This is a genomic window from Streptomyces sp. NBC_00078, from assembly GCF_026343335.1.
In the GTDB taxonomy this organism is placed as follows: domain Bacteria; phylum Actinomycetota; class Actinomycetes; order Streptomycetales; family Streptomycetaceae; genus Streptomyces.
Map to the genome: position 1 here is coordinate 1,997,753 of NZ_JAPELX010000001.1, position 56,013 is coordinate 2,053,765.

At 71.6% G+C, this 56,013-nt stretch carries 54 protein-coding genes and 1 riboswitch (2 of these 55 only partly in view); of the genes, 29 read left to right on the forward strand and 25 right to left on the reverse strand.

The genetic code is table 11. From position 1 onward, the window contains the following. A protein-coding gene (locus OOK07_RS09280; RefSeq protein WP_266795882.1) for a glycoside hydrolase family 15 protein crosses the window boundary here: on the forward strand, positions 1-303 show its 3' end. It extends 1,485 nt beyond the left edge of the window; only the last 303 of its 1,788 coding nucleotides appear in the window; its start codon lies off the left edge, out of view; it ends in the stop codon at positions 301-303. A gap of 5 nt (positions 304-308) precedes the next feature. Next, positions 309-1,064 (forward strand): SDR family oxidoreductase, encoded by a 756-nt coding sequence (locus OOK07_RS09285; protein WP_266678664.1) that lies wholly within the window; start codon positions 309-311, stop codon positions 1,062-1,064. 12 nt (positions 1,065-1,076) lie between these two features. Here OOK07_RS09285 and amaP read toward each other — a convergent pair whose 3' ends face one another. Genes amaP through OOK07_RS09310 form a run of 5 tightly spaced genes read right to left on the reverse strand, consistent with a single transcriptional unit; the run spans position 1,077 to position 3,414 of the window. Then, on the reverse strand, positions 1,077-1,655 hold the full coding sequence (gene amaP, locus OOK07_RS09290; RefSeq protein ID WP_266795883.1) for an alkaline shock response membrane anchor protein AmaP: 579 nt from the start codon (positions 1,653-1,655) through the stop codon (positions 1,077-1,079). Positions 1,656-1,660: 5 nt separating this feature from the next. Next, entirely contained in the window at positions 1,661-2,317 is a 657-nt protein-coding gene (locus tag OOK07_RS09295; RefSeq protein WP_266678668.1) for a DUF6286 domain-containing protein, read from the reverse strand. Beyond that, positions 2,314-2,697, reverse strand: coding sequence for an Asp23/Gls24 family envelope stress response protein (locus OOK07_RS09300; protein ID WP_266795885.1), 384 nt, complete (start codon positions 2,695-2,697; stop codon positions 2,314-2,316). Before OOK07_RS09300 ends, OOK07_RS09295 begins: the two co-directional genes overlap by 4 nt. Further along, positions 2,694-2,879: a hypothetical protein gene (locus OOK07_RS09305; RefSeq protein WP_266678672.1), complete on the reverse strand. Its 186-nt coding sequence runs from the start codon at positions 2,877-2,879 to the stop codon at positions 2,694-2,696. Before OOK07_RS09305 ends, OOK07_RS09300 begins: the two co-directional genes overlap by 4 nt. 43 nt (positions 2,880-2,922) lie before the next feature. Next, positions 2,923-3,414 (reverse strand): Asp23/Gls24 family envelope stress response protein, encoded by a 492-nt coding sequence (locus OOK07_RS09310; RefSeq protein WP_266678674.1) that lies wholly within the window; start codon positions 3,412-3,414, stop codon positions 2,923-2,925. An 87-nt stretch (positions 3,415-3,501) separates the two neighbouring features. Here OOK07_RS09310 and OOK07_RS09315 point away from each other — a divergent pair, with 87 nt between their 5' ends. Continuing rightward, positions 3,502-4,212 carry a nucleopolyhedrovirus P10 family protein gene (locus OOK07_RS09315; protein ID WP_266678676.1) on the forward strand — a complete coding sequence of 237 codons (711 nt, stop codon included), beginning with the start codon at positions 3,502-3,504 and terminating at the stop codon, positions 4,210-4,212. An 80-nt stretch (positions 4,213-4,292) separates the two neighbouring features. On the opposite strand, the gene OOK07_RS09320 is transcribed toward OOK07_RS09315, so the two are convergent. The 7 genes from OOK07_RS09320 to OOK07_RS09355 all read right to left on the reverse strand — a co-directional run bounded on the left by OOK07_RS09320 (position 4,293) and on the right by OOK07_RS09355 (position 12,229). Beyond that, entirely contained in the window at positions 4,293-5,096 is an 804-nt protein-coding gene (locus tag OOK07_RS09320) for an enoyl-CoA hydratase/isomerase family protein (RefSeq protein ID WP_266678678.1), read from the reverse strand. Positions 5,097-5,213: 117 nt separating this feature from the next. Beyond that, entirely contained in the window at positions 5,214-5,435 is a 222-nt protein-coding gene (locus tag OOK07_RS09325; protein ID WP_004002281.1) for a helix-turn-helix domain-containing protein, read from the reverse strand. A gap of 352 nt (positions 5,436-5,787) precedes the next feature. Continuing rightward, positions 5,788-7,386: an ABC-F family ATP-binding cassette domain-containing protein gene (locus tag OOK07_RS09330; RefSeq protein ID WP_266678680.1), complete on the reverse strand. Its 1,599-nt coding sequence runs from the start codon at positions 7,384-7,386 to the stop codon at positions 5,788-5,790. A gap of 91 nt (positions 7,387-7,477) precedes the next feature. After that, on the reverse strand, positions 7,478-8,155 hold the full coding sequence (locus OOK07_RS09335; protein WP_266678682.1) for a hypothetical protein: 678 nt from the start codon (positions 8,153-8,155) through the stop codon (positions 7,478-7,480). Positions 8,156-8,663: 508 nt separating this feature from the next. After that, complete coding sequence (locus OOK07_RS09345; RefSeq protein ID WP_266678684.1) at positions 8,664-9,914, reverse strand: hypothetical protein; 1,251 nt, start codon at positions 9,912-9,914, stop codon at positions 8,664-8,666. A gap of 343 nt (positions 9,915-10,257) precedes the next feature. Beyond that, the gene (locus OOK07_RS09350; protein WP_266678686.1) at positions 10,258-11,376 is read right to left on the reverse strand and encodes an alpha/beta hydrolase family protein; all 1,119 of its coding nucleotides are present in this window, start codon (positions 11,374-11,376) and stop codon (positions 10,258-10,260) included. Positions 11,377-11,497: 121 nt separating this feature from the next. Then, positions 11,498-12,229, reverse strand: a complete 732-nt coding sequence (locus OOK07_RS09355; protein WP_266795889.1) for a class II aldolase/adducin family protein — start codon at positions 12,227-12,229, stop codon at positions 11,498-11,500. A 196-nt stretch (positions 12,230-12,425) separates the two neighbouring features. Between OOK07_RS09355 and OOK07_RS09360 the strand changes: the two genes are divergently transcribed. From OOK07_RS09360 to cobI, 10 genes are all read left to right on the forward strand, one after another. After that, on the forward strand, positions 12,426-13,175 hold the full coding sequence (locus tag OOK07_RS09360; protein WP_266795890.1) for a lysozyme: 750 nt from the start codon (positions 12,426-12,428) through the stop codon (positions 13,173-13,175). A gap of 152 nt (positions 13,176-13,327) precedes the next feature. Further along, on the forward strand, positions 13,328-14,581 hold the full coding sequence (locus tag OOK07_RS09365; RefSeq protein WP_266678692.1) for an inorganic phosphate transporter: 1,254 nt from the start codon (positions 13,328-13,330) through the stop codon (positions 14,579-14,581). A 34-nt stretch (positions 14,582-14,615) separates the two neighbouring features. After that, positions 14,616-14,843: a hypothetical protein gene (locus OOK07_RS09370; protein WP_266678694.1), complete on the forward strand. Its 228-nt coding sequence runs from the start codon at positions 14,616-14,618 to the stop codon at positions 14,841-14,843. Positions 14,844-14,970: 127 nt separating this feature from the next. Beyond that, a riboswitch (cobalamin riboswitch) is annotated at positions 14,971-15,110 on the forward strand. 108 nt (positions 15,111-15,218) lie between these two features. Further along, positions 15,219-16,160, forward strand: a complete 942-nt coding sequence (locus OOK07_RS09375; protein WP_266678696.1) for a cobalamin biosynthesis protein — start codon at positions 15,219-15,221, stop codon at positions 16,158-16,160. Beyond that, positions 16,157-17,743: a cobyric acid synthase gene (locus OOK07_RS09380; RefSeq protein WP_266678698.1), complete on the forward strand. Its 1,587-nt coding sequence runs from the start codon at positions 16,157-16,159 to the stop codon at positions 17,741-17,743. The genes OOK07_RS09375 and OOK07_RS09380 overlap by 4 nt, the downstream gene beginning before the upstream one ends. Beyond that, positions 17,740-21,408 (forward strand): cobaltochelatase subunit CobN, encoded by a 3,669-nt coding sequence (gene cobN / locus OOK07_RS09385; protein ID WP_266795892.1) that lies wholly within the window; start codon positions 17,740-17,742, stop codon positions 21,406-21,408. Before OOK07_RS09380 ends, cobN begins: the two co-directional genes overlap by 4 nt. Beyond that, the gene (locus tag OOK07_RS09390; protein WP_266678702.1) at positions 21,405-23,411 is read left to right on the forward strand and encodes a putative cobaltochelatase; all 2,007 of its coding nucleotides are present in this window, start codon (positions 21,405-21,407) and stop codon (positions 23,409-23,411) included. The genes cobN and OOK07_RS09390 overlap by 4 nt, the downstream gene beginning before the upstream one ends. Next, a complete protein-coding gene (gene cobO, locus OOK07_RS09395; protein WP_266678704.1) occupies positions 23,411-24,010 on the forward strand; it encodes a cob(I)yrinic acid a,c-diamide adenosyltransferase in 600 nt (199 codons plus the stop codon). The genes OOK07_RS09390 and cobO overlap by 1 nt, the downstream gene beginning before the upstream one ends. After that, complete coding sequence (locus OOK07_RS09400; RefSeq protein ID WP_266795894.1) at positions 24,004-25,443, forward strand: cobyrinic acid a,c-diamide synthase CobB; 1,440 nt, start codon at positions 24,004-24,006, stop codon at positions 25,441-25,443. The genes cobO and OOK07_RS09400 overlap by 7 nt, the downstream gene beginning before the upstream one ends. Beyond that, complete coding sequence (cobI, locus tag OOK07_RS09405; RefSeq protein WP_266678708.1) at positions 25,440-26,192, forward strand: precorrin-2 C(20)-methyltransferase; 753 nt, start codon at positions 25,440-25,442, stop codon at positions 26,190-26,192. Before OOK07_RS09400 ends, cobI begins: the two co-directional genes overlap by 4 nt. Positions 26,193-26,212: 20 nt before the next feature. On the opposite strand, the gene OOK07_RS09410 is transcribed toward cobI, so the two are convergent. Continuing rightward, positions 26,213-26,941, reverse strand: coding sequence for a ZIP family metal transporter (locus OOK07_RS09410; RefSeq protein ID WP_266678710.1), 729 nt, complete (start codon positions 26,939-26,941; stop codon positions 26,213-26,215). Between the two features lie 96 nt (positions 26,942-27,037). Between OOK07_RS09410 and cobM the strand changes: the two genes are divergently transcribed. The 5 genes from cobM (at position 27,038) to cobC (ending at position 32,938) form a co-directional block, all read left to right on the forward strand. Next, positions 27,038-27,856 carry a precorrin-4 C(11)-methyltransferase gene (gene cobM / locus OOK07_RS09415; RefSeq protein WP_266678712.1) on the forward strand — a complete coding sequence of 273 codons (819 nt, stop codon included), beginning with the start codon at positions 27,038-27,040 and terminating at the stop codon, positions 27,854-27,856. Further along, complete coding sequence (gene cbiE, locus OOK07_RS09420; RefSeq protein ID WP_266795896.1) at positions 27,853-29,094, forward strand: precorrin-6y C5,15-methyltransferase (decarboxylating) subunit CbiE; 1,242 nt, start codon at positions 27,853-27,855, stop codon at positions 29,092-29,094. The genes cobM and cbiE overlap by 4 nt, the downstream gene beginning before the upstream one ends. Continuing rightward, a complete protein-coding gene (gene cobJ / locus OOK07_RS09425; protein WP_266795897.1) occupies positions 29,091-30,824 on the forward strand; it encodes a precorrin-3B C(17)-methyltransferase in 1,734 nt (577 codons plus the stop codon). Before cbiE ends, cobJ begins: the two co-directional genes overlap by 4 nt. A 136-nt stretch (positions 30,825-30,960) precedes the next feature. Next, a complete protein-coding gene (locus OOK07_RS09430) occupies positions 30,961-31,875 on the forward strand; it encodes a sirohydrochlorin chelatase (RefSeq protein WP_266795899.1) in 915 nt (304 codons plus the stop codon). Then, positions 31,859-32,938 (forward strand): Rv2231c family histidinol phosphate aminotransferase CobC, encoded by a 1,080-nt coding sequence (cobC, locus tag OOK07_RS09435; protein WP_405672517.1) that lies wholly within the window; start codon positions 31,859-31,861, stop codon positions 32,936-32,938. Before OOK07_RS09430 ends, cobC begins: the two co-directional genes overlap by 17 nt. A gap of 108 nt (positions 32,939-33,046) precedes the next feature. Here the strand turns inward: cobC and OOK07_RS09440 are convergent, their stop codons facing one another. The 5 genes from OOK07_RS09440 to OOK07_RS09460 all read right to left on the reverse strand — a co-directional run bounded on the left by OOK07_RS09440 (position 33,047) and on the right by OOK07_RS09460 (position 38,013). Beyond that, on the reverse strand, positions 33,047-33,961 hold the full coding sequence (locus OOK07_RS09440) for an SCO1860 family LAETG-anchored protein (protein WP_266795901.1): 915 nt from the start codon (positions 33,959-33,961) through the stop codon (positions 33,047-33,049). Between the two features lie 219 nt (positions 33,962-34,180). Beyond that, positions 34,181-35,272, reverse strand: coding sequence for an amidohydrolase family protein (locus OOK07_RS09445; protein WP_266795903.1), 1,092 nt, complete (start codon positions 35,270-35,272; stop codon positions 34,181-34,183). A 246-nt stretch (positions 35,273-35,518) separates the two neighbouring features. Further along, positions 35,519-36,310, reverse strand: coding sequence for an amino acid ABC transporter ATP-binding protein (locus OOK07_RS09450; protein WP_266795905.1), 792 nt, complete (start codon positions 36,308-36,310; stop codon positions 35,519-35,521). Then, positions 36,307-37,140, reverse strand: a complete 834-nt coding sequence (locus OOK07_RS09455; protein WP_266678726.1) for an amino acid ABC transporter permease — start codon at positions 37,138-37,140, stop codon at positions 36,307-36,309. The genes OOK07_RS09450 and OOK07_RS09455 overlap by 4 nt, the downstream gene beginning before the upstream one ends. 3 nt (positions 37,141-37,143) lie before the next feature. Then, complete coding sequence (locus tag OOK07_RS09460; RefSeq protein ID WP_266678728.1) at positions 37,144-38,013, reverse strand: transporter substrate-binding domain-containing protein; 870 nt, start codon at positions 38,011-38,013, stop codon at positions 37,144-37,146. A 189-nt stretch (positions 38,014-38,202) separates the two neighbouring features. Between OOK07_RS09460 and OOK07_RS09465 the strand changes: the two genes are divergently transcribed. From OOK07_RS09465 to thpD, 5 genes are all read left to right on the forward strand, one after another. Beyond that, complete coding sequence (locus tag OOK07_RS09465; protein ID WP_266795907.1) at positions 38,203-39,255, forward strand: pyridoxal-phosphate-dependent aminotransferase family protein; 1,053 nt, start codon at positions 38,203-38,205, stop codon at positions 39,253-39,255. A gap of 366 nt (positions 39,256-39,621) precedes the next feature. Continuing rightward, entirely contained in the window at positions 39,622-40,128 is a 507-nt protein-coding gene (gene ectA, locus OOK07_RS09470; RefSeq protein ID WP_266678732.1) for a diaminobutyrate acetyltransferase, read from the forward strand. A 128-nt stretch (positions 40,129-40,256) separates the two neighbouring features. Beyond that, a complete protein-coding gene (gene ectB / locus OOK07_RS09475; RefSeq protein ID WP_266678734.1) occupies positions 40,257-41,528 on the forward strand; it encodes a diaminobutyrate--2-oxoglutarate transaminase in 1,272 nt (423 codons plus the stop codon). A 23-nt stretch (positions 41,529-41,551) separates the two neighbouring features. Next, positions 41,552-41,956, forward strand: coding sequence for an ectoine synthase (locus OOK07_RS09480; protein WP_266678735.1), 405 nt, complete (start codon positions 41,552-41,554; stop codon positions 41,954-41,956). A 7-nt stretch (positions 41,957-41,963) separates the two neighbouring features. Next, the gene (gene thpD, locus OOK07_RS09485) at positions 41,964-42,854 is read left to right on the forward strand and encodes an ectoine hydroxylase (RefSeq protein WP_266795908.1); all 891 of its coding nucleotides are present in this window, start codon (positions 41,964-41,966) and stop codon (positions 42,852-42,854) included. 142 nt (positions 42,855-42,996) lie between these two features. Here thpD and OOK07_RS09490 read toward each other — a convergent pair whose 3' ends face one another. The 4 genes from OOK07_RS09490 to OOK07_RS09505 all read right to left on the reverse strand — a co-directional run bounded on the left by OOK07_RS09490 (position 42,997) and on the right by OOK07_RS09505 (position 46,438). After that, positions 42,997-44,085 (reverse strand): aminotransferase class V-fold PLP-dependent enzyme, encoded by a 1,089-nt coding sequence (locus OOK07_RS09490; RefSeq protein WP_406311424.1) that lies wholly within the window; start codon positions 44,083-44,085, stop codon positions 42,997-42,999. A gap of 60 nt (positions 44,086-44,145) precedes the next feature. After that, positions 44,146-44,871 carry a DsbA family oxidoreductase gene (locus OOK07_RS09495; RefSeq protein ID WP_266795910.1) on the reverse strand — a complete coding sequence of 242 codons (726 nt, stop codon included), beginning with the start codon at positions 44,869-44,871 and terminating at the stop codon, positions 44,146-44,148. 68 nt (positions 44,872-44,939) lie between these two features. After that, positions 44,940-45,446, reverse strand: coding sequence for a GNAT family N-acetyltransferase (locus tag OOK07_RS09500; protein ID WP_266795911.1), 507 nt, complete (start codon positions 45,444-45,446; stop codon positions 44,940-44,942). Beyond that, positions 45,443-46,438 carry a GlxA family transcriptional regulator gene (locus OOK07_RS09505; RefSeq protein WP_266678745.1) on the reverse strand — a complete coding sequence of 332 codons (996 nt, stop codon included), beginning with the start codon at positions 46,436-46,438 and terminating at the stop codon, positions 45,443-45,445. Before OOK07_RS09505 ends, OOK07_RS09500 begins: the two co-directional genes overlap by 4 nt. Positions 46,439-46,508: 70 nt before the next feature. Between OOK07_RS09505 and OOK07_RS09510 the strand changes: the two genes are divergently transcribed. After that, on the forward strand, positions 46,509-47,876 hold the full coding sequence (locus OOK07_RS09510) for an MFS transporter (RefSeq protein WP_266678747.1): 1,368 nt from the start codon (positions 46,509-46,511) through the stop codon (positions 47,874-47,876). A gap of 114 nt (positions 47,877-47,990) precedes the next feature. On the opposite strand, the gene OOK07_RS09515 is transcribed toward OOK07_RS09510, so the two are convergent. Together OOK07_RS09515 and OOK07_RS09520 are read right to left on the reverse strand one after the other, a co-directional pair. Further along, positions 47,991-48,599, reverse strand: a complete 609-nt coding sequence (locus OOK07_RS09515) for a DUF1349 domain-containing protein (RefSeq protein WP_266678749.1) — start codon at positions 48,597-48,599, stop codon at positions 47,991-47,993. Positions 48,600-48,744: 145 nt separating this feature from the next. Beyond that, on the reverse strand, positions 48,745-50,274 hold the full coding sequence (locus OOK07_RS09520; RefSeq protein WP_266678751.1) for an aldehyde dehydrogenase (NADP(+)): 1,530 nt from the start codon (positions 50,272-50,274) through the stop codon (positions 48,745-48,747). Positions 50,275-50,394: 120 nt separating this feature from the next. Here OOK07_RS09520 and OOK07_RS09525 point away from each other — a divergent pair, with 120 nt between their 5' ends. The 3 genes from OOK07_RS09525 to OOK07_RS09535 all read left to right on the forward strand — a co-directional run bounded on the left by OOK07_RS09525 (position 50,395) and on the right by OOK07_RS09535 (position 53,205). Next, positions 50,395-51,168, forward strand: a complete 774-nt coding sequence (locus OOK07_RS09525) for an IclR family transcriptional regulator (RefSeq protein ID WP_266678753.1) — start codon at positions 50,395-50,397, stop codon at positions 51,166-51,168. Between the two features lie 32 nt (positions 51,169-51,200). Then, positions 51,201-51,671 (forward strand): GNAT family N-acetyltransferase, encoded by a 471-nt coding sequence (locus OOK07_RS09530; protein ID WP_266678755.1) that lies wholly within the window; start codon positions 51,201-51,203, stop codon positions 51,669-51,671. An 82-nt stretch (positions 51,672-51,753) separates the two neighbouring features. Then, entirely contained in the window at positions 51,754-53,205 is a 1,452-nt protein-coding gene (locus OOK07_RS09535; protein WP_266795913.1) for a peptidoglycan D,D-transpeptidase FtsI family protein, read from the forward strand. 10 nt (positions 53,206-53,215) lie between these two features. On the opposite strand, the gene OOK07_RS09540 is transcribed toward OOK07_RS09535, so the two are convergent. Next, positions 53,216-54,667 carry an NCS2 family permease gene (locus tag OOK07_RS09540; RefSeq protein WP_266795914.1) on the reverse strand — a complete coding sequence of 484 codons (1,452 nt, stop codon included), beginning with the start codon at positions 54,665-54,667 and terminating at the stop codon, positions 53,216-53,218. Positions 54,668-54,901: 234 nt separating this feature from the next. Here OOK07_RS09540 and OOK07_RS09545 point away from each other — a divergent pair, with 234 nt between their 5' ends. Next, a complete protein-coding gene (locus OOK07_RS09545; protein ID WP_266678761.1) occupies positions 54,902-55,468 on the forward strand; it encodes a SigE family RNA polymerase sigma factor in 567 nt (188 codons plus the stop codon). Beyond that, on the forward strand, positions 55,465-56,013 hold the 5' portion of the coding sequence (locus tag OOK07_RS09550; protein WP_266795915.1) for a hypothetical protein. 279 nt of this gene lie beyond the right edge of the window; only the first 549 of its 828 coding nucleotides appear in the window; it begins with the start codon at positions 55,465-55,467; the stop codon falls past the right edge of the window. The genes OOK07_RS09545 and OOK07_RS09550 overlap by 4 nt, the downstream gene beginning before the upstream one ends.

Here is a 56,013-nt window from a genome sequence, read left to right on the forward strand (position 1 = left end):
CACGGCGGCTTCCTGCGCCGCTACAGCACCGACGAGACGACGATCGACGGGCTGTCCGGCGAGGAGGGCACCTTCCTGGTCTGCTCGTTCTGGCTCGCGGTCGGACTGCACAAGACGGGCCGGAAGAAGGAGGCACGGGAACTGTTCGAACGGCTGCTGGGGCTCGCCAACGACGTGGGCCTGCTGTCCGAGGAGTACGACCCCGTGGGCGACCGTCTGCTCGGCAACTTCCCGCAGGCCTTCAGTCACGTCGGTCTGGTGCACACCGCCCTCGCCCTCTTCGGGGACGACGAGGCAGGATAAGGGCCATGGATCTTGGACTGAAGGACCGGGTGTACGTCGTCACCGGAGCCACGCGCGGCCTCGGCCACGCCACCGCGCGCGAACTCGTCGCGGACGGCGCGAAGGTGGTCGTCACGGGGCGGGACGAGAAGCGGGTCGCCGACGCGGCGGCCGCGCTGGGACCGAACGCGGCCGGGGTGGCCGTCGACAACGCGGACACCGACGCGGCCGCGCGGCTCGTCGAGGCGGCGCGGCAGCGGTTCGGCGGCTTCGACGGCATCCTCATCAGCGTGGGCGGGCCCGCACCCGGATTCGTCGCGGACAACACGGACGAGCAGTGGCAGTCGGCGTTCGAGTCGGTGTTCCTGGGAGCGGTCCGGCTGGCGCGGACGGCGGCCGCGGAACTCGAGGCCGGGGGTGTGATCGGGTTCGTGCTGTCCGGGTCGGTGCACGAGCCGATTCCGGGACTGACCATTTCGAACGGGCTGCGGCCGGGCCTGGCCGGGTTCGCCAAATCGATCTCGGACGAACTGGGACCGCGGGGAATCCGGGTCGTCGGGCTGCTGCCGGCCCGTATCGACACGGACCGGGTGCGCGAACTGGACGCTCTGTCCGCCGACCCCGAGGCCACACGGGCGGCCCATGAGTCCCGCATTCCGCTGCGGCGCTACGGGCTGCCGGAGGAGTTCGGGCGGACGGCCGCCTTCCTGTTGTCACCGGCCGCTTCCTATCTGACGGGCATCATGGTCCCGGTCGACGGCGGTATGCGGCACGGGTTCTGACGCCCGGCCAGGTCAACTCACCCTTACCGCACGGTGCTTGACACCCTTCAGTCGCACCTCTGCGGGAAGGGCCGCGAGGGCCGCCGAACGGCGCGCGTGCATCAGGGCCTGGTGCGTGAGGTGGTGCAGGGCCGCTGCCGGGTCCACGTGCGGTTCCAGGTGGAGTTGCACGCGCGCCTTCGGGGCGTCGCGGTTGCCGGTCAGCCGGGCGTGGGCATGCGCCACGCCGTCCAGCTCGCCCGCCTCGCCCGCCAGTACGCCCTCCAGGGCCCGGCCCCGCAGCAGCGCCCCCTCGCCGTCGCCGGTGTCGACCAAGACCTCGGCGAGGCGGCGCCGGCGCAGGACCGCGGTCAGCCACCACAGGCCGAACAGGACCAGGACGGCCAGTACGGCGATGACGGTGGGCCACCACCAGCCGGCGTCCCGCCAGTGGGTGCGTTCGGCGTCGCTGAGCAGTACGTCGTGCCGCCCGTCGTGGATCCACCATGAGGGGGGCTTCAGGCCGAGTCCCACCGCCAGTACGGAGCCGCCCAGCAGGAGCAGCACGAGCCCGGCGATCCCGATCAGCACTCGGTTGACGGTCCTGAGCATCGCCCTCACCTCTTCCGTCCGGGACGCCGTACGTGCACCGACAGCGCGGGGGGCCGGGACAGCCCCAGGCCGTCGACCGCCTCCGCGAGCGAGGTGTCCAGGTCGGCGCGCACATCGTCCGGTTCACGGAAGTGCGAGACGGCGAAGACGTCGGCCCGGGACCGGCGCACCCGCACCCGTACCGACTGCACACCGGCGACCTCCATGGCACGGTCGCGAAGCACCAGCGCGGCCGCCTCCCGGTACAGACCGGCGTGTACGTCGGTGTCGGGGCGCCGCATCGGCAGGACGCCGCGCAGGCCCGGCGTGGCGGCCAGCACGATCAGCCAGAGGCCGAGGACCGCGGCGACGCCGGCCCCCACGAGCACCCAGGTGTCGTCGAGGGGGCGCTCGGCGAGCTGCCGGGCGAGTTCGCGGCGCCAGCCCATCGCGGGACGGCCGGCGCGCACCGCCGCGACGTCGTAGAGGAACACGCCCGCGACCGCCACGATCAGGACCGCGACGATGCCCGCGGGGACGCGGCGCGCGGACCAGAAGCGGCCCTCGCGTACGTCGTCGGCCGCCGGCGGGGGCGGTGGTGCGTGGTCGAAGTCGCCGCCGGGCGCCCTCTCCATGACCGGCAGTCGTTGTGTGGTGCCCTCGGAGCCCTGGGGCTCGCTCATCGCGTCCTCCCCTGTGCCGCGCCGTGCGCCGGGGTCAGGTGCAGCCGTTCCACGTGAACGGCGACCTCCGGCACCTCCATGCCCACCAACGCGCGTACCCGCGAAGCGACATGCCGACGCACATCCGCGCACCGCGCGCCGATGTCGCAGGGGTAGTCGAGCTCGATGTGCAGGCGGACATGGGCGGCGCCATGGTGGACCACGACGGCGGCCTGCGCGGGCCTGGTGTCCCGGGACTGGTCGGCGAGCACTTCGCGGGCAGCCTGAGCGGCCACCTTCGAGACCACCCGGTCGGCGATCCTGGTGGCACCGCGCTCCCCCGGTGCGACGGCCGCCGGGGGGCTGCGAAGCTCAGTGGCACCCTCGCTCACCGATGTCACCGCCGGCGGTCGTCACGCGTACGGAAGAAGTCGCCGAGTTCCAGGTCCCCCTCCAGGAACCGGCCGACGACGAAACCGATGGCGCCCAGGGCAGCCACCAGCACAAAGGCCCCGAAGCCGCCGAAGTACCCGGCGAAGCCCAGCGCCATTCCGGCGATCATGCCGACCACGGCCATGCTCATCGTGCACTCCCCTCAGCGGTGCGGTTGTCCGGTCTCCAGGAGGTCACTGGAGCCGCGACTCCGGCTCGTCGTCCTCTTCCTCCGGCAGCTTCACATCACTCACCGCGATGTTGACCTCCACGACCTCCAGGCCGGCCATCCGCTCCACCGCCGCGATGACGTTCTCGCGCACGTCATGGGCGACGTCGGAGATCGAGACGCCGTAGTCGACGACGATCTCCAGGTCAAGCGCCGTCTGCACCTCGCCGACCTCGGCCTTCACGCCGCGTGTCACCGACTTCGCCCCGCCCGGTACCCGGTCGCGCACGGCGCCGAAGGTGCGGCTGATCCCGCTGCCCATGGCGTGCACGCCGACCACGTCGCGCGCGGCCAGTCCGGCGATCTTCTCCACGACCCCGTCGGCGATCGTCGTACGTCCCCGGGTGGCCGGGTCTCCCCCGCCGCGCCGCGTCGACTTCCGCAGCGCTGGGTTTTCCGGGGCCTCACTCGCTTCTCCGGGACTCCTCGTCCGGTTCTGCTCCGTCATGTCGGTCATCGCCGCACGTCCCTTCGATTCGTCCTCCTTTCACCACGGTAAGTGAGGTTGCGCCACCGCGCGCCGGGGATGCGGCAGGCTGGAGGAATGACGGCGGAACGGTGGGCGCAAGAGGTACGGCATCAACTGGGCCTGGGCAGACTTCTGCCCCTGGGCGGACCGCGCGAGGGCGCGTGGATCTCGGAGGCGGCGGCCGAGGCGGTGCTCAGGCGCGCGGCCGGGGAGTTGAGCTGGGTACGGCTGGACGGGCTGCGGATCGCGCTCGCCGACCCGGACACCGCGGCCGACCCCGCCGTGCCGCCCCCGCCGAGCGCCCTGCCGCCCGGACCGCTACGGCTGACGGCGGATTTCGCGGCGACGGCCGCTCAGCCGCTGCCGACGACCGCGACCCTGCTGCGTGCGACGCTGACGGCAGCGGCGACCGAACTGCTCGGCCTGGTGGTGGCGGATGTCGACCTGCGGGTCACGGCGCTGCTGGACGAGGTCCCGGAGGCCGTGCCGGTGCGGCCGCCTGAGCCATCGCGCGCCGCCGGGTCCGGGACCGGCGACGAGGGCCGCGCCGCGGCTGCCGCCCTCGCCGTCCCGGGAGTTGCCCGTCTGACGGGCGGGCTGGGCCGGTCCGTGCACATCGAGGAGCGGCACGAGGAGGGCGCGCTGCCGCACCGTCACGCGCGCGTGGAGCTGGCGGTGGACGCGGGCCACCGGGCCCTGGACGTGGCCCGGGAGGTGCGGGCGGCGGTCTCCGCGTCGCCGGCGGATCACCTGACGGTGGCGGTACTGATCACAGCCGTGGGCTGATCACTGCCGTGGAGTGACCACTGCCGTGGGCGAGCGGTCGTGGCGGCGTCCGGTGCGGTCGGCCCACCCGCCCGGTCGGCTCACTCGCCCAGGCCGGCCAGGTCCCGCAGGCGCCGTGCCTGCGCGGCCCTCTCGGCGGCGCGCTGGGCGTCGTAGTCCCGGCCCTGTGCCCCGCGCAGCAACGCCTTGGTCTCGATCACCGCGTCCCGGGGTGCGGCCAGGACCGCCGACACCAGGTCGTGCACGGCGCCCTCAAGCTGTTCGGCGGGTACCGCGAGGTTGGCGAGCCCCGTGCTGACGGCCTCCTCGGCCTGGACGAAGCGGCCGGTCGCGCAGATCTCCAGTGCGCGGGCATAGCCCACCAGTCCGACGAGCGGATGCGTGCCGGTCAGGTCGGGTACGAGTCCGAGGCTGGTCTCGCGCATGGCGAACTGCACGTCGTCGGCGACCACGCGCAGGTCACAGGCGAGCGCCAGCTGGAAGCCCGCGCCGATGGCATGCCCCTGCACGGCGGCGACGGACACGAGGTCACTGCGCCGCCACCAGGTGAATCCGGCCTGGAACTCGGCGATGATCGCGTCGAGTTCGCCGTCGCTGCTGCGCGCGATGTCGACGAACGTCGGCTCGCCCTCGATTCCCTCGGGCGTGAACATGCGCCGGTCGAGCCCGGCGGAGAAGGACTGCCCCTCGGCGCGCAGCACGACGACACGCACGGACCCCGGCAGGATCCGACCTGCCTCGGCGAGCGCACGCCACAGAGCGGGGCTCTGCGCGTTGCGCTTGGCCGGGTTGGTCAGCGTCACCGTGGCGATCGCGTCGTCGACGGTGAGCCGTACGCCGTCCTTGTCGAGCAGCGGACCGAGGTCCTGGGCAGGCGAAGCCATGGAATGCCTCCGATGAGTGCGGTCAGCAGAGCGAAGCTAAGTGACTGCACAGTAACCACCCGGCCGATCTGCCGACCGACCGGGTGGCCACCATCGAAGCCGATGAGCCTCCCGGGATCAGGACGAGGCGGCCTTCTTGCCCCGCGTCGCCCCGCCACGCCCACGGAGCGTGACGCCCGACTCGCTGAGCATCCGGTGCACGAAGCCATACGAGCGGCCGGTTTCCTCGGCCAGTGCCCGAATGCTCGCACCGGAGTCGTACTTCTTCTTCAGGTCTGCCGCGAGCTTGTCGCGCGCGGCGCCGGTTACCCGGCTGCCCTTCTTCAGAGTCTCGGCCACCCGTGCCTCCTCGTGGGAAGTGCGCTCTGGTCCCCTCATGATCACCCCTCAAGGCGTTCATGGCCACCCATTCGGCAAGGTCCGTGAGACAGGGTTGTGACGACGGGAGCGCATCCCCACAAGCGGAATCTGTAATTCCTCCCCTCGGCGTTCGTACCGCCGAACGGGTTGTGTTGCGAAGCACCAGGTCAGAGACGTACTACGGCCGAACCCTTGTCGATAAAGGGCTCGGCCGCGAATTCGATGTAGGACACACCTCGGTACGAGGAGATCTCACACAGATGATGGATCACGGATCGGCCGAATGATCCATACGCTGTGGATCACACCTTCGATCACGCGGTGCTGACTCTCAGGCGAGGGCGACGAGGTCCGCGTAGTCGGCGCCCCACAGGTCCTCGACGCCGTCCGGCAGCAGGATGATCCGCTCCGGCTGCAGCGCCTCGACGGCGCCCTCGTCGTGGGTGACGAGGACGACCGCGCCCTTGTAGGTACGCAGGGCGCCGAGGATCTCCTCGCGGCTGGCCGGGTCGAGGTTGTTGGTCGGCTCGTCCAGCAGCAGGACGTTCGCGGAGGAGACCACCAGGGTCGCCAGGGCCAGGCGGGTCTTCTCGCCGCCGGAGAGGACGCCGGCCGGCTTGTCGACGTCGTCGCCGGAGAACAGGAACGAGCCGAGTGTCTTGCGCACCTCGACGAGGTCCAGGTCGGGGGCGGCGGACCGCATGTTCTCCAGGACCGTGCGCTCCGGGTCGAGGGTCTCGTGCTCCTGCGCGTAGTAGCCGAGCTTGAGGCCGTGGCCCTCGACGACCTCGCCGGTGTCGGGCTTCTCGACGCCGCCGAGGAGCCTGAGCAGTGTGGTCTTGCCGGCGCCGTTCAGGCCGAGGATGACGACGCGGGAACCCTTGTCGATGGCCAGGTCGACGTCGGTGAAGATCTCCAGCGAGCCGTACGACTTCGACAGGCCCTCGGCGGTCAGGGGCGTCTTTCCGCACGGTGCGGGCTCGGGGAAGCGCAGCTTGGCGACCTTGTCGCTCTGGCGCACCGCCTCCAGGCCGGAGAGCAGCTTGTCCGCGCGCCGGGCCATGTTCTGCGCGGCGACCGTCTTGGTGGCCTTGGCGCGCATCTTGTCGGCCTGCGAGTGCAGCGCGGCGGCCTTCTTCTCGGCGTTGGCCCGCTCCCGCTTGCGGCGCTTCTCGTCGGCCTCGCGCTGCTGCTGGTAGAGCTTCCAGCCCATGTTGTAGATGTCGATCTGGGCGCGGTTGGCGTCCAGGTAGAACACCTTGTTGACGACCGTCTCGACCAGGTCGACATCGTGGGAGATGACGATGAAGCCGCCGCGGTAGGTCTTCAGGTAGTCGCGCAGCCAGACGATCGAGTCCGCGTCGAGGTGGTTGGTCGGCTCGTCGAGCAGCAGGGTGTCCGCGTCCGAGAAGAGGATGCGGGCCAGTTCGATACGGCGGCGCTGACCGCCGGAGAGTGTGTGCAGCGGCTGGCCGAGCACCCGGTCGGGCAGGTTGAGGGCGGCGGCGATGGTGGCCGCCTCGGCCTCGGCGGCGTACCCGCCCTTGGTGAGGAATTCCGTCTCGTTGCGCTCGTACTGCTTGAGCGCCTTCTCGCGGGTGGCGCCCTGGCCGTTCGCGATCCGCTGTTCGTTCTCGCGCATCTTGCGGAGCAGTACGTCGAGACCGCGCGCGGACAGGACGCGGTCGCGGGCGAGGATGTCGAGGTCGCCGGTGCGCGGGTCCTGCGGGAGGTAGCCGACCTCGCCGGAGCGGGTGACCGTGCCTCCGGCGGGGATGCCGTCGCCGGCCAGGACCTTGGTGAGGGTGGTCTTGCCGGCGCCGTTGCGGCCGACCAGTCCGATGCGGTCGCCCTTGGCGATACGGAAGGAGGCGGACTCGATGAGGACGCGGGCACCGGCGCGCAGCTCGATACCGGAGGCGGAGATCACGGACAGGCTCCAGGGCAGACTGGGATGACGGGTGGGCGACTGAGGACGTTCCCGCCGTCTAATGCGCGAGGAGAATGGCCATGGGCCAAGTCTAACGGGGCTGTGCAACCACTTTTTCTGTGTTCGGGTGTTCGGGCCGCCCGCCGGCGAGGCTGTCGCCAAGGGGCGCACGGTGCAGGGTCGTCCGGCCCAGCTCGTCCACGGCGATGAGCTGGGACGTCCACGCCGATTCCGGGCAGAGCTGGGCGACGAGCAGCGCTCCGGCGGCGTGACGTACGGCACGCTCGGGCGCGAAGGCGCACCCGCCGCGCGCGGGCACCACCCAGCGCAGGTCGCCGTCGGCGATGCGGTAGGCGGCGATGCGGGGCGGGGTGACGACGGCGAGGAGCCCACGGCCGAGGGGGCGCAGGACTCCGGTGCCGCCCTGTGCGGGAAGCCAGTCGGCGCTCGCGGGGAGGGCGCGGTGCCAGCGGACGGCGGAGCCGTCGGCGGCGGTGACCAGTCCGTCGTCCCAGAGCGTGATGGCGTCCCCACGCGCGCGGAGCACGGCGAGCGGATGGCGGCCGTCGCGCGTGTAGCGCGCGCCTGCGGTGAAGTGGTCCCCGTAGGGGGCGGGGCGGGACTCGTAAACGGCGGCCAGGACGGGCACCGCCAGGAGGAAGGCCAGGGTGGCGACGAGCGGGCGGCGGACGCGGCGGGCGCCCGGGAGTTCACTGGTCTCCGGGGCGGCGCGGCGCGCCCCCGTCGTCTCGACCGGCAGATCGCCCACCGTGCCCCCCTTCCGCGTCCATCACCCTCGGATCCGGCGCAGAGCGTAGCCACGAGCGGGTACGGCGGCCGGGGTGTGCGGTCGTGACACGGCGGGGTGAGCGGGCACGTCCCCCGTTCGGCCCCTTCGCCGGCCTCGAAGGGCGGTCCCGGGGTGTGGTCAGTGGTCGCTGTGCCGCCGGGCAGCGGGGCGGATTCCGGCAGGGAGCACAAGAGGGTGATCGGCATGGCCGGCACCGGGCAGCGGGCGGCCGAGCGCCTTTCCGGCCCAAGGGCCGCGGCGGCGTCCACGACTCGGCGAGGAAGGGCGCGGGCCCCGAGCGGGGTGTACGTCACCGTGGACGACGCCGAGGCACACCTCCATGGCGCGCCATGGAGCGCCATGGAGAACGCTGATGCCCCCGACGGACCAGGGCCCGCCACGGCTCACGGAGCCGCCTGGCCGGGGACGCCGAGGGCACCATCCGGAGCTTCGGCACGTACGCGCCCCGGATAGCCGCCGACTGCTCCTAATCGCCCCCGGTGTGCACCTGGAAGGCGGCGCGGCGCACGGCCTTCGCCAGGGCGGGGTCCGGGTGCGCCGCGGCGAGCGCGACCAGGACCTGCACGGTGCGGGGGTGGCCGACGGCGCGCACCTCGTCCAGGAGCATGGGGACCGTCGGCTGGACGGCGGACTCCAGGTGCCGTACGAGCATCGGGGCCTCGCCGTGGTCGGCGACGGCGGCCGCGGTGTCGACCCACAGCCAGGTGGCCTCTTCCCGGGTGAGGACCTCGTAGGCGTCCTCGGGGTCGACGCCGTCGTGCTCGGCGAGCCACAGCAGGGCGTAGGGCCGGAGCGTGGGCTCGTCGGCCACGGCGCTGACGTCGGGCTCGGCGGGGGCGCCGACCACGCGCAGCGCCTCGAAGGCGAGGCCGCGCAGGAGGGCGTCGTCGCCGCGGGCCGCGTCGATGAGTTCGCTGACGGCGCTGCCGACGGGCCGGGCGGCGAGCCAGGCGCGGTACTCGGCGCGGGCCGCGTTGGGACGGAGCTGGGCGCAGCCGCGGAGCATGTCCTCGGCGGCCTGCTCGATGTTCCCGGCGGGGCTCTGCGCGGCGACGCAGATCTGCTCCAGCTTGACCCAGACCGCCCAGCTGCCGAGCGGGGTGAGCGTGGCCTGTCCGTCTCCGTAGGTGAGCGCACCGACGGAGCCGAGGGCGTACAGGGCCCAGTCGAGGAGGGGCGCGAGCGGGGTGTCGGGGGCCTGGGGCTGCTGCAGGGGGTCGGGCTGCGGTCCGTAGGGAATCTCGCAGCGCTCCGTGCGCAGTTCGGTGACCCGCTGCGCCAGGAGGTCCAGAAGCTGGTCGACCGGGACGGGTCCGGCGGACAGCTGGAGGAAGGAGAGCACCTGAGGCATGGCCGAGACGACCTCGGCGACGGCCGCGGGCTCGTGCTCCGCGGGCTCGGCGTGAGCGAGCGACCAGGCGTCGAACAGGGCGACCCAGCCGCGCAGTACGGCGCTGTCGTCGCGGTCCCAGGCACGCAGCCGCCAGCCGGGGCGGGCGCTGTCGCCGTGCACCTCGACGAGGCCGGCGAGACGGGCGGTGTCCCAGTCGGCGCGGACCTGAGCCGCGGTCAGGCCCAGGTCGCGGGAGGCCCGTTCCGCGGTCGCCTCGGCGAGGGTGGCCTTGCCGTCGGCTGTCGCGCTGTCGCCGCCCGGGCCGAGGGCGGCGTCCGCCCAGCGGGCGACGCGGGCCGCGGCGGCCAGACCGGAGCGCGCCATTCTGGCCAGCTCCGCGGGCGCCGGTGTGCCCTCCGGAGGGCGGGGCGCGGGGCGGCGCGAGCGCCGCTGGTTCACAGCTGAGGGGGCGGCGGCCAGGGGTCGCGGGCGGACGAGTCGAAGCCTGGAGTCGCGCGGGATACGGGACGTCACGGGTGCAGTCTTCCGGTTGACGGTCGGAAAACCCAAACGGAATGTCACGGGGGGCGACGGGACTGGCCAACGGACGGGGGCGGGCGAGCGGCTCGGGACCGAGAACCGGCCAGTGGTACGGCCTTAAACGGAATCGCGTGTGCTGTTCAGCTCCGCTGCTGCTCACCTCTGGCGGACGGTCACCTCGGCAGGGTCACATCAGCGGGGTCAGGAAGCGGCGCAACGCCTCTTCGTAGGCCTTCGGGTCGGCGTTCCACATCGCTCCGTGCCCAGCCTGCGGCACCGTGCGGAGGGCGATCAGGCCGGGGTGCGCGTCCGCGAGCCGGCGGGAGTACTCCCAGGGGGCCAGCGTGTCGTCGGGGCCGTGGAAGATCAGCGTCGGGACGGTGAGCTGCGCGGCCCCGGCGGTGCGATCGCGTTCCAGGCCGGTGCGCCCCTGGGCGGCCCGCACGGCGAGCGGGAGCAGCGCGCCCGGGGTGCGGCGGGCCGAGGCGAGGGCGCGCAGCGTCGTGGCCCAGCTGAGGACCGGGGAGTCCAGGACCAGCCCCGAGATGCTCTCCCGCAGCGCGGAGTGCGCGGCGGCGCGCAGCGCCATGGTGGCGCCGGTGGACCAGCCGTGCAGCACCACGTGCCTGGCGCCGTGGTTCACGGCGTACCGGATCGCCGCGTCCACGTCGCGCCACTCCGTCTCGCCGAGGTGGTTCAGACCGTCCGGGGAACGGGGGGCGCCGCGGTCGCCGCGGTAGGCGAGGTCAAGCACCGGGAAGCGCTGCCGGTGCAGGAACTCCATCACGTTCATGGGGTGTTCCCTGGTGGCTCCCAGGCCGTGCACCGTGATCACCCAGGTGTTCCGGACGCCGGGCACGAACCAGGCGGGCAGGGAGCCGAGTTCGCCGGGGATGTCCACGTCGGTGTGGTCGAGGCCGAGGGCGGTGCTCGGGTTGCCGATGTGCACGTTCGGGGTCAGCCACACCTTGTCGCCGGGGTCCAGGGCGCCGTGCGTGACCCGCTCCAGGCGGCGGACGACGGTGTCGGCGGAGTGCGTGGCGGTGTCGAGGACGGGGCCGACGACCGCGTGGGTGCCGTCGCCGGAGAGGCCGTAGGTGCCGGGGCGCAGGGCGGCCAGGTCGCGGGTGAGCGCGATCTGGCCGGCGGCCGTGGCGTGCACGGTGAGCCGGGGTTCGGTGGGCAGCGGCCTGCCCGGGGGCGTCTTGAGTGCCGCGTCGCTCGCGAACCGGCCGGCGGCCACGGAGGCCGCGCCGGCTGCCAGGGCTACGGTGACGGCAGCGGCCGTTGCTTTGACGGTGCGCACCCGTCCAGTGTCCTGGCCAACCCGGTCACGGGCCAGCGGGAGGGCGGAACGGGGTGATGCCGATTGCGGTACCGGCACTCTCGGGGCGAGGGTGCCCGGCACCGCTGCGGGCGTGGTGCGCTCAGCCCCGCTGCCCGTACCCCCGGAGCTTCTCGCCCGCCTCCGCCATCTGTTCGCGGGACAGCAGCGCCGGTGACATGCCCGGTACCGACGACGCCGTCAGCCACAGCCGGCACATCCACTCCAGTTGGGCCGTGCGGTCGTAGGCCTGGTCCAGGGTGGTGCCGTAGGTGATCGTGCCGTGGTTCTGGAGGAGGCAGCCGGCGCGGTCGGCGAGGGCGTGGAGCATGTTCTCGGCCAACTCGTCGGTGCCATATGCCGCATAGGGGGCAACCCGGACAGGCCCACCGAGGGCGCCGGCCATGTAGTGGATCGTCGGGAGTTCGGGGACGAGTGTCGAGACGGCCGTCGCGTGCACGGCGTGCGTGTGAACGACGGCGCGGGCGTCGGTGGTGCGGTAGACGGCGAGGTGCATGGGTAGCTCACTGGTCGGGGCCAGGGTGCCGAGCACCTGCCGGCCGTCGAGGTCGACGCCGGTCACATCCGCGGGCGCGAGCCGGTCGTAGGGCACGCCCGACGGCGTGACCAGCACGGTGTCCCCGACGCGCACCGAGACGTTGCCGGACGTGCCGACGACGAGACCGTCGAGGACCGTGCGGCGGGCGGTCGCGACGAGCGCGTCCCAGGCGTGCGCCTCCTCGTCACCCACACCCCTCCCCCGCCCCTCCGGCACATCCCGTGCACCCTCTGGCGCATACCGCTCGCCCCGCTGGTCCCGCTGCCGCTCACCCATACGCCGATCCTGTCAGGCGCACCCCCAACCCGCCGCCGGGCAGGGGCACTTTAGGGCGGAAGCCGGACCTCCGAAAGTCCCCGTACGCGGACACATCCCCCTGTCTTCGCGCTTGGCCGGAGATCGACGAACATTCAACGATCTTCCAGTAATCTCCGGTTGTTTTGTCGTGCACGTCGCCATTCCGGGGGGAAACATGGCTCGTGATCGCAAACCGTTCCGCCGTCGCGCCCGCGTCACAGCGGTCTGTGCGGCCGCACTCGCCATCGGGACGTCCGTCCTCGCCGAGCTTCCGGCCTCGGCGGCGAGCCCGCCGAAGGGGCACGACGTCTCTTCGCACCAGAGGGACGTCAACTGGTCCGACGCGAAGGCCGGAGGCGCCAGGTTCGTATACGTCAAGGCGACCGAGTCCACCGACTACCGCAACCCGTACTTCGGCCGGCAGTACGGCGGCGCCCGCACCGCAGGGATCATCCGCGGTGCGTACCACTTCGCGCTGCCGGACAGGTCGCCGGGCGCGACGCAGGCAGCGTTCTTCGTGCGCAACGGCGGAAGGTGGAGCGCGGACGGCTGGACTCTGCCGCCCGCGCTCGACATCGAGTACAACCCGTACGACTCGAGGCACAAGTGCTACGGCCTGAGCAAGGCGGGCATGGTCGACTGGATCAAGTCGTTCAGCGACGAGCTGAAGCAGCTCACCGGCCGTCGCCCGGTGATCTACACGACCGCCCACTGGTGGAACACATGCACCGGCCGCAGCCGCGCCTTCGCCTCGAACCACGCGCTGTGGATCGCCCGCCACGACTCGGCGGACGCGGGATCACTGCCGGCCGGGTGGTCGTTCTGGACCTTCTGGCAGTACGACAACAGCGGCAGCCTGCCGGGTGACCAGAATCTCTTCAACGGGTCCCAGGCGCAGCTGAGGAGGTTCGCCCGGAGCCAGTGACCAGGGGACAGAAGGGGCCAGGGGGACGCCGAAAGCGGGCGGTACGGCGACCCCCTCATCCAGACACTCCAGAGACCTCCCCAGTTCATCTTCCGTTCACTCAGGTTTCCTACGGTCAACCGACCGATGACTTCGAACGATTGCCTGGGTAAATGGAAAACTTCTCGCTGATCCTCGCGATTGTGGTCGTAACCGCACTCGCGTTTGATTTCACGAACGGTTTCCACGACACCGCCAACGCGATGGCCACCACCATCTCGACCGGCGCGCTCAAGCCCAAGGTCGCGGTGGCCATGTCCGCCGTGCTGAACCTTGTTGGCGCCTTCCTCTCGGTGGAGGTCGCCAACACGATCTCCAAAGGTCTCGTCGACGAGACCGGCATACGTCCCGAGGTCATATTCGCGGCGCTGGTCGGCGCGATCCTCTGGAACCTGCTGACCTGGCTGGTCGGGCTCCCCTCCAGCTCCTCGCACGCCCTGATGGGCGGTCTGATCGGCGCCACCGTCGCCTCGGCGGGTACGGGCGCCGTGCACGGCGACGTGCTCGTCACCAAGGTGCTCATCCCCGCGCTCGCCGCCCCGGTCGTGGCGGGCCTCGCAGCGATGCTCGCGACCCGGCTGTCGTACACCCTGGGCAGGAAGGCCGACGGCAAGGCCGCCGCGAAGGGCTACCGGGCCGGGCAGATCGCCTCCGCGGGCCTGGTCTCGCTGGCCCACGGCACCAACGACGCACAGAAGACGATGGGCATCATCACCCTCGCCCTGGTCGCCGGCGGCGCCGTCGCCCCGGACTCCGACCCGCCCACCTGGGTCATCCTCTCCGCGGGTCTCGCCATCGCGCTCGGCACCTACCTCGGCGGCTGGCGGATCATCCGCACCATGGGCAAGGGCCTCACCGAACTCCAGCCGCAGCAGGGCTTCGCCGCCCAGACCAGCGCGGCCACCGCGATCCTGGCCTCCTCGCACCTCGGCTTCTCCCTGTCCACCACCCACGTCGTCTCCGGTTCGGTGATGGGTGCGGGCCTCGGCCGCAAGGGCGGCGTGGTCCGCTGGTCGACGGCGACCCGGATGCTCGTGGCCTGGTGCCTGACCTTGCCGGCCGCGGCCCTGGTGGGCGCGCTGGCCGAGTCGGTCACCGATCTCGGCGCCTGGGGCACCGCCGTCGTCGCCGTCTTCCTGATCGCCTCCAGCGCGGCCATCTGGAAGCTCTCCCGGCGCGAGGTCGTCGACGCGACGAACGTCAACGAGACCGAGGAACCGGCCGGTGTGGTGACCACGGCGATCGCCGCCGTGGCCCCGCCCCCGGCGGGCACGGTGGCCGAGGACCTGACAGCCACCATCCCCGCCCCGGCCACGGCCGCCACGGCCGTCCCCGACCCCGCGATCCCGCCGGCCGCGGCCGTCTGAGTCCGCGCACCCGGTACGAAGGAAGAGAAGCAGCATGAAGATCGACTGGGCAGCTCTGGGCTCTGTCTTCGGCGTCAGCCTCGCGGTCACCGTGGGCCTCGTGGCCCTGTTCACCCTCGGCATCATGGGCCTGTCACGCCGCGAACGCGCCGCCACGCAGGGCGACTCGGCCGCGGCCGCGGTCACGGCCGCGTACGTGTGCTTCGCGGCATGCGCGGCGGCGGTGGCGTACGGGATCTATCTGGTGGTGGCCAAGGCCTGAGGCCTGGGACCCCTTGGGTGCCGGGACGGTGATCCGTCCCGGCACCACGCGTTTGCGTGACCCCGGCGACCTCTTGGATGTGGGCCTGCGCACACTCCTCCGTCCCAGGTCAACAGCAAGTTGACTGCTCTTCCGGGCCCGTGGTGGACTGCCGGAGCCATGTACGACGGCGCGAGAGGAAGCCGGTGGAAGTCCGGCGCGGTCCCGCCACTGTCACCGGGGTAGGTAGTCCCGGGAGCCAGGAACTCTCACCGTCGGTCTCGTCGAACCAGGGCGTGGACACCCTGAGTGAGGACAAATCGCCATGCGCGGCTGCCGTTTGAGGGGCACCGACCGAGCCCGAGCCCTATCCGACCCAGCGATCGGCTGAGCCCCTTGCGTGCCGATCGCGTCTTCGCGTACGGCGCCGCCGCCGGCCTTCTCGGTGACCTCCTGCTCGGCGATCCGCGCCGTGGGCATCCGGTCGCCGCGTTCGGGCGGGCCGCCGGTGCCGTGGAACGGGTGTTGTGGCGTGACCACCGCGGGTGGGGCGCGTTGCATGCCCTTGTGTGCGCCGGTGGAGCCGTCGGGATCGGTGCGGTCGCCGTCTCCGCCGTACGTCGCTCCCCCGCCGCCTCCGTCGCGGTGACCGCCGCCGCCACCTGGGCCGTCGTCGGGGGGACTTCGCTCGCTCGTGAGGCCCGGAGCATCGGGCGCGCACTGGAGTCGGGTGACGTCGAGGGTGCCAGGACCCGGCTGCCGCATCTGTGCGGGCGGGATCCGCAGGCTCTGGACGCCGACGGGATCGCGCGGGCCGTCGTCGAATCCGTCGCGGAGAACACCTCCGACGCGGTGGTGGGGGCCCTGGTGTGGGGGGCCGTCGGCGGGGTGCCGGGGCTGCTCGGGTTCCGGGCCGTCAACACCCTCGACGCCATGGTCGGGCACAGGTCGCCCACGTACCGGCGCTACGGGTGGGCTTCCGCGCGGCTGGACGACGTGGCGGGCTGGCCGGGAGCCAGGCTGACCGCCGTACTGGCGACGGTCGCCGGTGATGACCCGCGTGGCGCGGTACGGGCCTGGCGGTCCGACGCCGGCGGGCATCCGAGCCCCAACGCCGGTCCCGTGGAGGCCTCGTTCGCCGGGGCTCTCGGGGTACGGCTCGGCGGGACCCTGTCGTACGGGGGGCGGGTCGAGCACCGGCCGGTCCTGAACCGGGTGGGCCGGGCCGTCGGCGTGCCCGACATCGAGCGGGCCGTACGGCTCTCGCGCCGCGTCGGACTGCTCGCGCTCGGCGTCAGTGTCGCCGCGCGCCTCATGGTGAAGGGACACAGGAAATGAGCGGTGGTCTGCTCGTCGCCGGTACCACCTCCGACGCCGGCAAGAGCGTCGTCACCGCCGGGATCTGTCGTTGGCTCGTGCGGCAAGGCGTCAAGGTCGCGCCCTTCAAGGCGCAGAACATGTCGCTCAACTCGTTCGTCACCCGGGAGGGCGCCGAAATCGGGCGGGCTCAGGCCATGCAGGCGCAGGCCTGCCGGATCGAACCCACCGCGCTCATGAATCCCGTGCTGCTCAAGCCCGGTGGCGAGCAGAGCAGTCAGGTCGTGCTGATGGGCAAGCCGGTCGGCGAGCTGAGTGCGCGCGGGTTCTTCGCGGAGCCCGGAGGGTCGCCCCCCGGCAGCGGCCTGCAAGGGGGGCGGCAGCAGCTTCTCGGCACCGTCCTCGACTGCCTCGCCGGGTTGCGGGGCACGTATGACGCCGTGATCTGTGAGGGGGCGGGTTCTCCCGCCGAGATCAACCTGCGGCGTACCGACATCGTGAACATGGGGATCGCCCGGAACGCGCGGCTTCCCGTGCTCGTGGTCGGGGACATCGACCGTGGCGGCGTCTTCGCCTCCTTCTTCGGGACCGTCGCACTTCTCTCGCCCGAGGACCAGGAACTCGTCGCCGGGTTCCTCGTCAACAAGTTCCGGGGAGACGTCGGCCTGCTGGAGCCCGGGCTCGACATGCTGCACGGCCTCACCGGGCGGCACACCTACGGCGTCCTGCCCTTCCGGCACGGTCTCGGCATCGACGAGGAGGACGGCCTGCGGCCCGCCTTCAAATCAAGCACAGCCCTGCGCGGGACGGCGCTCGAGTCGAACGTCGCGCCGCCCCTCGGTGAGGACGTGCTGCGCGTCGCCGTCTGCGCGGTCCCCCTCATGTCCAACTTCACCGACGTGGACGCGCTGGCCGCCGAACCGGGTGTCCTCGTGCGGTTCGTGGACCGGCCCGAGGAGCTGGCCGACGCCGACCTCGTCATCGTTCCGGGCACCCGGGGCACGGTGAAGGCCCTGGAGTGGCTGCGGGAGCGCGGCCTTGCGGACGTCCTGGTGCGAAGGGCGCTGGAGCAGCGGCCCGTCCTCGGCATCTGCGGTGGCTACCAGATCCTCGGCGAGCACATCGAGGACGAGGTCGAGAGCCGGCGCGGACACGTCGAGGGCCTCGGAGTCCTGCCCGTGCGGGTGCGGTTCGCCCGCGAGAAGACCCTCACGCGGCCGGTTGGCCAAGCCCTCGGCGAGCCCGTCGAGGGGTACGAGATCCATCACGGGGTCGCCGAGGTCACCGGCGGGGAAGCCTTCATCTCCGACGACGGGGGACACAGCCTGGACGGCTGCCGGGTCGGCCGGACCTGGGGCACGCACTGGCACGGTTCGCTGGAGTCGGACGGCTTCCGGCGGGCCTTCCTGCGGGAGGTGGCGGCCGCCGCGGGCCGCCGCTTCGTGCCGGCCCCCGACACCTCGTTCGCCGCGCTGCGCGAGGAGCAGCTCGACCGGCTCGGCGACCTGATCGAACAGCACGCGGACACGGACGCGCTGTGGCGGCTCATCGAGTCGGGCGCGCCGCAAGGACTGCCTTTCATTCCACCGGGAGCGCCCGCATGAGCACAGTGTTGTTGTTGTCGACCGCCGACACGGATCTGCTGGCGGCCCGGGCCGCCTCCGGTGCCGACTACCGGATCGGCAACCCGACCCGCGTGGACGTGGCGGAGGAACTGCCCGGGCTGCTCGACGGCGCGGACATCGCCGTCGTACGGCTGCTCGGCGGGAAGCGGGCCTGGGAGGACGGGCTCGCCGCGCTCAGGGCGTCCGGCGTACCGACCGTGCTGCTCGGCGGGGAGACCGTGCCGGACGCGGAGTTGATGGCCGAGTCGTCGGTGCCCGCCGGTGTGGTCGCCGAGGCGCTCAGGTACCTCGTCGAGGGCGGGCCCGCCAACCTCACCGAGCTGGCCCGGTTCCTGTCCGACACCGTGCTGCTGACCGGTGAGGGTTTCCTCGAACCGCAGAAGATGCCCGAACACGGCGTCCACGGCGAGCGGGAGTTCACCGAGGGGCGGCCGACCGTCGGCGTGCTCTTCTACCGGGCCCATGAGCTGAGCGGCAACACCGCCTTCGTGGACACCCTGTGCGACGCGATCGAGGCACGCGGCGCCAACGCCCTTCCGGTGTACTGCGGTTCGCTGCGCGGCGCGGACCCGGCGCTGTACGAGACCCTCGCAAGGGCCGACACCCTGGTGGCCACGGTCCTGGCCGCGGGCGGCACGCACGCCTCCCACGCCTCGGCCGGCGGCGACGAGGAGGCATGGGACATCGGGGCGCTCGCCGATCTCGACGTCCCCGTCCTGCAGGGCCTGTGCCTCACCTCCTCGCGGGACGCCTGGGACGAGTCGGACGCCGCGCTGTCCCCGATGGACGCGGCGATGCAGGTCGCGATCCCGGAGTTCGACGGGCGCCTGATCACCGTTCCGTTCTCGTTCAAGGAGCAGGGCCCCGAGGACGTGCCCGTGTACGTCGCCGACCCGGAGCGGGCCGCGCGGGTCGCCGGAATCGCCGTACGGCACGCACGGTTGAGGCACAAGCCGAACGCGGACAAGAAGCTGGCGCTCGTCTTCACCGCCTACCCGACCAAGCACTCGCGCGTCGGCAACGCGGTCGGCCTGGACACGCCCGCCTCGGCGGTCCGGGTGCTGGACGCCCTGAAGGACGCCGGGTACGGGGTCACCGCATACCCGGCGGGCGGCGACGAGTTGATCCACCGGCTCATCGCGGCCGGCGGTCACGACGTCGAGTGGCTGACCGAGGAGCAGCTGGCCTCCGCGCCCGCCCGCGTACCGCTCGCGGACTATCAGGCGTGGTTCGACAAGCTCGACCCCGAGCTGCGGGACGGGATGCTGGAGGCGTGGGGTGAGCCGCCGGGCTCCCTCTACGTCGACGGGGACGACATCGTGCTCGCGTCCCTGCAGTTCGGGAACGTCGTCGTGATGATCCAGCCGCCGCGTGGTTTCGGCGAGAACCCGATCGCGATCTACCACGACCCCGACATGCCGCCCTCGCACCACTACATGGCGGCCTATCGCTGGCTGGAGGCTGCGACATCGGAGGGGGGCTTCGGCGCCGACGCGATCGTCCACATGGGCAAGCACGGCACGATGGAGTGGCTGCCGGGCAAGGGCCTGGGGCTCTCGCGCGGGTGCGCGCCGGACGCCGTGCTCGGCGAACTGCCGCTGATCTACCCCTTCATCGTCAACGACCCCGGCGAGGGCACCCAGGCCAAGCGGCGCGGGCACGCCACGGTCGTCGACCACCTCGTACCGCCGATGGCCCGTGCCGACACCTATGGCGACCTGGCCAAGCTGGAGCAGCTGCTCGACGAGTACGCGCTGGTCTCCGACCTGGACCCGACGAAGGCGCCTGCCGTGCGGGCCCAGATCTGGACGCTGGTCAAGGCGGCCGAGCTGCACCACGACCTGCACGTGGACGAGCAGCCGCAGGACGGCGACTTCGACGAGTTCGTCATGCACATCGACGGCTATCTGTGCGAGATCAAGGACGTGCAGATCAGGGACGGTCTGCACATTCTCGGCGGCGGACCGGTCGGTGAGCCGCGCGTCAATCTGGTACTCGCCGTGCTGCGTGCCTCGCAGGTGTGGGGCGGACAGGCGAACGCGCTGCCGGGGCTCAGGGCTTCGCTCGCGGCTCATTTCGGGCTGGCCGAGAAGGAGTTGCTCGCCGAGCCGGGTGCGCCGGTGAAGGTGCCGGTGGAGCTGAGTGACCTCGTCGAGGGGCCGTCCCGTACGGCCGCCGACGCCATCGACCTGCTGGAGCAGCTGTGCCGGCGGATCGCGGAGGGGATGGAGGCGAGGGAGTGGGCCGTCACCGAGAGCCGCGCCCTCGCGCGTGACGTCCTCGGCACCGAACTCCCGGACGCCGTCGCGGTGTTGGAGTTCGCCTGCAACGAGGTGGTGCCCCGGCTGGCGAGGACGACCGACGAGATCGGCCACATCCTCAAGGCCCTCGACGGCGGTTACGTTCCCGCCGGTCCCTCCGGCTCCCCCACCCGCGGACTGGTCAACGTCCTGCCGACCGGCCGGAACTTCTACTCCGTCGACCCCAAGGCCATCCCTTCCAGGCTGAGCTGGGAGGTCGGCCAGTCCCTCGCCGACTCGCTCGTCCAGCGGTACCTGCAGGACACGGGCGACTATCCGAAGTCCGTCGGCCTGACGGTCTGGGGCACGTCCGCGATGCGCACCCAGGGCGACGACATCGCCGAGATCCTGGCGCTGCTGGGCTGCCGGCCGGTGTGGGACGACGCCTCGCGCAGGGTGACCGGCTTCGAGGTCGTCGGCCTCGCGGAGCTCGGCCGCCCGCGCATCGATGTCACCGTCCGCATCTCCGGCTTCTTCCGGGACGCGTTCCCGCACGTCGTCGGGCTGATCGACGACGCCGTCCGCGCGGTCGCCGAGCTGGACGAGCCCGCCGACCGGAACTTCGTGCGGGCCCACGCCGACGAGGACACGGCCGAGCACGGCGACCGGCGGCGCGCTACGGCCCGTGTCTTCGGCTCCAAGCCGGGGGCCTACGGGGCGGGGTTGCTGCCGCTGATCGACGCCCGCAACTGGCGCTCCGACGCCGACCTCGCCGAGGTGTACGCGGTGTGGGGCGGCTACGCGTACGGCCGCGGGCTCGACGGACGGGCCGCTCGCGGGGACATGGAGACCGCGTTCCGGCGGATCAACGTCGCCGCCAAGAACGTCGACACCCGCGAGCACGATCTCGTCGACGCCGACGACTACTTCCAGTACCACGGCGGCATGGTCGCCATGGTGCGGCATCTGACGGGCGAGAGTCCCGAGGCGTACGTCGGCGACTCCGCCACCCCGGACCAGGTGAAGACCCGGACGCTGGGCGAGGAGACCCACCGTGTCTTCCGCGCCCGCGTGGTCAACCCGCGCTGGATGGCGGCGATGCGGCGGCACGGCTACAAGGGCGCCTTCGAGATGGCGGCGACCGTCGACTACCTCTTCGGCTACGACGCCACGGCCGGCGTCGTGGACGACTGGATGTACGAGAAACTCAGCGCCGAGTACGTCTTCGCCCCGGAGAACCGGGAGTTCATGAAGAAGTCCAACCCGTGGGCGCTGCGCGGGATCACCGAGCGCCTGCTGGAGGCCGCGGACCGCGGCCTGTGGGCCGAGCCGGACGCGCAGACGCTGGAGCAGCTGCGCGCCACGTACCTGGAGCTTGAAGGCGACTTGGAGGGCGACCAGTGACCACCCCCTTCCCCTTTACGGCCGTGGTCGGCCAGGACGACCTGCGGCTCGCGCTGCTGCTGAACGCCGTGTCGCCGGCCGTGGGCGGTGTGCTGGTGCGCGGCGAGAAGGGCACCGCCAAGTCGACGGCCGTACGCGCGCTTTCGGCGCTGCTGCCGGAGGTGGCGGTCGTCCCCGGGTGCCGCTTCTCCTGCGATCCCGCGAAGCCGGACCCGGAATGCCCGGACGGGCCGCACGAGGCCGGCTCCGGCACTCAACGGCCCGCGCGGATGGTCGAGTTGCCCGTCGGCGCCTCCGAGGACCGGCTCGTGGGCGCCCTCGACATCGAGCGGGCGCTGGCCGAGGGCGTCAAGGCCTTCGAGCCCGGCCTGCTCGCGGACGCGCACCGCGGGATCCTCTACGTCGACGAGGTCAATCTCCTGCACGACCACCTCGTCGACCTGCTGCTGGACGCGGCCGCGATGGGCGCCTCCTATGTCGAACGCGAGGGCGTCTCCGTCCGGCACGCCGCCCGTTTCCTTCTCGTCGGCACCATGAACCCCGAAGAGGGCGAACTGCGGCCGCAGTTGCTCGACCGGTTCGGGCTGACGGTGGAGGTGGCGGCCTCCCGGGAGCCCGACCAGCGGGTGGAGGTCGTACGGCGGCGGCTCGCCCACGACGACGATCCGCCCGCCTTCGCGGCGCGTTGGGCGGACGAGGAGAGGGCGGTACGTCAGCGGATCGTCGCCGCACGCAAGTTGCTGCCGTCGGTGCGGCTGGGCGACGGGCCGCTGCGGCAGATCGCGGCGACCTGTGCCGCCTTCGAGGTGGACGGCATGCGGGCCGACATCGTGATGGCCCGTACCGCGACCGCGCTGGCTGCGTGGGCCGGGCGGACCGAGGTGCTGGCCGAGGACGTACGGCAGGCGGCGCTGCTCGCGCTGCCGCACCGGCGGCGGCGTAATCCCTTTGACGCTCCGGGACTTGACGAGGACAAGCTCGACGAGACGCTGGAGGAGTTCGGGGAGCCCGAGGACGACGATCCTGGGCCGGACGGGCCCGGTGGTGGGGGTGGCGGGCAGCCGCCCTCCGAGTCGGACGGTCCGCAGGGTGGTGACACCGGTGCCCGGCCCGAGCCCGGGGAGGGCGGCGAGCCGCAGGCCTCGGGAGCGGCCGAGCAGTCCGCCGTACGCGCCGCCGAGCCGTTCCGCACCAAGGTGCTGAGCGTGCCCGGGATCGGTGAGGGCGCGTCCGGGCGGCGTTCGCGGGCGCGGACGGAGCACGGCCGGACGACGGGTGCCCGACGGCCCCGGGGCGCGCTCACCAAACTGCACCTGGCGGCGACCGTGCAGGCCGCCGCGCCGCATCAGCGGGCGCGTGGCCGGTCGGGGCGGGGGCTGGTCGTGCGGCGGGACGATCTGCGGCAGGCGACCCGGGAGGGGCGCGAGGGCAACCTCGTGCTGTTCGTGGTCGACGCCTCCGGGTCGATGGCGGCCCGGCAGCGGATGAGTGCCGTGAAGGGCGCCGTGCTCTCGCTGCTGCTGGACGCGTATCAGCGGCGGGACAAGGTGGGGCTGGTGACGTTTCGGGGGGCGGCCGCCGATGTCGCGCTGCCGCCGACCTCGTCCGTGGACGCGGCGGCCGTCCGGCTGGAGACGTTGCCGACCGGTGGCCGTACGCCTCTTGCGGCCGGGTTGCTGAAGGCGCACGACGTGCTCCGGGTGGAGCGGTTGCGCGATCCGGCGCGGCGGGCGCTGGTCGTGGTGGTCACCGACGGGCGGGCCACGGGCGGCCCTGAGCCGGTCGCGCTCGCCGGGCGGGCGGCCCGGCTGTTCGCGGCCGAGGGGGTCGCCTCCGTGGTCGTCGACTGCGAGTCGGGGCCCGTACGGCTGGGGCTGGCCGGACAGCTCGCCGGGGAGCTCGGCGGTGCGGCGGTGACGCTCGACGAGTTGCGGGCGGACTCGATCGCCGGCCTGGTGAGGGATGTACAGGGCACGCAGGGAACTTCGAGGAGGGCCGCGTAATGCCGCAGGGGCAGCCGAGTGTGGTGCCGGACGACGGACTGACGACCCGTCAGCGACGTAATCGGCCGCTGGTCGTCGTGCACACGGGCATCGGGAAGGGCAAGTCCACGGCCGCCTTCGGGCTGGCGCTGCGGGCCTGGAACCAGGGGTGGCCGATCGGGGTGTTCCAGTTCGTCAAGTCGGCCAAGTGGAAGGTCGGCGAGGAGAACGCGCTGCGGGTGCTCGGCGCCTCGGGTGAAGGCGGAAGCGTCGACTGGCACAAGATGGGCGAGGGGTGGTCCTGGGTTCAGCGGGACTCCCAGATGGACAACGAGGAGAAGGCCCGGGAGGGCTGGGAGCAGGTCAAGCGGGACCTCGCCGCCGAGACGTACAGGCTGTATGTGCTCGACGAGTTCGCGTATCCGATGCACTGGGGGTGGGTGGACACCGACGAGGTCGTGGAGGTGCTGCGGGAGCGGCCGGGGACCCAGCACGTGGTCATCACCGGGCGGAACGCGCCGGAGAAGCTCGTCGGGTTCGCCGACCTCGTGACCGACATGTCCAAGGTCAAGCATCCGATGGACGAGGGCCAGAAGGGTCAGAGGGGCATCGAGTGGTAACTGCAGTGCCCCGGCTGGTCATTGCCGCGCCGACGTCCGGCAGCGGCAAGACCACCGTCGCCACGGGTCTGATGGCCGCGCTCGCCGCGCGGGGGCTTGCCGTGTCTCCCCACAAGGTCGGCCCGGACTACATCGACCCCGGGTATCACGCGCTCGCCACCGGGCGGGTGGGGCGCAACCTCGACGCGTACCTGTGCGGGCCGGAGCTGGTCGGGCCGTTGTTCCTGCACGGGGCCCGCGGGTGTGACATCGCCGTCGTCGAGGGTGTGATGGGCATGTTCGACGGGGCCGCGGGGGAAGGTGAACTGGCGTCCACGGCTCATGTGGCGAAGCTGCTCGGGGCACCAGTGGTGCTGGTCGTCGACGCTTCGTCGCAGTCGCGGTCCGTGGCGGCGCTGGTGCACGGGTTCGCGTCCTGGGATCCCGCGGTGCGGGTCGGCGGTGTGATCCTCAACAAGGTCGCGTCCGACCGGCACGAGGAGTTGCTGCGGGAGGCGCTGGAGTCGGCCGGGGTGCCTGTCCTGGGCGTGCTGCGACGGGTCGCGCAGGTGGACACGCCGTCTCGGCATCTGGGGTTGGTGCCGGTCGCCGAGCGGCGGGCCGCGGCGGTGGAGGCTGTTGCCGCGATGGCCGCACAGGTGAGCGCGGGGTGTGATCTCGACGGGTTGGTCGCGCTGGCGCGCAGCGCGGGTGCGTTGTCGTGTGCGGGGTGGGATGCGGCTGAGGCAGTGGCTTCCTCGCCCCCGCCGCCCCTTCCCGTCGCGTCCCCGGGGGCTGCCGCTCCCGTACCCCCGCTTCGGCCCGCAGGGCCTCGTCCTCGGACGGCGGACGGGCCGGTGGTCGCCGTCGCCGGTGGGGCCGCCTTCACCTTCTCCTATGCCGAGCACGGTGAACTGCTGGCTGCCGCCGGTGCCGAGGTCGTCGTCTTCGATCCGCTGCGGGATGAGCAACTGCCCGACGGGGCAAGCGGGTTGGTCATCGGAGGCGGATTCCCCGAGGTGTATGCCGCTGAGCTGTCCGCCAACGAACCCCTGCGCAAAGCCGTCGCGGACCTCGCGGCGAGCGCCGCTCCCGTCGCCGCCGAGTGTGCCGGGCTGCTGTACCTGTGCCGGGAGATCGACGGGCTGCCCATGTGCGGGGTGCTCGATGCCGACGCGCGCATGTCCGAGCGGCTGACCCTCGGGTATCGGGATGCCGTCGCCGTGAGCGACAGTGTGCTGGCCGCCGCCGGGACCCGGATGCGGGGGCACGAGTTTCATCGCACGGTCGTCGAGCCCGGGGCGGGAGCGTCTCCCGCATGGGGCGTGCGCGCCCCGGCGCCGCGCGTCGAAGGTTTCGTACAACAAGGTGTGCACGCGAGTTATGTGCACACGCACTGGGCGTCCGAGCCCGGTGTCGCCCGTCGGTTCGTGGAGAGGTGCCGGACGTCATGAGCAGCAGCAGGCTGATCGGGGTCGGGGTGGGTCCCGGGGATCCGGAGCTGGTGACCGTCAAGGGCGTCAACGCCCTGCGGGCGGCCGATGTCGTCGTCGTACCCGTGATGGCCTCGCCCGACGGGAAGGACGGCGGGGAGCGCGGGCGGGCCGAGGCCACCGTGCTGCACTACGTTCCGCAGGAGAAGGTCGTCCGGGTCGTGTTCGCCCTCAACGAGCGCAGCGACCGGGCGCGGCGGGAGGCCGCCTGGGACGCGGCCGGGGAGCGGGTCGCCGGACTGCTGCGGGAGCGCGGCACCGTCGCGTTCGCCACCATCGGCGATCCCAACGTGTACTCGACCTTCACCTATCTCGCGCTGACCATCGCCGAACTGGTGCCGGGGACCGTGGTGGAGACCGTGCCCGGGATCACCGCGATGCAGGATCTGGCGGCGCGGTCGGGGGCTGTGCTCACCGAGGGCACCGAGCCGCTCACCCTCGTGCCCGTCACCGCCGGGGCGGCCGTACTCAAGGACGCGCTCAACGGGCCCGGCACCGTCGTCGCCTACAAGTTCGGGCGGCAGGCCGGCGAGGTCGCCGAGGCGCTGCGCGAGACCGGGCGGCTCGCCGACGCGGTGTGGGGTTCGGCGCTGGGGCTGGACTCCGAGTCGATCCGGCCGGCCGCCGAAATCGACGGCGCCCCGCTGCCGTACCTTTCCACGCTCATCGCGCCCGCGCGGCGTGAGGGCGGGCGGGGCGGCAAGTTGTGAGACTCGGCGAAGGGCCCGTCTCAGCTCGCGATGCCCACCACCAGCCAGATGAACAGCACGCCCGCCACCGTGCACAGCAGGGTCGAGCGGGCGGGGTGTTCGTGGTGCGCCTCGGGCAGGATCTCGGCCGCGGCGAGATAGAGGAGTACGCCGCCGAAGAGACCCAGATAGCCACCGAGCAGGCCCGCCGGGATGGTGACGAACGCGGTCGAGGCCGCGCCGACGACCGGTGCCGCCGCGTCCGCGAACAGCATCGTGAGCGCCTTGCGGCGGGCGTTCCCGTACAGGCTCGTGATCGTGTACGTGTTGAAGCCGTCCGCGAAGTCGTGGGCGACCACGGCCAGCGCGACCGCCGTGCCCATGCCTCCGCCGACCTGGAAGGCCGCGCCGATCGCCACGCCGTCCATGGCGCTGTGCCCGACCATCGCGGCGGCCGCGGTCAGGCCCACCTCGGGAGCCCGGCCGTCCGTCTCCTCCCCGCCGTGGGAGGCCTGGCGGGCGGCCAGCAGCCGTTCCACCAGGTGGGCCAGCAGGAACCCTGCCACGAACAGGAGCAGGGCCGCCGGGACGCCGAAGACCTCGCCGCCCGCCGCCTTGAGCGCCTCCGGCAACAGGTCCAGGCCGACCACACCGAGCATCAGGCCGCCGGCCAGGCCGAGGACCAGATGGCGACGGTCGGTCACCCGCTGTGCCGTCCAGCCGCCGGCCAGCGTCATCAGGAACGCGCCGAGCGCGACGAAGACCGCCATGTGCCCTTGCTATCCGATCAACCCCCGTCCGCGCACATCCGGCGGCCGTTCCGGCGCCACCCTTAAGACCTTTTGTACGAGAGAGGACCGATTTCCATGGCCGATGCCCCCACCGGCAAGGTGACCTTCGTCGGTGCCGGCCCCGGCGCCGCCGACCTGTTGACGTTCCGTGCCGCGCGCGCCATCGCCGAGGCCGACGTCGTGATCTGGGCCGCGAGCCTGGTCCAGGCGGAGGTCCTCGAGCACGCGCGCGAGGGTGCGGAGATCCTCGACTCGGCGACGATGTCGCTGGAGGACGTCGTCGCCGTCTACGAGCGGGCCCGGGACGAGGGCCTGCGTGTTGCTCGTATTCACTCCGGTGATCCCGCCCTGTGGGGCGGTACGCAGGAGCAGCTCGACCGGTGTGCGCGGATCGGCATCGGGACGGAGGTCGTGCCGGGCGTGTCCGCGTTCTCGGCCGTCGCCGCTCTCGCGCAGCGCGAGCTGACCATTCCCGAGGTCGCGCAGTCGGTGGTCCTCACCCGGCTCGGCGGCGGCAAGACGCCCATGCCGCCCGGGGAGGAGGTGCGGGAGTTCGCCAAGCACGGCACGACCATGGCGATCTTCCTGTCCGCCGCCCGCAGCGGGCAGCTGGTGCGGGAACTGCTGGAGGGCGGCTATCCGACGTCCACGCCGGTCGTCGTCGCCTACCAGGCGACCTGGCCGGAGGAGCTGGTGGTGCGGTGCACGATCGGGACGCTGGAGGAGACGGTCAAGGAGCACAAGCTCTGGAAGCACACCCTCTTCCTGGTCGGGCCGGCGCTGGGCGCCGAGGGCACCCGCTCGCACCTGTACCACCCCGGTCACTTCCACGGCTATCGCAAGGCCGACCCGGAGGCCCGCAAGGCCCTGCGCTCGCGGGGTGCCAGTACGTGATCACGGTTGTCGGTACGGGGACGGGCGCGCCGGTTCCGCTCGATGCGGTGGCGGGGGCCGAGCTCGTCGTGGGCGGGCGACGGCACCTGGACGCCGTACGGCTGCCCGAGACCGCCGAGCGCATCGTCCTCGGGCCGCTCGCGCCCGCCCTGGACGCCATGGAGGAGTACGTCCGTAAGGACCGGCGCGTGGTCGTGCTGGCCTCCGGGGACCCCGGGTTCTTCGGGATCGTGCGGGCGTTGGCCGAGCGGTTCGGTGCGCGGCGCCTCGACGTGCGGCCCGGTGTCTCCTCCGTCGCCACCGCCTTCGCCCGGCTGCGGCTGACCTGGGACGACGCGGTCGTCGTCAGCGCGCACGGGCGGGATCCGCGCACGGCCGTCAACGTGTGCCGGGCGCACCCGAAGGTCGCCGTGCTGACCGGTCCCGGTGCCGGTCCGGCGGAACTCGGCGCCGCGCTCGCCCGCACGGCGCCCGGGCGGGTCCTCGTCGTCGCCTCCGCGCTCGGCTCTCAGGAGGAGCGCCTGGAGCGGGTCTCCCCCGCCGAGGCCGCGGGCCGCGACTGGGGTACGGCGGTGAGCGTCGTGCTGTGCCTGGACGAGACGCGGGTGCTCGGTCCCGTACGGACGCTCGCCTGCGCGGCTGCCCTGCCGCCGGCGGGGTGGGCGCTGGACGAGGGCGACTTCGCGCACCGCGACTCGATGATCACCAAGTTCGAGGTGCGGGCGCTGGCCCTGGCGCGGCTCGGGCCGCGCACCGGCGACCTGGTCTGGGACGTCGGCTCCGGGTCGGGTTCGGTGGCCGTGGAGTGCGCGCGGCTGGGCGCCGCGGTCAGCGCGGTCGAGAAGGCCCCGGACGGGGTGGAGCGGATCCGCGCCAACGCGGGTGCGCACGGTGTCGACGTGCACGTGGTGCACGGGGAGGCGCCCGCGGTGCTGTCCCGACTCGACGATCCCGACGCGGTGTTCGTCGGGGGCGGTGGGCGCGAGTTGCCCGGGATCGTCGGCGCGTGCGCGCGGCGGGCCCGGCGGACGGTCGTGGTCGCCCTGGCCGCACTGGACCGGGTACCCGCGGTACGCACCGCGCTCACCGGCGCCGGTTTCGACTGCGACGGAGTGCTGTTGCAGTCGTCACGGCTGGCGCCACTGCCGGGGGACGTGTCCCGGCTGGCGGCGACCAATCCCGTTTTCCTGCTGTGGGGTGCACGAACCCCCGTCTCCAGTGAAGGAGTTGCTCTGTGATCGGCCTCATTTCCGCCACCGCGGCGGGGGCGGCGGCACGCGACCGGCTGGCCGCGGCGTGGCCGGACCGCACGCGGGTGTACGAGGGTCCCGTCAAGGACGCCGTACGGGCCGCGTTCGCGGAGTGCGAGCAGCTCGTGTGTTTCCTGGCGACCGGGGCCGTCGTACGGCTTGTGGCGCCCCTGCTGGGTGACAAGACGTCCGACCCGGGTGTGGTGTGCGTCGACGAGGGCGGGCGGTTCGCCGTGTCGCTGCTGGGTGGGCACGGGGGCGGCGCCAATGAACTCGCTGTGCAGGTGGGTGAGTTGCTGGGTGCCGAGCCGGTGGTGACCACGGCGACGGACGCCGTCGGCATCCCCGGCCTGGACACGCTCGGTCTTCCCGTGGAGGGCGACGTCGCCGGTGTGACGCGGGTCCTGCTGGACGGCGAGCCGGTCGCGATGGACGCCGAGGTGGCATGGCCACTGCCGCCGTTGCCGTTCGCGGCGCGGGGCACGCACACCGTCCGGCTCACGGATCGCGCTGTCGAACCGTCCGACGGTGAGGTGCTGCTGCGTCCGCCGTCCCTCGTCGTGGGTGTCGGCGCGTCCAGGGGCGCCCCGGCCGACGAGGTACTCGCCCTGGTCGAGGACGCGTTGCGGGACGCGGGACTGTCGCCTCTCAGCGTCGCCCGGCTCGCCACCGTGGACGCCAAGCGCGAGGAGCCCGGCATCGTCGAGGCGGCCGCACGGCTCGGGGTGCCCCTGATGACGTACTCCGCCCAGGAGTTGACGGGGGTCGAGGTCCCCAACCCCTCCGACGCGCCTCTCTCGGCCGTGGGTACCCCCTCCGTCGCCGAGGCCGCCGCGCTCGTACGGGGCGGTGAACTCCTCGTCCCCAAGCGGAGGTCGGCGCGCGCCGACGGGCACGCCTCGATGGCGACCTGCGCTGTCGTACGACGTCCCGCGCGCGGCCGGCTCGCGGTCGTCGGGCTCGGCCCCGGCGCTCGCGATCTGCTCACCCCGCGCGCCACGACCGAACTGCGCCGCGCCGCCGTGCTCGTGGGCCTCGACCAGTACGTCGACCAGATCCGCGACCTGCTGCGGCCCGGTACCCGGATCCTGGAGTCCGGGCTGGGCGCGGAGGAGGAGCGGGCGCGGACCGCGGTGGCCGAGGCCCGGACGGGGCAGGCCGTCGCGCTGATCGGCAGCGGGGACGCCGGCGTGTACGCGATGGCCTCCCCGGCGCTCGCCGAGGCCTCGGACGACATCGACGTGATCGGGGTACCGGGTGTCACCGCCGCGCTGGCGGCCGGGGCGATCCTCGGCGCACCGCTGGGCCACGACCACGTCTCGATCAGCCTCTCCGACCTGCACACGCCGTGGGAGGTCATCGAGCGGCGAGTGCGCGCGGCGGCCGAGGCCGACATCGTGGTCACCTTCTACAACCCCCGTTCCCGGGGCCGGGACTGGCAGTTGCCGAAGGCGCTGGCGATCCTCGCCGAGCACCGGGAGCAGACGACGCCGGTCGGTGTCGTACGCAACGCGTCCCGGCCGGACGAGTCCAGCCGGGTCACCTCCCTGGTCTCGCTCGACCCGGCGACGGTCGACATGATGACGGTGGTGACCGTGGGCAACACGGCGACCCGTGAGATCGCGGGCCGCATGGTGACCCCGCGCGGCTACCGCTGGCAGGACACGTCGACGACGAGCGGCTCCGCCGCGGGGCAGGGGCAGGAGGGCGCCCGGTGAACCGTGTGCTTCCGGCGGTCCGGCGGCCCTCCCGGGCCGTCCGGTGCCACCCCGTTTCCCCGCCCGAGTCAGTGCCCGCCACCCGGCCCGCCACACAGCCTGCAGCACAGTCCGCCGCACATCCCGAGGAGACATCGTGACCACCCCGCCGCCCGCCCTGCTCATCGCCGGTCATGGCACCCGGGACGAGGCCGGAGCCGAGGCGTTCCGCGACTTCGTACGGCAGCTGGGAGCCCGCCGCCCCGATCTGCCCGTCGCCGGCGGCTTCATCGAGCTGTCTCCGCCGCCGCTGGGCGAGGCGGTCACCGAGCTGGTGGAGCAGGGGGTACGGCGTTTCGCCGCCGTGCCGCTGATGCTGGTGTCCGCCGGGCACGCCAAGGGGGACATCCCGGCGGCGCTGTCGCGCGAAAAGGAGCGGCACGCGGGGATCTCGTACGCGTACGGGCGTCCGCTGGGCCCGCACCCCTCGCTGCTCGCGGTCCTGGAGCGGCGGCTGGACGAGGCGCTCGGCTCCACCGTGTCCTCGCCCGAGGAGCGCGCCGACGTGACCGTGCTGCTGGTCGGGCGCGGATCCACCGACCCCGATGCCAACGCCGAGGTGCACAAGGCGGCGCGGCTGCTGTGGGAGGGGCGCGGGTACGCGGGTGTGGAGACGGCGTTCGTGTCGCTGGCGGCACCCGACGTGCCCAGCGGCCTGGACCGGTGCGTCAGGCTGGGCGCCCGGCGGATCGTGGTCCTGCCGTACTTCCTCTTCACCGGCATCCTGCCGGACCGGGTGAAGCAGCAGACCGAGGACTGGGCGGCCGCGCACCCGGAGGCCGAGGTGCGCTCGGCGGACGTCATCGGCCCGGAGCCGGAGCTGCTCGACCTCGTGATGGAGCGGTACGAGGAGGCCGTGAAGGGTGATCTGCGGATGAACTGCGACTCGTGCGTGTACCGCATCGCGCTGCCCGGCTTCGAGGACAAGGTCGGTCTGCCGCAGCAGCCGCACTTCCACCCCGACGACGACGGTCACCATCACCACCACGGCGGACATGCCCATGCGCACTGAGGACGGCGCCGGGCCCGACCTGCGCCACCACGGGGACGCCGAGGTCCGTGACGACGGCTCCGCGCTGGTCGACCTGGCGGTGAACGTCCGCGCGGACACACCGCCGGCCTGGCTGCGCGAGCGCATCGCCCGTTCCCTCGGCTCGCTCGCGGCCTATCCGGACGGGCGGGCCGCGCGGGCGGCGGTGGCGGCGCGGCACGGGCTTGCGGTGGAGCGGGTGCTGCTGACGGCGGGCGCGGCCGAGGCTTTCGTGCTGCTGGCCCGGGCGCTGAAGGTGCGCCGGCCGGTGGTGGTCCACCCGCAGTTCACGGAGCCGGAGGCGGCACTGCGGGACGCGGGCCACTCGGTGCACCGGGTCCTGCTGCGGGCGGAGGACGGCTTCCGGCTGGATGCGGCGGCCGTCCCCGACGACGCGGACCTGGTGCTGATCGGCAACCCGACGAACCCCACCTCCGTCCTCCACTCCGCCTCGGTCATCGCTCGACTCGCCCGTCCTGGGCGGACGCTGGTGGTCGACGAGGCGTTCATGGACGCGGTGCCCGGTGAGCGGGAGGCGCTGGCCGGCCGGACGGATGTGCCGGGTCTGGTGGTCCTGCGCAGCCTGACCAAGACCTGGGGGCTGGCGGGACTCCGGATCGGCTACGTCCTCGCCGCCCCGGAGACCATCGCCGACCTGGAGCGCGCCCAGCCCCTGTGGCCGGTGTCCACGCCCGCACTGGCGGCCGCCGAGGCCTGCGTCGCCCCGCAGGCGCTGGCGGAGGCGGCCCATGCGGCGTACCGCGTCGCCACGGACCGGGCCCATCTGGTCGCCGGACTGCGGGAGTTCGCCTCGGACGGGCTGCGGGTCGCCGAACCGGCCGAGGGCCCCTTCGTCCTCGTACGGCTGCCCAGGGCGGTGGCCGTGCGCCGGCATCTGCGGGACCTGGGCTTCGCCGTACGGCGCGGTGACACGTTCCCGGGGCTGGGCGAGGAGTGGCTGCGCCTTGCGGTACGGGACCGGGCGACGGTCAACTCCTTTCTGCAGGCACTGGACCGGGCGCTGACGCTGGCGTCGCATCACTGATCCACCGGTGTTCACGTCGACCGTGCATCAGGCGGGTCGACAGCCCGGACAGAGAAGGCTTCCCTTCCCTGTCAGGGCTGTCGTTCGGCTGTCGTTGGGGCTGTCGGTTCAGTCGGTTCGGCTCCGACCGCGGCGCGCCAGCGCCACCGCTCCTCCGCCCGCGACGAGCAGGGCGATCGCGCCGCCCGCGACGTACGGCGTCATGGAACTGCCGCCGGTCTCGGCAAGACCCGCCTCCTCGCCGCGGGCACCCTGCGCCTCGACGTCACCGGAGGGATCCGCGCCCGGCTTCACCGCCGCCGCGGCCGGTGCCTCGCAGGTCGCCTTCGCCAGGGTCAGCGTGCCCTCGACATCGGCCACGTTGAGCTTCAACGGGTTGACGGAGACGTTGAGTTCCAGTGCGGTGGCGGCCGCCGTGCGTGACGTGGTCTGCGTCTTCGACAGGTCGAGGCGCACCTCGCCGACGCCGGGCACCTTGACGTCCGTGGTGCCGCCGGTCGTCAGGGTGACCTTCTTGCCCAGGACGGTCACCGAGCCGAGCAGGTTCGAGGAGGCCACGGGCGTCTTCCCGGGCACACAGGTCGCCTTGGAGGTGACCTTCTCGATGTCGATGAGGGACAGCAGCGGCAGGCCGGGGACATGGAGGCTGGCGTGGGCGAGGTTGGTCGAGCCCTCGGCCGCGGCGGAGGTGACGGACGCCTTCGCCGTCGCCACCTTCGCGTCCAGCACGCTGAAGGGCTTTCCGCCGTCCACGCCGTCCAGCGTGGCGGTCAGTGCGGTCTTTTCGGCGTTCCGCGGGGCCTCGACCTGGTTGAGGGAGACCGCGAGCGGGACGTTCACGGTCTTGTTGAGCAGGGACACATCGAGCCCGGTGCGCAGCACCACGGCGCTCGCGTGCCCCTGGTCGCCGGTCGCGTGCGCGCTGGCCGCGCCGGCCAGGGCCGCGGGACCGGCGGCGAGGGCCGTGGCCGTCGCGACGGTGACGAGACGGCGTGCGGACAGCGGGAAGTTCTTGCCGTTCAAGGCGGGACCCCTCGGAGGAGACATGCTCGGGACCCGCCAAGAATTACCCACGACGAGTGAACCGGCGGCATTCCAGCGCCACTTCACCCCATCGTGCGTTCCCCGTGAACATTTTCGAATCCCACGGCACAGGCGTTCCACGCTTTCACCGCCGCACCACCTTCTGTCCGAATACGACGGTTGACGCAGCGGCGCACAAGCCGGAGCGCATCGCGTCAACTAGCCGACGACCCGCCCGTTCAGCACTATCCGTCGCGGCGCCGCCAACACCCGTACGTCGGCCCGCGGATCGTCCTCGTAGACGACGAGGTCGGCCGGTGCGCCCTCCTCCAGCCCCGGCCGCCCGAGCCACTTCCGCGCGCCCCATGTCGTCGCCGACAGCGCCTCGACGGGCGGGATGCCGGCGGCGACCAGCTCCGCCACCTCGCCCGCCACCAGCCCGTGGGCGAGGTGACCGCCGGCGTCGGTGCCGACGTACACCGGGATCCCCGCGTCGTAGGCGCCCCGCACGGTGTCGTAGCGGCGCTCGTGCAGCCGCCGCATATGGGCCGACCACTGCGGGAACCTGGCCTCGCCGCCGTCCGCGAGCTCCGGGAAGGTCGCGATGTTGACGAGGGTGGGGACGATCGCGACGCCGCGTTCGGCGAAGAGCGGGACGAGGTCGTCCGTCAGGCCGGTGGCGTGCTCGATGCAGTCGATGCCGGCCTCGACCAGGTCCCGCAGGGAGTTCTCGGCGAAGCAGTGCGCGGTGACGCGGGCGCCCAGGCGGTGGGCCTCGGCGATGGCCGCCTCCACCGCGTCCCGCGGCCAGCTGGGGGCCAGATCGCCGAGGTCGCGGTCGATCCAGTCGCCGACCAGCTTCACCCAGCCGTCGCCGCGGCGTGCCTCCTGGGCGACGTACGCGACCAGGTCCTCCGGCTCGATCTCCCAGGCGTAGCCCCGCATGTAGCGGCGGGTGCGGGCGATGTGGCGGCCCGCCCTGATGATCTTCGGGAGGTCCTCGCGGTCGTCGGCCCAGCGGGTGTCCGAGGGAGAGCCCGCGTCGCGGATGAGCAGGGTGCCCGCCTCGCGGTCGGTCAGCGCCTGCTTCTCGGCCACGTCCCGCTCGACCGGGCCGTGCGGGCCGAGGCCCACGTGGCAGTGGGCGTCGACCAGGCCGGGCAGGGCCCAGCCCTCGACGGTACGGATGTCGCGGGCGCCGGCGGGACGGTCGTAGGAGATCCGGCCGCCGACGACCCACAGTTCGTCACGGACGTCGTCGGGCCCGGCCAGGACCCGGCCCTTCACGTGAAGCACCGCGTGATCGCTCATGGACTGCACCCTAACCAGCGGGCCCGGGCGTCACTGCCCCCAGGACGGCGGCCCTTCGAAACCCAGCATGAACACGCCGTAGAGGACCGCGGCCCCGACGCCGGGCGCGGTTGCGCCCCGGTGGGCCGCCCAGGCCGGGAAGGGCGGGGAGCGAAGGCCCGCGCATCGAGCCCCTTGGTGTACTCGGGCTGCAGACCCCTGGGCGGCAGAGGCGCCCATGCCCGTTTCAGTCGTCTTCAGTCGTCTTCAGGCGTCGCCGCCCGCCTTCTCCGACGTCTCCTCCTCCACCTCGGCCATCGCCGGGTCGAGGAGCCGGGACAGGAAGTGGCGGGTGCGGTCGTGGGCCGGGTTCGTGATGACCCGGTCGGGACTTCCGTCCTCGACGATCACGCCGCCGTCCATGAAGACCACCCGGTCGGCGACCTCGCGGGCGAAGGTCATCTCGTGGGTGACGACCATCATGGTCATGCCCTCCCGGGCCAGTCTCCGCATGACCGCGAGAACGTCCCCGACCAGCTCCGGGTCGAGGGCCGAGGTCGGCTCGTCGAAGAGCATCACCTCGGGCCCCATCGACAGCGAGCGGGCGATGGCGACGCGCTGCTGCTGGCCGCCGGAGAGGGCGGCGGGGTAGGCGTGCGCCTTCTCCGACAGGCCCACCCGCTCCAGGTTCTCGGCGGCCACCCGCGCCGCCTTCGCCTTGTCCCGCCTGAGCACCCGGCGCTGCGGCAGCGTGAGGTTGTCGGTCACCGTGAGGTGCGGGAAGAGGTTGAACTGCTGGAAGACCATGCCGATACGGCGGCGTACGGCGTCGATGTCGACGTCGGGATCGGTGAGTTCGGTGCCGCCCACGAACACCTGGCCCTTGGTGGGCTCCTCCAGGAGGTTCACGCACCGCAGCAGCGTGGACTTGCCCGAGCCGGACGGGCCGATGACGCACACGACCTCGCCCTGGCCGATCTCCAGGTCGATGCCGCGCAGCACCTCGTTGTCGCCGAAGGACTTGTGCAGGCCCTTGACCTGGATCTCCGGTCGGCTCATTTCACGGCCTCCTGGGCCTTCGTCTCCATGCGGCGCACGACGAAGCCGAGCGGAACGGTCACCAGCAGGTAGCACAGGCCGGCGACCAGGATCGGTGTGGAGTTGGCGGTAGTACTGGCCAGGTCACGGCCGTACTTGGACAGTTCGCGCTCCTCCAGGGTGACGCCGAGGAGCAGGACCAGGGAGGAGTCCTTGAAGAGGATCACGAACTCGTTGGTCAGCGGCGGCAGGATGATGCGGAACGCCTGCGGAATGATGATCGAGATCATGGTCCGGGCGGGCGAGAAGCCGAGCGAACGCGCCGCCTCCGTCTGGCCCTTGGGCACCGCCTGGATGCCGGCCCGGAAGGTCTCCGCCAGATAGGCGGCGCCGACCAGGCCGAGCGCGATGGCGGCCTTGCCGTAGGTTCCGCCGATGATCTCCGTGCCCGGGAAGGCCAGCGGGATCGCCACGCCGATGAAGATGAAGATGAGCAGGGCGGGCAGGCCACGGAAGATCTCGATGTAGACGCCGGCGACCCAGCGGTAGGGGGCGACGGAGGACAGCCGCATCAGCGCCACCACCAGGCCGAGCACCAGGGCGAAGACGAACCCGGACACGGTGTACAGCACGGTGTTCTTGAGCGCCAGGGTGATGACGTCCGGGAACATCTGCCGGGCGATGTCCCACTGGGCGAACTGGTTCTTCAGCCGGCCCCAGTCGGCGCCGACCGCGAAGGCGATCACGGCGGCGACGAAGACGGCGTACTGGGCGGCGCGTGACAGGCTTCGCTTCTGACGCCGGGTCAGGCCCTTTTTCCTCGGCTGGAGTGGTACGTCCGTATCGGCCATGGGTCAGGACGCGGAGGTGGACGGAGAGGCGGCGGAGGCGGTGTAGGGGCCGATCCACTTCTCGTACAGCTTCTTGTACGTGCCGTCGGCCTTGGCGTCCTTGATCGCCTTGTTGATGGCGTCGCGGAGCTTGGTGTTGCCCTTCTTCACCGTGAAGCCGTACTGCTCACCGGTGTTGATGTTGCCTGCCAGCTTGAAGGCGTCCGCGTTCGCCTTGCTCTTCAGCCAGCCCTGGACGACCGGGTAGTCGATGATGACGGCCTTGACCTGGCCGGTGCGCAGGCCGTTGAGGACCGCGTCCGAGGTCTCGAAGGACACCGGGTCGAAGCCCTGCTTCTTCGCGTAGTCCTCGCCGGTCGTCTGCGCCTGGGCGCCGAGCTTGACCTTCTTGGCCTTCGCGTCGGCGAGCGAGGTGATGCCGCTGCTCCTGTCGACCAGGAGGGCCTGGGTGGCGTCGAAGTACGGGTCGGAGAAGTCGACGTTCTTCTTGCGCTCGGCGGTGATGGTCATGCCGGCCGCGGCCAGGTCGCACTCGCCGGAGTTGAGGAACGCGCCGGTCTTGAAGTTCTCGAAGGGCGTGTCGAGGATCTGCTGCTTCACGCCGAGGTTCTTCGCGACGAGGTCGATCAGCGAGACGTCGAAGCCCTGCACCTTGCCGTCGATCTCCGACTGGAAGGGCGGGTACGGCAGGTGTGTGCAGGTGGTGAGCTGTCCGGCCTTGACCAGCTCGACCCCGCCGGCGGCCGTCTTGGTCCCGCTGCCGCCGTTGCCGCTGGAGGTGCAGCCGGAGGCGGTGACAGCAACGAGCACCAGCCCGGCCGTCGCGGTGGTGGCGGCCAGAACGCGGGTCCGGCGCCCGGAGAACGTCTGCACGGGGGGGCCTCCTGTGTGGGAACTGATGGGTTCCGATTATAAGGAGAAGTTTGAGTCTCTCAAACTAAACCGATGGTTACGGGGCTGTCCGGCCTAAGAAGTCGCAAGTGAAGGCGTGTGAAGGGAGGGCCACGGGTGGCGGATACCCTCAACCGAGTTGACCACTCATGAGTGAAGAGAGCATCCGCCGTGACCCACCCCTTCCTCGATCTGCCCCCGCTGAGCGCCGCGCACTTCGCCTCGATCGAGGACCGCGTGGCGCGGTTGCTCGGCACCGAGCAGGACGTCGTGATCATGCAGGGCGAGGCGTTGCTGCCGCTCGAGGGCGCGATCCGGGGGACGGCCGGTCCCGGCACGACGGCGCTGAACGTCATCACCGGGCCGTACGGGCAGACCTTCGGGAACTGGCTGCGGGACTGCGGGGCGACGGTGATCGACCTCGCGGTGCCCTTCCACACCGCGGTGAGCGCCGGGCAGATCCGGGAGGCCTTCGCGGAGCACCCGGAGATCGACTTCGTCTCCCTGGTGCACGCGGAGGCGGCGACCGGCAACACCAACCCCGTCGCGGAGATCGGGGAGGCCGTACGGGAGCAGGGGGCGCTGTTCTATCTGGACGCCGTGGCCTCCATCGGGGCGGAGCCGGTGCTGCCGGACGCTTGGGGCGTCGATCTGTGCGTCATCGGGGCGCAGAAGGCGATGGGCGGGCCGGCCGGGGTGTCCGCGGTGTCGGTGAGCGAGCGGGCGTGGGCGCGGATGGCGGCGAACCCGCGGGCACCGCGACGGTCGTACCTGTCGCTGCTGGACTGGAAGGAGCGGTGGATCGACGGCGGACGGAAGGCGCTGCTGCACGCGCCCGCCCAGCTGGAGATGCTGGCGCTTCAGGCGTGCGTCGAGCGGATCGAGGCGGTGGGGCTGGAGACGGTCATGGCCCGGCACGCGTCTGCCGCAGCCGCGGCCCGGGCCGGCGCGGTGACCCTGGGTGCCGGCCTGCAGCCGTATGTGCACGAGGCCCGGGAGGCGGCACCCGTCGCCACGACGCTGAGGACACCTTCGGGGGTCGTCGCGTCGGAGCTGGTGGCGCGGGCCCTGGAGTCGGATCCCACCCTGCCGCTGGCGGCGGGCGGGGGCGCGCTGGCCAAGGAGATGATCCGGGTCAATCACTACGGGGCCGATGCGACGGCCGGGGTGGTGCAGGCGTGCCTGGCAGCGCTGGGCACCGCGCTGGAGGACACCAGGCGGTAGTCGCCGGTTTCTTCTCCACGGAGGAACAGGCACCTAATTCCGAGCCCAACTCGGGCATAATTCCGGGCATAATTTTGGAATTCAATTCGGCGTAGCTTCCCGTATTCTTCTGCCCGCTTTTCCCCGACCTAAACGCAAAGATTCTGCGAACGCCAACCGGGGGAATTCGGGCAGATCTCGTGGGGGTTACATGCTTGTGACGCGTTACACACTGTGGTAGATTTGCCCCCTATTTTCCGGACAATACCCCGCATTTCAACCCCACCCGGTAGGGCCGCTCGCGCCCGCGTGATAACACATGGGCCAGCCGTTCGTAACCCTCACCGGCGATGCATTTTTAAATTTCCCTCGGTAAATTCAATTCGCATGACTGCCGCGCAAGCAGATCTCCACATCGACCGTCCGCAGGTCGCGGACGGAGCCGCGTTGTGGCGGATTGCCAAGGACTCCAAGGCCCTCGACCTGAACTCGTCGTACAGCTATCTGCTGTGGTGTCGCGACTTCGCCGCCACCTCGGCCGTGGCTCGCGACGACAACGGCCGCCCGGTCGGCTTCGTCACCGGGTACGTACGGCCGGACCGTCCGCGCACCCTGCTGGTGTGGCAGGTGGCGGTGGACGAGGCCTACCGCGGGCGCGGGCTGGCCGGCACGTTGCTCGACGGGCTGGTCGCCCGGGCCGGTGCCGCACATCGGATCACCGCCGTCGAGACCACCATCACGCCGGGCAACACCGGCTCCGAGCGCCTGTTCACCTCGTTCGCCGAGCGGCACGGTGCCCTCGTGGAGCGCGAGGTGCTGTTCGACGAGGGCCTGTTCCCCGACGGGCCGCACGACCCCGAGGTCCTGTACCGCATCGGCCCCCTCTCCCTGTGAGGCCTTGATCTCCGGCGCCCCCCCGCTTCCGGCGAGTCCTCGCCGGCGCCCATCGACTTCCACCGACCTCCCCCGAATTTCCCTGACGACCCCCACGCACTCCCCCACGCAACGAGGAGCGATTCGTCGTGACCATCACCCAGCCCGACCTCAGCGTCTTCGAGACCCTTGAGTCCGAGGTGCGCAGCTACTGCCGCGGCTGGCCCACCGTCTTCGACCGCGCGCAGGGCAGCCGGATGTACGACGAGGACGGCCACGAGTACCTGGACTTCTTCGCCGGGGCCGGCTCGCTGAACTACGGCCACAACAACCCCGTCCTGAAACGGGCGTTGATCGACTACCTGGAGCGGGACGGCGTCACGCACGGGCTCGACATGTCGACCACCGCCAAGCGGTCCTTCCTGCAGACCTTCCAGGACCTGGTGCTGCGGCCGCGCGACCTGCCGTACAAGGTCATGTTCCCGGGTCCGACGGGGACCAACGCCGTGGAGTCGGCTCTCAAGCTCGCCCGCAAGGTGAAGGGGCGCGAGTCCATCGTGTCGTTCACCAACGCCTTCCACGGCATGTCGCTCGGCTCGCTCGCCGTGACCGGCAACGCCTTCAAGCGGGCCGGCGCCGGGATTCCGCTGGTGCACGGCACCCCCATGCCGTTCGACAACTACTTCGACGGCACGGTCGAGGACTTCCTGTGGTTCGAGCGGCTGCTGGAGGACCAGGGCTCCGGGCTCAACAAGCCCGCCGCCGTGATCGTCGAGACCGTGCAGGGCGAGGGCGGCATCAACGTCGCGCGCCGCGAGTGGCTGCAGGCGCTCGCCGCGCTGTGCGAGCGCCAGGACATGCTGCTCATCGTCGACGACATCCAGATGGGATGCGGCCGTACCGGTGCCTTCTTCTCCTTCGAGGAGGCGGGCATCACGCCGGACATCGTCACCGTGTCCAAGTCGATCAGCGGCTACGGGCTGCCCATGTCGCTGTGCCTGTTCAAGCCCGAGCTGGACATCTGGGAGCCGGGCGAGCACAACGGCACCTTCCGCGGCAACAACCCCGCCTTCGTCACGGCCACCGCCGCCCTGGAGGCGTACTGGGCGGACGGGTCCGCGATGGAGAAGCAGACCCGGGCGCGCGGTGAGCAGGTCGAGCAGGCCTTCATCGCGATCACCGAGGAGAACCTCGCCGACATCAAGGAGTACCGCGGCCGCGGACTCGTGTGGGGCCTGGAGTTCCACGACAAGGAGCGGGCGGGGCGGGTCGCCAAGCGCGCCTTCGAACTCGGGCTGCTCATCGAGACCTCGGGCCCGGAGAGCGAGGTCGTCAAGCTGCTCCCGGCGCTCACCATCACCCCCGAGGAGCTGGACGAGGGTCTGAGCATCCTCGCCCGCGCCGTACGCGAAACCGTCTAGCAAAAAAGGAGTAGTGCAGCACCGTGATCGTCCGTTCGTTCAAGGACATCGAAGGCACCGACCGCCATGTGAAGGCCGCGTCCGGCACGTGGGAGAGCAAACGCATCGTCCTCGCCAAGGAGAGGGTCGGCTTCTCCGTACACGAGACGATCCTGTACGCGGGTACGGAGACGTCGATGTGGTACGCGAACCACATCGAGGCCGTCGTGTGCGTCGAGGGCGAGGCCGAACTCACCGACGACGAGACCGGGCAGAAGTACACCATCACGCCCGGCACCATGTACCTCCTCGACGGGCACGAGCGGCACACGATGCGGATCAAGGAGGACTTCCGCTGCATCTGTGTCTTCAACCCGCCCGTGACCGGACGGGAGGACCACGACGAGAACGGGATCTACCCGCTGCTCACCGAGCCCGAGGAGGTGTGACATCACCATGACCACCACCGTCACCGATCTCTACCCCAGCCGCGGCGCCACCGAGGTGTCCGTTCCGCGCCAGGACCCCGTCGTCTGGGGCGCCCCCGACGCCCCCGGCCCGATCCCGGCCACCGGCCTCCAGTCGTTCGAGCGTGACGGCTTCCTCGCCATCGAGGAGCTCATCACGGACGACGAAGTCGCCGTCTGCCACCAGGAGTTGGAGCGGCTCATCGCCGACCCGGCGATCCGGGCGGACGAGCGGTCGATCATCGAGCCGAAGTCCAAGGAGATCCGCTCGGTCTTCGAGGTGCACAAGATCAGCGAGGTCTTCGCCCGGCTCGTGCGCGACGAGCGGGTCGTCGGCCGGGCCCGGCAGATCCTCGGTTCGGACGTGTACGTCCACCAGTCGCGGATCAACGTCAAGCCGGGCTTCGGGGCCAGCGGCTTCTACTGGCACTCGGACTTCGAGACCTGGCATGCCGAGGACGGCCTGCCCAACATGCGCACGGTGTCCGTCTCGATCGCGCTGACCGAGAACTACGACACCAACGGCGGCCTCATGATCATGCCGGGGTCGCACCACACGTTCCTCGGCTGCGCCGGCGCCACCCCGAAGGACAACTACAAGCAGTCGCTGCAGATGCAGGACGCGGGCACGCCGTCGGACGAGGCGCTGACCAAGATGGCGAGCGAGTACGGCATCAAGCTCTTCACGGGCAAGGCAGGTTCGGCGACCTGGTTCGACTGCAACTGCATGCACGGCTCGGGCGACAACATCACGCCGTTCCCGCGCAGCAACGTGTTCATCGTGTTCAACAGCGTGGAGAACGAGGCCGTGGAGCCGTTCGCGGCACCCATCCGGCGGCCCGCGTTCATTGGAGCGAGGGACTTCACGCCCGTACGGTGACCCTCACTGGAGCGGGCGGCGTCACTGGCTTCACAGCCACGACAGTGACGCCGCCCGCTCCAGTTTCGTCGCGGACGGCACCCTCGTCCCCTTGGCGGCGCGGTCCCTCCCGGGAGTTCCCGGCAGGGACCGCGCCGGCGGTTCAGGGAGACAGGACGTCCAGCAGGCGGTCGACATCGGCGGACGTGTTGTACAGGTGGAAGGCCGCGCGCAGGTTGCCCGCGCGGTCGGAGACCTCCACCCCGGCGCCGCTCAACTCGCCCTGGCGGCGGCCGAGTCCGGGTACGGCGACGATCGGCGAGCCGGGGGACGGGACGGGCTGGTGACCGAGGGAGGCCAGGCCCGCGCGGAAGCGGTCGGCGAGGGCGAGGTCGTGGGCGCGTACGGCGTCCGTGCCGAGTTCCTCCAGCAGTTCGAGCGAGCGGCGGGCGCCTGCGTAGGAGAAGAGGGCGGGGCTCTCGTCGAACCGCCGGGCGGAGTGGGCGAGTTCGTCGATGGGGCCGTAGCACGTGTCCCAGGGGTGCTCGCCCGCCACCCACCCGGCGAACAGCGGGGTGAGTCCCCCCATGTCCTCCGGGACGACCAGGAAGGCCACGCCCCGCGGGCAGACGAGCCACTTGAAGCCGACGCAGGCGGAGTAGTCGTAGGCGTCCGCGTCGAAGTCCAGCCAGCCGGCGGCCTGGGACGCGTCCACGTACGTACGCGCCCCGTGCTCGCGCGCCGCCTCCCTGATCGCGGACAGGTCCGCCACCCGCCCGTCGGCGGACTGGGCGGCGCTGACCGCGACCAGGGCGGTGCCGGGCCGCACCGACTCGGCGATCCGCTCCAGCGGCACGATCCGCACCTTGAGGCCGGACCGGACGTGGAAGGGGTTCACGACGGAGCTGAAGTCGCCCTCCGCGGTGAGGACTTCGGCGCCCGCCGGGAGGGAGGCGGCGATCAGTCCGCTGTAGACGGCGACGGAGGCCCCGGCCGCCACCCGGCGCTCGGGGACGCCGACGAGCCGCGCGCAGGAAGCGCGGCTCGCCTCGACGTCCGCGAACATGTCGGTCGGGTCACCGACCGCGGCCGCCGCCACGGCGGCGCGCATGGCGGCCACGGTGCGCGCGGGCAGCAGCCCGGTGCTCGCGGTGTTCAGATAGGTCTTCTTCGGCGCGAACTCGGCTCGGACGCGACTCTCGAAGGTCGTCTCCATGGCTCCACTGTGAACCCGGGAGAAGTCATGGTCCATTGCCGATTTATACGTGGTACCCCTAAGCGGTGCTTATAGTTCCGCCCTCACCTGCACGTATCAGTGCTGCGGCACCGCGCACCCGTCCGGGCCGCACGCCTCCGCGCCGCCCGCCGCGCCTTCGTCGATCAGCTTCAGCGGCGAGCGCTCGCCCCACGCCTGGGTCAGCGCCTGGGTGAAGACCTCCGCGGGCTGGGCGCCTGAGACGCCGAACTTGCGGTCGAGGACGAAGAAGGGCACGCCGTTCGCACCCAGCTCGGCGGCCTCGCGCTCGTCGGCGCGGACCTCTTCGGCGTACGCGGCCTGGTCGGCGAGCACCCTGCGGGCGTCCTCGGCCGCCAGCCCGGCGGCCACGGCCAGCTCCACCAGCCGCTCGTCGCCCTCGGTGAACAGCGACCGCTCCTCGGCGAAGTTCGCCCTGTACAGAGCCTGGATGAGTGCGTCCTGCCGGCCCTGGTCCTTGGCGAGGTGCAGCAGGCGGTGCATGTCGAAGGTGTTGCCGTGGTCACGGTCCCGGGTGCGGTACTCCAGGCCCTCGGCGGCGGCCTGCGTGCCCAGGTTCTCCTCGCCCGCCTGCGCCTGCGCCGCACTCATGCCGTACTTCTTGGTGAGCATGGTGATCACCGGCTGGACGTCGCCCTTGGCGCGGCCCGGGTCCAGCTCGAAGGAGCGGTGCACGACCTCGACCTGGTCGCGGTGCGGGAAGGCGTCGAGGGCCTTCTCGAAGCGGGCCTTGCCCACGTAGCACCAGGGACAGGCGATGTCCGACCAGATCTCGACCTTCATGTTCTCTCCAGCTCGTACGGGTACGGAGGTTCCCTCCGCCGAGTGGATGAACGTTCAAGCAGCGAGGATCATTCCCCGGGCACCGCATACCGCAGATACCGGTGGTGGTCCCCGGGCATCGGCGGGTTCTCCGGGTCCGGGGTCCAGCCCCGACGGGCGTAGAACGCCTGGGCGCGGTCGTTGCCCGCGTGCACGTCGAGGACGGCCGTACGCCTGCCGTCCGCCTGCCACTGCTCGACGCAGGCGGCGTGCAGGGCCGTGCCCACGCCGGAGCGCCACTGGTCGGGTTCGACGTGGAACTGGAACAGCTTGACCGTGTCCGCGGGGGCGCGCTCCGCGGTGCGGAAGGAGGCGATGCCGACCAGGCGGGCGTCGCGCACCGCGCACAGCACCTGGCCGTCGGGCCGCTCGATGGCCCGGCTCCAGGCGGCCGGCCAGTCGTGTCCGTCGTCCGGGAGGCCGTCCGGGCAGTAGGTGGAGCGGGCGCGCACGTGCAGCGCGGCGACGGCGGCGGCTTCCGCCCCCAGGGCGGTTCTGATCACCAGGGAGTCGACGGTCCGGTTCGCTCTGATCATGCGGCGGAGGACGTGCCCTCGGCGGTCGCGGTTCCCAGCCGGGTGAACTGCGCCCGGTACGCGCTCGGCGTCAGACCCGTGCGGCGGACCACGTGGGCACGCAGTGAGTCGGCCGTGCCCAGTCCGCAGGCTCGGGCCACCTGGTCCATGGGCAGGGTGGTGCTCTCCAGGAGTTCCCTGGCGCGCTCGATGCGCTGGTGCAGCAGCCATTGCAGGGGGCTGACGCCGCTCTCGGCATGGAAGCGGCGGGTGAGGGTGCGGACGGAGACTCCCGCGTGGCGGGCCAGCTCGGTCAGGGTGAGGGGCTTGTCGAGGTTGCGCATGGCCCAGCCGCGAGTGTCGGCGCAGGCATGGCCGCGCTCGGGCGGCAGCGGGGTGTGCGCGAACTGGGTCTGGCCGCCGGGCCGTACGGGGGCCACCAGGGTGAGGCGGGCGACCTCGTTGGCGACGGCGGCGCCGTAGTCGGTGCGGATGACATGCAGGCAGAGGTCGATGCCGGCGGCGTAGCCGGACGCCGTGACGTACGGGCCGTCCTGGACGTACAGCACGTCACCCTGGAGGTCGACCTGCGGGTACCGCCTGCGCAGCTCCTCGGCGTGCGCCCAGTACGTCGTGGCCCTGCGGCCCTGGAGCAGGCCCGCCTCGGCGAGCTGGAAGGCGCCGGTGCACAGGGACGCGATCCGCTTTCCGGCGTCGTCCGCCTCGCGCACGGCGGCCACGATCCGCGGGTCCGGATCGTAGGGCGCACCGGTGCCCGCGACGACCACCGTGTCCGCCTCCAGCACGGCCCCCAGACCGTGGCGCACGTACAGGTCGAGCCCTCCGCTGGTGGGAACCGGCCCCGGCTCGGCGGCGCAGATGACCACCTCGTAGCCGGGCCGCCCCTGTACCCGGACCTTGCCGAACAGCAGCTCGGGGATGGCCAGGTTGAACATCGAGACGGGTGACGGCGCGATCACGGCGATGCGGTGCGGGACGAGCTCCTCGGACATGGCCAGAACCTCCGGGCGTATGACATTCAGGCCACTACTGTACGACGGCGGGGATCCGCAGCATGGACGCATGACGACGAACCAGATCCACAGGTGCGATGAACTCGCCTCCCCCGAGCGCGAGTTGGCGCCCAAGAGGCCCTCCCCCGCGCTCACCCTCACCGCCGCCCTCCTCGGCTTCGCGCTGATCGGCCTCGACGCCTCCGTGGTGAACGTGGCCCTGCCCGCGATCGGCTCCTCCCTCGGCGGCGGAATGGCCGGCCTGCAGTGGGTGGTGGACGCCTACACCCTGTCGTTCGCCGCGCTGATGCTGTCCACGGGCGCCTTCTCGGACCGGGCGGGGGCGAGCCGTGCGTTCGCGCTGGGCACCACGGTCTTCACTCTTGCCTCGGCGGCCTGCGGACTGGCGCCGAACCTGCCGGCCCTCATCGGCGCGCGGGTGGTGCAGGGCATGGCGGCGGCCGTGGTGCTCCCGGCCTCGCTGGCGCTGGTGCGGCAGGCGTTTCCTGAACCGGCGCGGCGGGCGCGGGCGGTGGCCACGTGGGCGGCGGGCGGTTCGACGGCGGTGGCCCTGGGTCCGGTGGCGGGGGGTCTGCTGACCACGGCCTGGGACTGGCGCGGGATCTTCTTCGTCAATCTGCCGCTGGGGGCACTGATTCTGGCACTTCTGCTCCGGACCCCGCGCTCGGAGCGCCGGCCGGCACCGCTGGATCTGCCGGGGCAGGTGACGGCGGTCGTGGCGCTGACAGCCCTCACGTTCGCGGTGATCGAGGGTGGGGCGGCCGGGTGGGCGGCGCTTGCTGTGGCCGTCGTGGCGGCCGTCGTGTTCTGGCGGGTCGAGGCCCGCAGCCCGCATCCGGTCGTGCCGCTCGGCCTGTTCCGCAATCGGACGGTGGCCGTGGTGGTCGCCGCGGGAGCGGCGGTCAGCGTGGCCTTCTACAGTGTGGTGTTCGTCTTCTCCCTCTTCTTCCAGCAGGTCCAGGGCTTGTCCGCGCTGCAGGCCGGGCTGGCGTTCCTGCCCATGACGGGCCTGATCGCGGTGACGAACGTGGTGGCGGGCAAGCTCGCGGGGCGCTACGGCGCGCGGCTGCCGATGCTGGTGGGGCAGGCACTGGCGGTCGCAGGACTGCTCGTCCTGCTGTACGTCGATGCCGGCACGTCTTCCGTCCTGGTGGCCGTGCTGCTCGTGCCGCTGGCGCTGGGGTGCGCGCTGGTGGTGCCGCCGCTGACCGCCGCGATGATGGATGCGGTGCCGGTGGAGCGGGCGGGGCTGGCGGCCGGCGTGCTCAACGCCGCGCGGCAGGTGGCGGGGGGCCTTGGGATCGCCGTCTTCGGGACGCTGGTCTCCGGGGGGTTCGCGGAGGGGATGCGGTCGGCGTTGGTGATCAGTGCGGGGGCGCTCGTGCTGACGGGTGCGGCTACGTCTCGGTTGCGGTAGTGCTGGGGGCTGCCGCCCCCAGACCCCCGCTTCGGCCCTGAAGGGGCCTCGTCCTCAAACGCCGGACGGGCTGAGTTGCAGCGACCGGCGTCCCCGAAGAACCGACGGGCTGAGTCAGCTGCCGTCTCTCAGGTCCGCCGGCCAGTTGTCCCTGAACTCGATGTGGTCGTACGTCACCACGCACCCCTCTCCCATCGGCGACTGCGTCATGAAGCCGATCAGGGCGGCCTCCGTCTCCTTCTCCGCGCCCAGGGTGAAGAGCCGGACGAAGGTCCAGTGCTTGCCGTCGCGAGAGGCGTGGAAGGCGAAGGCACGTCCGGTGCGGCTCACCCGGAGCCACACCGAACTGCCGTCCACGCTGAAGGAGTTGGCATCGTCGGAGTGCCCCCGGGTGACCACCGTGCAGACGGTGGGCACGTGCGGGGAGTACTCCAGGCAGAGCTTGGCCCAGGCCCGCTCGCCGACGTGGACGTACAACACCCCGGCGTCGAAGGCCCCGGCGAACCCGACCGTGACCCGAGCGATCAGCTGGAAGTCCCCTTCGGGCGCCCCGAGCAGACGCGGCGCGTCGGAGGCGGGCTCCAGAGCCTCATCGGTGGGCGGCACGAAGCGGTCCTGCCGGGACCCGGCCCATCCGCTGAGGATGCCGTCCTCATAGGACCAGTGCCCGTCGGGGCCGTAGGTGCGGAGGGAGAAGGGCAGTTCGGGAAGTTCCAAGTCCATCGCCAGAGTGTCTCAGGGCACCTGCGGCATGCCCAAGGGGCACGGGGCTGTATCGACATGCGGCTCGGCCGCGTGGGCGCGACAGGCGACGACGAGCCGGCACCCCGCGGCCGACCCGCGCCCCTGCGGCACACCCGGCGGAGCGCTACCGCTCCAGGCGCCCGTTGAACCGGCGGGGCAGTCCCAGCGGGTTGTCGTCCCGCAGTTCGGGCGGCAGGATCGCCTCGGGCGCCGTCTGGTACGTCACCGGCCGCATCCAGCGCTCGATCGCGGTACCGCCGACGGACGTCGACGTGGACGTGGTCGCCGGGTACGGACCGCCGTGGTGCTGGGCGGCCGCGACCGCGACACCCGTCGGCCAGCCGTTCACCAGGACACGGCCCGCGAGCGGGGTCAGCTCGGCCAGGAGCTCCGCGCCGCGGCCCTCGCCGGCCGCCTCCTCCGCCGACAGGTGAACCGTCGCCGTGAGGTTGCCCGGCAGCCGCGACAGCACTCCCTGGACCTCCGCCTCGTCCTCGTAGCGGGCCACGACCGTCACCGGCCCGAAGCACTCCTCCAGGAGCAGGTCGTACTGGCCTTCCTGCGCCAGCTTGTCCGCCGACACCGTGAGGAAGCCCGCGCTCACCGTGTGCTCGCCGCCCGCGCCCGGTGTCACCGGGGAGTCCACGTCGGGGAGTTCGGTGCGCTCGGCGACTCCGGCGACGAAGTTGTCCCGCATGCGGTGGTCCAGCAGGACCCCCGCCTCTGTGTCGCTCACCGCGTCCGTCAGGGACTTCACCAGGCGGTCGCCCGCCGCTCCGGACGGGGCGAGCACCAGGCCGGGCTTCACGCAGAACTGCCCGACGCCCAGGGTCATCGATCCGGCGAGCCCCGTGCCGATCTCCTCGGCACGCTCCGCCGCCGCGGCCTCGGTGACGACCACGGGGTTCAGGGAACCCAGCTCGCCGTGGAACGGGATCGGGACCGGACGCGCGGCGGCCGCGTCGAAGAGGGCACGGCCACCCCGTACGGAACCGGTGAAGCCGGCCGCCGAGACCAGCGGGTGCCTGACCAGCTCGACGCCTGCCTCGAAGCCGTGGACCAGGCCGATGACGCCCTCGGGAACGCCGTGCGCGGCAGCGGCCCGGCGCAGCACCTTGGCGACCAGCTCGGACAGGGCCGGGTGGTCGGGGTGGGCCTTGACGACGACCGGGCAGCCCGCGCCGAGCGCGCTCGCGGTGTCACCGCCGGCGACCGAGAAGGCGAAGGGGAAGTTGGATGCCGAGTAGACGGCGACGACGCCCAGCGGCACCTTGTAGCGGCGCAGGTCCGGGATCGGCGGGGTCGCCGTGCCGTCCGGATGGTTGATGATCACGTCGAGGAAGGCGCCCTCGTCGACGATGTCCGCGAAGGACCGCAACTGGTAGCAGGTACGGGCGAGTTCGCCGGTGAGGCGGACCGGGCCGAGCGCGGTCTCCGCGTCGGCGGTCTCGACGAGCCACTCCTTCGCGGCTTCGAGCTGCTCGGCGGCGGTGCGCAGGAAGGCCGAGCGGACCGCACGGTCGGCGAGCGCGCCGCGGGCCGCGTGCGCGGCCCGGACGGCGGCGTCCACCTCCTGGGCTGTGGCCTCCACCGCAACCTGTTCACGCTGCTTCCCGGTACGGGGGTCGACACTCCAGACTGGTGCTGCTGCCACCGCGGGTCCCTCCAGGTATTTCTGGGTCACTCACCAGTTCGTTCGATATACTGAACGCTGTCTCTGATGATGAATATGCTGTTGGAGACTATTTCCCGTCGAACGAAGGGGTCAAGGGCGATGTCGGTAGCCGAGACAGGCGGCGGGGCGCAGGTCAAGTCCGCGGTACGGACCGTTGAACTGCTCGAGTACTTCGCCGGTCGCCCCGGTATGCACTCCCTGGCGTCGGTCCAGGAGGCCGTCGGGTATCCCAAATCCAGCCTGTACATGCTGCTGCGCACACTGGTGGAGCTGGGCTGGGTGGAGACGGACGCGACGGGCACCCGGTACGGCATCGGGGTGCGGGCGCTGCTGGTCGGCACGTCGTACATCGACGGCGACGAGGTGGTGGCGGCGGCCCGGCCGACGCTTGACCGGCTGTCGGACGACACCACGGAGACGATCCACCTGGCCCGCCTGGACGGCACGAACGTCGTGTACCTGGCCACCCGCCAGTCGCAGCACTATCTTCGCCCTTTCACGCGGGTGGGCCGCCGCCTGCCCGCGCACTCCACTTCGCTGGGCAAGGCGCTGCTGAGCACGTACACGGACGAGCAGGTCCGCAAGCTGCTCCCGGAGACGCTCCCGGCGCTCACCGAGAACACCGTCACGGACCGGGAGAAGCTCATCGAGGAGCTGCGCCAGATCCGGGACCAGGGCTTCGCCGTGGACCGCGAGGAGAACACGCTGGGCCTGCGCTGCTTCGGGGTCGCCATCCCCTACCGCACTCCAGCACGTGACGCGATCAGCTGCTCGGTTCCGGTGGCGCGGCTGACTCCCGCGCACGAGCAGCTGGTGAAGGACGCGTTGTTCGACGCGCGGGACCGGCTGGCCCTGGCGACCCGCAGGCTCTGACACCTGGTGCCCCGGCAGTAGGCTCCGCCTCCATGGACGTCGTTCTCCGCGAGACCCACGACAGCGATCTGCCGGTCTTCTTCCGGCAGATGAACGATCCGGAGGCCCAGCGGATGGCCGCCTTCACTCCGAAGGACCCGGCCGACTGGGACGCCTTCACATCCCTCTGGAAACGGATCCGGGCGTCGGACGCCGTCGCGCGGACGGTCCTGGCCGACGGTGACGTGGTCGGCAGCGCGGCGGTGTACGGAACTCCGGGCGAGCGCGAGGTCACGTACTGGGTGGACCGCGCCTACTGGGGGCGGGGCGTGGCCACGGCCGCGCTGCGGGAGCTGCTGGTCGAGGTGCGCGAGCGCCCGCTGTACGCGCGCGCCGCGGCGGACAACGCCGGTTCGCGGCGGGTCCTGGAGAAGTGCGGTTTCCGGCTCACCGCCCGGGCGTCGGGGTTCGCGAACGCACGCGGCGAGGAGATCGACGAGGTCGTGCTGACGCTGGAGGGGTGAGAGGCCGGCTTCATGAACACCCGATGAGAAATCGGGGCGGACGGGAACGATTCCCGCCCTTCCGCTCGTCTTGCTGAGCGGGATGAACAAGACGATCAGGCGGGCCTCCGTCTTCACACTGCTGCTCGTGTTCGCTCTTCTGTTCAGGGCGACGTGGGTGCAGTTCTACGACGGCAAGGCCCTCGCGGACGACACCGACAACCGGCGCAACGCGATGAAGACGTACGCGGAGCCGCTCGGGAACATCATCGTGGCCGGAGACTCGATCACCGGTTCCGCGGCGACGAAGGACAGCGACCTCAAGTACAAGCGCACGTACAAGGACGGCAAGCTGTACGCGGCGGTGACGGGCTACGCCTCGCAGGCCTACGCACCGACCCAGCTGGAGGGCGTCTACCAGGACCTCCTCGACGGCACGGACAGCCGCCTCAACACCGTGATGGACACGGTCACCGGCAAGCGCGCCGATCCGGGCAACGTGGTCACGACGATCGACCCGGACGTGCAGAAGGCGGCGTACGACGCGCTCGGCGACAAGAAGGGCGCGGCCGTCGCGATCGACCCGAAGACCGGCAGGATCCTCGGGGTCGTGTCGACGCCCTCGTACGACCCGTCGTCGCTGACCGACGCCAACACGGCGGGCAAGGCCTGGAAGCAGCTGAACGCCGACTCGGACAAGCCGCTGACCAACCGCGCGCTGCGCCAGCCGCTGCCGCCGGGCTCGACGTTCAAACTGGTCGTCGCGGCAGCGGCGCTGGAGGACGGGCTGTACTCGTCGGTGGACGAGAAGACGAAGAGCCCCGACCCGTACACGCTCCCGGGCACCACCCAGGACCTGTCGAACGAGAACCCGAGCGCTCCCTGCGAGAACGCCTCGATCCGCACCGCGCTGGAGTACTCCTGCAACAACGTCTTCGCCAAGATGGCCGTCGACCTGGGCCAGGACAAGGTGAAGGCGATGGCCGAGAAATTCGGCTTCAACGACAAGGAGCAGGACGTTCCGGTGCGCGCCTACACCAGCGTCTACCCCTCCGGCATGGACCGCTCCTCCACGGCCCTGACGGGCATCGGCCAGTACGACGTCACCGCGACCCCACTCCAAATGGCCATGGTGTCCGCCGCTCTGGCGAACGGCGGCAAGCTGGTCTCGCCGCACATGGTCTCCCAGATCACCGACAGCGGCGGCGACGTGCTGAAGAACTACGACGACGACGCGAGCACGAAGGAGATCGTCAGCTCCGGGACGGCCCGGCAACTGCAGTCGGCGATGCAGACGGTCGTGGAGAAGGGCACCGGTACCAACGCGCAGATCCCGGGCGCGACCGTGGGCGGCAAGACGGGCACGGCCCAGCACGGCGAGAACAACAGCAAGACCCCGTACGCCTGGTTCACTTCCTACGGCAAGGCGGGCGGCAGGGAGGTCGCCGTGGCGGTCCTCGTCGAGCAGTCGAACGCGGCCCGCTCGGAGGTCAGCGGGAACGGCCTGGCCGCCCCCGTGGCCAAGGCCATGATGGAGGCGGCCCTCAAGAACTGAGCGCGGTCGGCTACTTCACGCCCAGGATCTGCTCCACCGGATCGATCGCGAAGTACACCAGGAACAGTGCCGACACCGCCCACAGCAGCCAGTGCACCTCCTTGGCCTTTCCGAGCACCGCCTTGATGAGGACGTAGGCCAGGAAGCCCGCCCCGATGCCGTCCGTTATCGAGTACGTGAACGGCATCGTGGCGATCGTCAGGAACGCCGGGATGGCGATCTCGTACCGGTCCCAGTCGATGTGCTTGACGTGGGTCATCATCAGGAAGCCGACGGCGATCAGGGCGGGCGCGGCGGCCTGCAGCGGGACGATCGTCAGCAGCGGCGTGAGGAACAGCGCGAGGCCGAACATCCCGCCCGTGATCAGGTTCGCGAATCCGGTCCGCGCGCCCTCGCCGACGCCCGCCGCCGACTCGATGTACGCGGTGTTGGACGAGGCCGACCCGAGGCCACCCGCCACGGCCGCGGCGCCGTCGATGAACAGCACGCGGCCGAGGCCCGGCACCTGCCCGTCCTCGTCGAGCAGCCCGGCCTCGGCGCTGATGCCGACGATCGTGCCCATGGCGTCGAAGAAGTCCGACAGGATCAGCGTGAACACCAGCAGGACCGCGGTGAGGATGCCGGCCTTCGCGAAGCCGCCGAACAGGCTGAAGTGGCCGACGAGTCCGAAGTCCGGGGTGGAGACGATCTTGTCGGGCACGTGCGGGGTGGTCAGGCCCCAGCTCTTGATGTCCGCCACCGCGTCGATGACGATCGCGACGATCGTCATGGTCACGATGCTGATCAGGATGGCGCCCTTCACCTTGCGCGCGAGCAGCGCGATGGTGAGCAGCACGCCGAGACAGAACACCAGAACGGGCCAGCCGGTCAGCCGGCCGACCGCGCCCAGCTGGACCGGCACGGTGGTGTGGGCCATGTCCGGGATCCGGCTGACGAACCCGGCGTCGACGAAGCCGATGAACGCGATGAACAGGCCGATGCCGACACCGATGGCCTGCTTGAGCTGCTGCGGAATGGCGTCCATGATCGCCTTGCGCAGTCCGGTGAGCACCAGGACGCAGATCAGGATGCCTTCGAGGACGACCAGGCCCATCGCGTCGGACCAGCTCATCAGCGGGGCCAGCTGGAAGGCGACCACGGCGTTGAGGCCGAGGCCCGCCGCGATGGCGAGCGGGAGGTTGCCGCCGACACCCATGATGATCGTCATCACACAGGCCACCAGGGCGGTGGCGGTGACGAGCTGGCCGGTGTCGAGCGTGTGGCCGAACTTGTCCTTCGCGCTGCCGAGGATGATGGGATTCAGGACAAGGATGTAGGCCATGGTGAAGAACGTGGCGAAGCCGCCGCGTATCTCCCTGCCGAAGGTGGATCCCCGCTCGGAGATCCTGAAGAACCGGTCGACGCCGTTCGCCGCTGGTGGCGCGGTACTTGACCGGTCGGCCTTCTTCTGGGTGTCGGGCATGGCGGGTACTCCTCGTTGCCTGATTGATCAGTGTGCGGATGCTGGCTGGATTGTTCCCGTCTTGAACGGGTTTCAGGTTTTCTCCGTGTTACGGAATCAGAGTCGGCCCGTCAGACTGCGTTCGAAGTCCTGTACGAAGCAGGAGGTTGATCACTGCTACGCTTCCGGATCTCGTCCAGGTCACCTTCGGATGATCACATGTCATTCGCATGACACACACAGAGAGGTTCACCCGTGGGCACTGTCGTCGACGACACAGCCTCCGTGGAGTTCCACACCTTCTTCGAGCGGCACTACGCCGAACTGTCCCGGCTCGCCCACCTGTTGACCGGTGAGGCGGACGCCGCCGACGACCTCGCGGCCGACGCGCTGCTCGCCCTGTGGCACCGCTGGGACCGGGTGCGCGCGGCGGACCACCCGGTCGCCTACGCCCGCGGAGTCGTCACCAACCTGGCCCGCACCCGGATCCGCACCGCGGTGCGCGAGCGCCGGCGGATCTCTCTGTTCTGGTCGCAGCGCGAGGAGAAGACCGAGAATCCCGACATAGCGGGGGTCGTCGACGTTCAGGAGGCCCTGCGCAGGCTGCCGTTCCGGAAGCGGGCGTGTGTGGTGCTGCGGCACGCGTTCGATCTCTCGGAGAAGGACACCGCTCTCGCCCTGGGTGTTTCCGTGGGTACGGTTAAGTCCCAGACGTCCAAAGGGATGGCCGAGCTGAAGAAGCTGCTGGGCTCCCAGGGTGCGCCGCACAGGGTGCACGCGACCATGGTGCGTGGCGGCGAGAGCGGAGGAACGGACCGATGAGGCAGCAGGACGTGCCCGACGAGCTGCGCGCCCGGCTGCACGAGGCGGCCGAGACGCACGAGCCGGACCGGGCCAGGATCCTGGCGCGCGTCGAGCGGGGCATGCACGACCGCGTCGGCCACCGGGCGACCCGTCCGCCGGTATGGGGCTGGGCACGGGTGGTGGGTGCGACGGCCGCCGTGGCGGGCATGCTCGCGGTCGGCGGCTACGCCGTGGCGTCCGCGGTGAAGGACGACCCTCCCGCGCAGCAGACGGTCCCGGTATCCCCGACGCCGTCGCAGGACGCGACGAGCCGCGCGCCCGTCCCGCCGGTGGATCCGGCGCCGAGCGGATCGTCCGGGTCCTCCAGGGCGGACAACACCCCCTCCACGAAGCCCTCTTCCTCCGTGCTGCCGCCCCCCGCGGCGGGCGACAAGGACGGTCCGCTGTCGTCGGAGGGCACGGTGGACCCGCACAGCAACGGCTTCTGGGCGCAGAGCGATCTCACCCTGAAGAACACCGAGCAGCTCACCTCCCTCACCGTGCAGTTGAAGGTCGCACAGACC

Excerpts from the sequence above, each read along its gene's own strand:
- OOK07_RS09285 (WP_266678664.1), top strand. The coding sequence starts at position 309 with ATGGATCTTGGACTGAAGGACCGGGTGTACGTCGTCACCGGAGCCACG.
- amaP (WP_266795883.1), bottom strand. The coding sequence starts at position 1,655 with ATGCTCAGGACCGTCAACCGAGTGCTGATCGGGATCGCCGGGCTCGTG.
- OOK07_RS09295 (WP_266678668.1), bottom strand. The coding sequence starts at position 2,317 with ATGAGCGAGCCCCAGGGCTCCGAGGGCACCACACAACGACTGCCGGTC.
- OOK07_RS09305 (WP_266678672.1), bottom strand. The coding sequence starts at position 2,879 with ATGAGCATGGCCGTGGTCGGCATGATCGCCGGAATGGCGCTGGGCTTC.
- OOK07_RS09310 (WP_266678674.1), bottom strand. The coding sequence starts at position 3,414 with ATGACCGACATGACGGAGCAGAACCGGACGAGGAGTCCCGGAGAAGCG.
- OOK07_RS09315 (WP_266678676.1), top strand. The coding sequence starts at position 3,502 with ATGACGGCGGAACGGTGGGCGCAAGAGGTACGGCATCAACTGGGCCTG.
- OOK07_RS09320 (WP_266678678.1), bottom strand. The coding sequence starts at position 5,096 with ATGGCTTCGCCTGCCCAGGACCTCGGTCCGCTGCTCGACAAGGACGGC.
- OOK07_RS09345 (WP_266678684.1), bottom strand. The coding sequence starts at position 9,914 with ATGGCGCGCTCCGGTCTGGCCGCCGCGGCCCGCGTCGCCCGCTGGGCG.
- OOK07_RS09355 (WP_266795889.1), bottom strand. The coding sequence starts at position 12,229 with ATGGGTGAGCGGCAGCGGGACCAGCGGGGCGAGCGGTATGCGCCAGAG.
- OOK07_RS09360 (WP_266795890.1), top strand. The coding sequence starts at position 12,426 with ATGGCTCGTGATCGCAAACCGTTCCGCCGTCGCGCCCGCGTCACAGCG.
- OOK07_RS09365 (WP_266678692.1), top strand. The coding sequence starts at position 13,328 with ATGGAAAACTTCTCGCTGATCCTCGCGATTGTGGTCGTAACCGCACTC.
- OOK07_RS09370 (WP_266678694.1), top strand. The coding sequence starts at position 14,616 with ATGAAGATCGACTGGGCAGCTCTGGGCTCTGTCTTCGGCGTCAGCCTC.
- OOK07_RS09380 (WP_266678698.1), top strand. The coding sequence starts at position 16,157 with ATGAGCGGTGGTCTGCTCGTCGCCGGTACCACCTCCGACGCCGGCAAG.
- cobN (WP_266795892.1), top strand. The coding sequence starts at position 17,740 with ATGAGCACAGTGTTGTTGTTGTCGACCGCCGACACGGATCTGCTGGCG.
- cobO (WP_266678704.1), top strand. The coding sequence starts at position 23,411 with ATGCCGCAGGGGCAGCCGAGTGTGGTGCCGGACGACGGACTGACGACC.
- cobI (WP_266678708.1), top strand. The coding sequence starts at position 25,440 with ATGAGCAGCAGCAGGCTGATCGGGGTCGGGGTGGGTCCCGGGGATCCG.
- OOK07_RS09410 (WP_266678710.1), bottom strand. The coding sequence starts at position 26,941 with ATGGCGGTCTTCGTCGCGCTCGGCGCGTTCCTGATGACGCTGGCCGGC.
- cobM (WP_266678712.1), top strand. The coding sequence starts at position 27,038 with ATGGCCGATGCCCCCACCGGCAAGGTGACCTTCGTCGGTGCCGGCCCC.
- cobC (WP_405672517.1), top strand. The coding sequence starts at position 31,859 with ATGCCCATGCGCACTGAGGACGGCGCCGGGCCCGACCTGCGCCACCAC.
- OOK07_RS09445 (WP_266795903.1), bottom strand. The coding sequence starts at position 35,272 with ATGAGCGATCACGCGGTGCTTCACGTGAAGGGCCGGGTCCTGGCCGGG.
- OOK07_RS09450 (WP_266795905.1), bottom strand. The coding sequence starts at position 36,310 with ATGAGCCGACCGGAGATCCAGGTCAAGGGCCTGCACAAGTCCTTCGGC.
- OOK07_RS09455 (WP_266678726.1), bottom strand. The coding sequence starts at position 37,140 with ATGGCCGATACGGACGTACCACTCCAGCCGAGGAAAAAGGGCCTGACC.
- ectA (WP_266678732.1), top strand. The coding sequence starts at position 39,622 with ATGACTGCCGCGCAAGCAGATCTCCACATCGACCGTCCGCAGGTCGCG.
- thpD (WP_266795908.1), top strand. The coding sequence starts at position 41,964 with ATGACCACCACCGTCACCGATCTCTACCCCAGCCGCGGCGCCACCGAG.
- OOK07_RS09490 (WP_406311424.1), bottom strand. The coding sequence starts at position 44,085 with ATGGACCATGACTTCTCCCGGGTTCACAGTGGAGCCATGGAGACGACC.
- OOK07_RS09495 (WP_266795910.1), bottom strand. The coding sequence starts at position 44,871 with ATGAAGGTCGAGATCTGGTCGGACATCGCCTGTCCCTGGTGCTACGTG.
- OOK07_RS09500 (WP_266795911.1), bottom strand. The coding sequence starts at position 45,446 with ATGATCAGAGCGAACCGGACCGTCGACTCCCTGGTGATCAGAACCGCC.
- OOK07_RS09505 (WP_266678745.1), bottom strand. The coding sequence starts at position 46,438 with ATGTCCGAGGAGCTCGTCCCGCACCGCATCGCCGTGATCGCGCCGTCA.
- OOK07_RS09510 (WP_266678747.1), top strand. The coding sequence starts at position 46,509 with ATGACGACGAACCAGATCCACAGGTGCGATGAACTCGCCTCCCCCGAG.
- OOK07_RS09515 (WP_266678749.1), bottom strand. The coding sequence starts at position 48,599 with ATGGACTTGGAACTTCCCGAACTGCCCTTCTCCCTCCGCACCTACGGC.
- OOK07_RS09525 (WP_266678753.1), top strand. The coding sequence starts at position 50,395 with ATGTCGGTAGCCGAGACAGGCGGCGGGGCGCAGGTCAAGTCCGCGGTA.
- OOK07_RS09530 (WP_266678755.1), top strand. The coding sequence starts at position 51,201 with ATGGACGTCGTTCTCCGCGAGACCCACGACAGCGATCTGCCGGTCTTC.
- OOK07_RS09535 (WP_266795913.1), top strand. The coding sequence starts at position 51,754 with ATGAACAAGACGATCAGGCGGGCCTCCGTCTTCACACTGCTGCTCGTG.
- OOK07_RS09540 (WP_266795914.1), bottom strand. The coding sequence starts at position 54,667 with ATGCCCGACACCCAGAAGAAGGCCGACCGGTCAAGTACCGCGCCACCA.